Below are 57,205 nucleotides of genomic sequence, written 5' to 3'. Positions count from 1 at the left end.
ACGATCGACGCCGCCGTAAGCGTCGATGTCGGCAGCGAGACCCATCTGGTTCTCGATCTCGGAAACGGTCAGCGCGTAGCGCTTGTTCATCCGTCCGAGACACGACCCGCCAAATCTCTTGGCGCCTTCATCCCGCTCGGCCTGGAAGGCTTCGACCGGCTCCAATCGGTCGCCCGCTTGCTCTCCGCCCTCCATGGCCGCGCCATACCGCCCGACACCCGACTGACACGGCAGCAACGTGCTCGGCTGTGCCGGATGCTGCAGGCCTTCGACGGTCATCGCGCGGGCGCGACCCAGCAAGAAATTGCGCAGGTCATATTTCGGATCGGCGCTCTCGGTCGCGACGACTGGCAGGCATCTTCCGCCCGCCACGCCACCAAAGCCCTGCTTCGAGATGCCCGCGCGATGATGGTGGGTGGGTATCGCACGTTGCTTCGTCATCGGCGGCAACTTTAGCCGATCTCCATCCGACTCTTGGTGGGCGAATTTAGGCCCCCCTGAATTCGCCCTGCATCTCGCCGGCCCTGCTTCGCCAACGTGGCCTTCGTTACCCGCCGCTTCCCGGCGGCCCCAACGAACCCACGGAGGCCCTCCCATGCGACCTGATCTCGCCGTTCTCCCGCCGCGCTACCTGCGCACCAAGGAAGCCGCCGAATTCCTCAGCCTATCGGCCCGCACCCTCGAAAAGCATCGGACTTACGGAACGGGTCCGGCCTATCGCAAGCTCGGCGGTCGCGTCGTTTATGCGGTCGACGATCTTGAGGCCTGGGCCGAGCGCGGCGCCGTCACCTCCACCTCCGATCCGCGCGGCAGCGTGCTTCCGGCCAAGCGCCATACGCCTGCGCCGCCGGCACATGCCGGACGATACGCGCGCTGATCGCCCCCGGATTCCCGAATGGCGGCGCGACACCAGTCCCTCTCGGAGCGCGGGCAGCTCGATCTGTTCCGTGCGCTCCCCGGCGAGTTCGCAGCACGAGACGCACAGGATCTCATGGCCTATCCGTTTTTCTCCCTCTCCAAATCGCACCGCGTCGCGCCGATCGACTTCGCCGCCGGCAATGTGTCGATCCGCGTCGAGGCCGTGCCCGATCACGGCATGGCGACCATTTGGGACGCCGACATCCTGATCTGGGCGGCGAGCCAGATCGTCGAGGCGCGTGACGCCGGCCTGCGCACGTCGCGCCTGATGGTCGCCACGCCCTATGAAATTCTCAAATTCATCGGCCGCGGCACGTCCTTACGCGACTATCAGCGCTTGAAGGCCGCGCTCGATCGTCTGCAATCCACGACGGTCTGCACCTCGATCCGCCAATCCGCCGAGGGCCGGCGTCATCGCTTCTCGTGGATCAACGAGTGGAAGGAGCGCACCAACCGCAACGGCAAGCCGGACGGGATCGAGATGATCGTCCCGGACTGGTTTTATCAGGCCGTTCTCGACGATGCGCTCGTGCTGACGATCGACCGGGCCTATTTCGATCTCACAGGCGGGCTCGATCGCTGGCTCTATCGCCTGGTGCGCAAGCACGGCGGGCGCCAGCGCAATGGCTGGCGATTCGACTTTCGCCACCTCCACCAGAAATCCGGCGCGTTGTCACCGTACAAACGCTTCGCCTTCGAGCTGCGCGACATCATCCGTCGCCAGCCGCTTCCCGGCTACACGCTGTTCCTCGAGATCGAGGCCGGCGGCCGAACGTTGCTCGCTTTCGAGCGGACGCCGCCCTGTGGAAAAGCTGTGAAAGGCTTCGTGCCATCGGGAACCCGAAAGCGCGTGCCATCAGGAACCGGCCCCTCGTGCCAACGGGAACCGAAACACGGCCTAACCCACGACAGCAGAACCGAAAATCGCCTCGCTAACTTAGAATCTAACAGAGAATCTAACTTTGAAGAGCGCGCGCGAGAGGTGGAAAACCTCGTCCGGCAGGCCGCGAACGCGCTAAGCGCCGCTGGCAAGCGGCGCACCAGCAGCGCCGCTCTTACCAACGCTGGCGCGGCGAGAAACGGGACCTCCGGCCCTCCGCAGCTTCCCTTCGGTCCACGCCCGGGAGGCCGCCGATGATCGTGGCCTTCCTCAACCAGAAGGGCGGCGTCGGCAAGACGACGCTGGCGCTGCACCTAGCCGGCGAATGGGCCGGTAGGGGAAAGCGGGTCACGCTCGTCGATGCGGACCCCCAGGGTTCGGCGCTCGACTGGTCGCAGCAACGCGCCCGCGAGCACGCGCCGCGCCTGTTCGGCGTCGTCGGCCTGGCGCGCGACACGCTCCACCGTGAGGCGCCCGAGCTGGCGCGCGATGTCGATCATGTGGTGATCGACGGGCCGCCGCGCGTCGCCGGGCTGATGCGATCCGCGCTGCTCGCCGCCGACCTCGTGCTGATCCCCGTGCAGCCGTCGCCGCTCGATGGTTGGGCCTCGGCCGAGATGCTGGCGCTCCTGTCGGAGGCGCGCATCTATCGGCCGGAGCTTCGCGCTCGCTTCGTCCTCAATCGCTGCGGCGCGCGCACCGTGATCGCCCGCGAGACGGCCGAGACGCTCGCCGACCACGATCCGCCAGTGCTGCGCACGGCGATCGGACAGCGCGTCATCTACGCCGACGCCGCGCAATCGGGCCGGCTCGCTTTCGAGATCGACGACGACGGACCCGCCGCGCGCGAGATCGCGGCGCTCGTCACCGAGCTCGAAAGGATCTCACCATGAGCGAGCGATCCGAACGGCGCGGCTTTGCGGCACGTCCGACCAATCAAGAGGCCTGGATCAAGGCCGCAGATGCCACCGCGCCGCGCGCGCCGGACGATGAAGCCTTCACCGCCCGCATGACGATCGACGTCACGCCCGCCTTACGTGGACGGATCAAGATCGCTGCCTTCCGGCGCGGCGTTACCGTTGCCGACATGCTGCGCGAGATGCTCGCGCGCGAATTCCCACACATCGAAGGAGACCCCTCATGACCGGCGCCGCGGCCCCCCGCGCGCGCGGCGGCCCGACGCCGACCGCACGCCACCAAGACAATCTCACCCATGTCGAACTGACCTGGGTTGAGAAGAAGATCGAGAACTGGATCCGCTTCGGCACGCACGCCCACGAACAGATTCTCGATCGCCGTCGGCGTGTCCTGTCTTTTCGCCCCGGCGCGGTCTTCGCCTTCGTGCGCTGGGCCTCGAATGACTTCGGAACGATCATCTCGCGCATCGACGTCGTGCGCTCGGTTGCGCGCGGCGAGACGTACCAGACGCTGCCTTTCGTTCGTCCTGGCGGCGAAATCCTGCTGAAGGTCGAGAGCTGGCCCAGGGTCGAGCGCGTGCTGCAGGCGATCGACGCCATCGAGCGCATCGGCATCGATCCCGAAGCGGTTTCGCCCGATCATTGGCGTCACGTCCACAACCGGCTCGCTGCTGGACACGAGCCGCGCACCTACACGCTCGACCATCATCGCGCATTCCTGCTGCGCCGAAAGGCCGAGTCGTGAGCCGCGCCGGACTTCTCCTGGCGACGACGCTCGCCGCGCTCAGCGTCGGCTATCCCGGCCTCACGCCGATGCCCATCAAGCTGATCTGGAACGCATCGGCGAGCGCGCCCATCGGGTTCTATTCGATCGACTTCGACGGGCCGCTCGACGTTACCGATCTCGTTGCGGTCGATGCGCCCGAGCCGCTCGCGACATTCCTCGCCGAGCGCGGCTACCTGCCCAAGGGCGTGCCGCTGATGAAGCGCATCCTCGCCGTCTCCGGGCAGACCGTTTGCCGTTCGAACCTCACTATCACCGTCGATGGTGTGGAGGTCGGTGCGGCACTGGAGCGCGATCGCGCAGGCCGCGATCTTCCCGTCTGGCAAGGCTGCCGCCGGGTCCAGACTGGCGAAGTCTTCCTCATGAACTGGCAGGTCCGCGACAGCCTCGACGGCCGCTACTTCGGCCTGATCTCGACCGACCAGATCATCGGCCGTGCCGTCCCACTGTGGACCGATGAAGACGGCACCGGCCGCTTCGAATGGCGTGCGCCGACACGCTGACCGCCTTCCCATTCGGCGGGAGCGGTGCTCGCCGATGGCTGTCCCAATCCCCACCGCGAAGGAGACTGACATGCCCCAGATTGGCGAATTCACGCGCGACGAGACCGGCTTCGTCGGGCATCTGACGACGCTGGTTTTGAACCAGGACGTCATAATCATCGCAGCCGAACCGACCGAGGTTGAGAACGCACCGCAGTATCGCGTGCATGTCTTCGACGGCATGAACAATGAGCCGGGCGCGGAGATCGGCGCCGGATGGAAACGCTCCGGAGAGAAGGCCGGCGAATACGTCGCGCTGCTGATCGACGATCCGACATTCCCGCACCCGATCCGCGCCAACATGTTCCGCGACGACGATGGCGGCTCGGCCTGGTCGCTGCATTGGTCGCGTCCGCGCGATCGCGGCGAGAAGGACTGAGCGATGCTTGGCTCTCGTCAACCGAGGAGCCGTTCGATTGCGTCCGGGCCGCGCTGCGCTGCCCGGCGCATGGCTCTCCTCCTCCTTTCCGGCCTTAGCCTCGCGAGCATCATGCCGGCGATCACGATGGCGCAGGACTTGGGCGCCGATCGACCGTCGCCACGCGATCCCTATGGCGATCATATCGCCGAGGCTTCGCGGCGCTTCGGCGTTCCGATCGCATGGATCAGGGCGGTGATGCGTGCCGAAAGTGCAGGCGATCCACGCGCCCTTTCGCCGAAGGGCGCGATGGGCCTGATGCAGATCATGCCGCCCACTTGGGCAGGCTTGCGCCTTCGCCACCGTCTCGGCGCTGATCCTTATGATCCGCATGACAACATCATCGCCGGCGCCGGCTACATCCGCGAGCTGTTCGATCGCTACGGATCGCCCGGCTGGATCGCGGCCTACAATGCCGGTCCTGGTCGTTACGAGGACTCGCTGAAGGGCCGGGCGCTGCCCGCGGAAACGCGCGCCTATGTCGCCATCGTCGCGCCGTCGGTGACCAGCGGCGATGCGACTTGGCCGATCGTGGCCGCCGCGGCCGATGCACTCGCCTGGACACGCGCGCCGCTGTTCATCGCGCAAGCTGAGCGCATATCGATACCCGTTCCCGTACCGGCCGAGCGCGCTTCCGATGCCGCGATGACGACATCGTCCGTGCGCGATGTTTCCGCCATCGAGCCGCAGTCGGGCGGGCTGTTTGTCCCGCGTTCGGGCCAAAGGAATGCGCCATGAGCAGCCCGGTTCCTGATCGCACGATAGCGTGCTCAAGCGCGTCATGGTGTGCGTTGAGGGTAGAGGCAGGCAACACGACCGGACGATGGCAGGATAAAAGGCCGCGAGGTGCGGCTTGGGTCGGTTGTGGTTTTTCAATAGGTTATGAGGCGATTTCGCGATGTGCGGGATTTCCCCGCACCTCACGACTACGCCGATTTTCCTGCGATTTCCTGTGCTTGGCGCGATGTGCGAGGCATCAGCCATGACCGGCGACAGTGATTTCCGCATCCGGCCGGGCCGCATCCGCTCGACCCGTGCGCAGCAGGCTCGTCCCTTCATCGCGCAGGCTCTCGCCGCGGCGAAGAAGGCCGGGGCCGGCGTCTCACGCTCCGGCCGGATCGTGTCCGGCAACCGCTCGCGCTTCGGGCGGGGCCAGCGTGCGAGCATCCAGGCGAACCGGCTGCTCACCGCGCGAACGCGCGGCGCTGTCATCAAGGCGCGCGTCGTGCGCCAGACATCGCGCTCGGCGCCGCTCGCGACCCACCTCAATTATCTGCGCCGCGAAGGCGTGACCCGCGATGGGGAGAAGGCCCATCTCTTCGGTCCCGGGGGCGACGACGCCGATCCGAAGGCCTTTGCGGAACGGTGCCAGGACGACCGCCACCATTTCCGGTTCATCGTCTCGCCCGACGATGCGCCCGACATGGCCGACCTGCGGTCCTTCACCCGCGATCTCGTCACGCAGATGGAAAAGGATCTCGACACCCGCCTCGATTGGGTGGCGGTCGACCACTGGAACACCGAGCATCCCCATGTCCACCTGATCGTGCGCGGGGTCCGTGACGACGGGCAGGACCTCGTCATCTCACGCGACTACATCAAGGAAGGAATGCGCGACCGCGCGCGTGACCTCATCACGCAGGAATTAGGGCCGCGCACCGACCTCGACATCCAGCGCAGCCTGAAACGCCAGGTCGATGCCGAGCGCTTCACGCAGCTTGACCGCCAGCTTATCCGCGATGGCCATGCCACGGGCGTCATCGAGACGGCGATCGATCCGAACGTCCGGCTCGACGAATTTCATGCGCTGAAGGTCGGACGGCTCCGCAAGCTGGAAACACTCGGCCTCGCCGAGCAGGTCGGCCCCGGTCAATGGGCGATCGACACGAAGGCCGAGGCGACTCTGCGTGAACTCGGCGAGCGCGGCGACATCATCAAACGCATGCACCGGGCTTTGACGGATCGCGGCATCGAACGCGGCTCGGCGGGCTATGTGCTCGCGGCCGAAAGCCTCGATGCGCCCGTGATCGGCCGATTGGTCGATCGCGGTCTTGATGACGAGCTGAAGGGCTCCGCCTACGCCGTGGTCGACGGCGTCGACGGCCGCACCCATCACATCAAGCTGCCCGATCTCGAAGCCGCCGGTGACAGCGCGGCGGGTTCGATCGTCGAGTTGCGTGCGTTCGATGATGCACAGGGACAGCGCCGGGTCGCAATCGCCGTCCGCTCCGATCTCGATATCGATCGTCAGGTCACGGCAACCGGCGCGACTTGGCTCGATCGGCAGAACATCGCGCGCGAACCTGCCGCCCTGTCCGAGGCCGGCTTCGGCGCCGAGGTACGGCAGGCGCTGGATCGACGCGCGGATCATCTGGTCGGACAGGGCTTCGGCGAGCGACACGGCCAGCGTGTCACCTTCAATCGCGGGCTGATCGACACGCTGCGCCGTCGCGAGCTGGAAGCGGCCGGCGAAAAACTCTCCGCCGAAACAGGCCAGCCGTTCAATCGCGCGGGAAGCGGCGAGTATGTTGCCGGCACCTACCGCCAGCGTTTGGCACTCGCCTCCGGCCGCTTTGCCATGCTGGACGACGGCCTCGGCTTCCAACTCGTGCCCTGGTCACCCTCTCTGGAAAAGCACCTCGGCAAGCATGTTTCCGGCGTCGCCCGCGATGATGGCGGCATCGACTGGAGCTTTGGCCGCAAACGAGGGCTCGGCCTCTAACCTCTCTCCGAAAGGACCGTTCCAATGTCCGCCACGAAGATCCTATGGGGCCAGATCCTCACCGTTTTCCTGATCGTCCTCGCCACCACTTGGGGCGCAACGGAATGGGTGGCTTGGCGATTGGCGTTCCAGCCGGAGTTGGGCGCGCCGTGGTTCACGCTGTTCGGCTTTCCTTTCTATCTGCCACCCTCCTTCTTCTGGTGGTGGTACGGCTTCGACGCCTACGCACCCGCGATCTTCGTCGAAGGCGCTTTCATCGCGGCGTCCGGTGGCTTCATCTCGATCGCCGTCGCCATCGGCATGTCGGTCTGGCGTGCACGCGAGGCCAAGAAGGTCGAGACCTATGGCTCGGCGCGTTGGGCCGAGAAGAAGGAGGTGGAGACGGCCGGCCTTCTCGGTCCCGATGGTGTCGTGCTGGGACGCTACGAGCACGCTTATCTGCGCCATGATGGGCCTGAACATGTTCTGTGCTTCGCGCCCACCCGAAGCGGCAAGGGTGTTGGCCTCGTTGTGCCCTCGCTGTTGACCTGGCCGGGCTCGGCGATTGTTCACGACATCAAGGGCGAGAACTGGCAGCTCACCGCCGGCTTCCGCGCCAGGCACGGCCGCGTGCTGCTCTTTGACCCGACCAACACAAAATCCGCTGCCTACAATCCTCTGCTCGAGGTGCGCCGCGGCGAATGGGAGGTTCGCGACGTCCAGAACATCGCCGACATCCTGGTCGACCCAGAAGGGTCGTTGGACAAGCGGAACCATTGGGAAAAGACGAGCCATGCGCTGCTAGTCGGCGCGATCCTCCACGTCCTCTATGCGGAAAAGGACAAGACTCTGGCCGGCGTCGCGGCGTTCCTCTCTGATCCGAAGCGACCAATTGAATCCACCCTCGATGCGATGATGAAGACGGCGCATCTCGGCGACGCCGGACCGCATCCCGTGATCGCCAGCGCCGCACGCGAGCTCCTCAACAAATCCGACAACGAACGCTCAGGCGTGCTCTCTACCGCCATGTCGTTCCTGGGACTCTATCGCGATCCCGTCGTCGCCGAAGTGACGCGGCGCTGTGACTGGCGGATCTCCGATATCGTGGGCGGAAAATACCCGGCAACACTCTATCTCGTCGTGCCACCATCCGACATCAACCGCACCAAACCGCTTATCCGACTGATCCTCAATCAAATCGGCCGACGCCTGACCGAGGATCTGCAAGCAAAGGGCGAACGCCATCGTCTCCTGCTGATGTTGGACGAGTTTCCGGCGCTGGGGAGGCTCGACTTCTTTGAGTCAGCACTGGCCTTCATGGCCGGCTACGGTCTGAAGAGCTTCCTGATCGCGCAATCCCTAAACCAGATCGAAAAGGCCTACGGGGCGAACAATTCGATCCTCGACAATTGCCATGTGCGCGTCAGCTTCGCGACCAACGACGAGCGTACCGCCAAGCGCGTTTCGGACGCCCTCGGCACCGCCACCGAGATGAAGGCCATGAAGAACTATGCCGGCCACCGGCTGTCCCCCTGGCTTGGCCATCTGATGGTTTCGCGCTCGGAAACAGCTCGGCCACTGCTCACACCTGGCGAAATCATGCAGCTCCCTCCCACCGACGAGATCGTCATGGCGGCGGGCACGCCGCCGATTCGTGCGAAGAAGGCGCGCTATTACGAGGATGCTCGGTTCAAGGAACGCCTGCTGCCGCCGCCCGCGCTCACAACGTCGCAGCAAGGACAGCCCGACGATTGGACCACGCACCAGTTGCCAGCCCGACCACAGATTGCCGAGGCCACCTTGCTAGCGCAGCCCGCCGATGAAGATCCAACCGAGTCGGAACGCCGCCAGCAACCGGAACTCAATCGGGTGAACCCCGTCGAGAAGAAAGTGCCAATCGACAACCCGTTCGAGATCGATACCGATCGGGACGAGTCTGACGACGATGCCGTGCGCACCAGCCGTATGAACCGGCTCATGCAGGGCGTCGCGCGCCAGGTCTCGCTCGACCCCGGTGACGGCATGGAGCTGTGAGACGCCCGTGACGAAACCACCCCGCAAGCAACGCCTCTCCGTCTATCTCGACCCCTCTGTCATGAACCGGCTCGCAGATCACGCCGCGCGCCGCGACCATTCGCGATCGTTGGTCGCGGAGGCGGCGATCGAGTCATTCCTCTCACCCGATGCCGCCGAACGCCAGGAGGCCGTCATCACGAAACGCCTCGACCAGCTCGACCGACGCATGTCGCGGATGGAGCGCGATATCGGAATATCGGTCGAGATGCTCGCAGTCTTCGTGCGCTTCTGGGTGACCACCACACCGAGTTTGCCAGAACCTGCTGCGCAGGCCGCGCGCGCCAAAGCTGGCGAACGCTATGATCAGTTTGTCACAGCTCTCGGCCGCCGTCTCGCGAAGGGCCCGAAGCTTCATCAGGAGATTTCTGAGGACGTTGATGGCGAGGCAGAATAGCTCGTCAGATCGCGCACGCTCCTGCGTGAGCCCAAGCTGCTCTCCAAGGCCGCATTGAAGTCAGCAATAATCGACTGCCTCTCAATCCCTTATTCTTTCCAATCTCTCGGACATCCGCCCGAGTTCAAGCAAGGATGCCGCCTCCATCTTCCGCATGATCTGCGCCCGACACACCTTCACCGTGATTTCGCTGAGTGCAAACTTCGCAGCAATTTGCTTTGTGAGTTTTCCATCAAGTATCATGTCCATAACTTGGCGCTCGCGAACAGAAAGCGAATCGTACCGCGCGCGAAGATCAGCTGTCATTGTCTTCTCGTTTCGTCGGATTTGCGAAGTCTGGAGACCGAGATAGATCGCATCAAGTAGGTCTTGGTCCCTAAACGGCTTGGTCAGAAATTCGATCGCGCCAAACTTCATAGCCCGGACCGACATCGGGATATCCCCGTGCGCCGTAATGAACACGACCGGGATCTCCACACGCGTTCTGAAAAGCTCTTGTTGGAAATCCAAGCCGTTCTGACCCGGCATTCTAACGTCCAATACCAAGCAAATCGGCGTATCAGGAATCGACCACGCCAAAAACTCGTGCGTAGACGCAAAGGTGTGAATATCAAGTCCGACAGAACTCAGGAGATTTCTGAGCGCTTCACGCACGGAAAGATCATCGTCGACGACGGCTACCGTGCCGCCCACAACGACGGGCTGTTTCGACTGTCTCATAGTATTTTCTCCCTGTCGCCAGGCAGAGTAAAACAAAAGGTAGCGCCGCGCGGATTGGTCGGCTCAGCCCAAATATTACCGCCGTGAGATTCAATAATTGATCGGCATATTGAAAGTCCAATTCCCATGCCATCGCTCTTGGTGGAGTGAAAGGCATCGAAAAGATGCCTTACGAAGCCAGGATCGATACCGCCTCCCGTGTCTTCTATCGTGATCATCACGCCGGACGCGCTTGATTTAGCGGAGTTTATTCGAATCTCACGAACACTGCTCTGCAGCGTACCCATCGCATCTATCGCGTTCACGAGAAGGTTGAGTGCAACCTGTTGAAGTTGAATACGATCACCGAAGATCATGGGCAGATCACTCGACAGGTTCGTATAAACGGAAACTCGGCTTTCTCGGAAACGGCTTTGCAAAAGCCCCAGCACCTCTCTGATTACGACGTTGATCTCAATCCAGGACCTCTTTGGTTCTGCACGCATAGACAGCGCTTGGACGCGCTTGATGATTTCACTTGCTCGGTTTGCGTCGCTGACGATGCTATCTATCGAAGACGCGGCTTTTTCTAGGTTCGCGGGATCTCCGTGAATCCAGCGTGTACATGCATTGGCGTTGGTCACGATTGCGGCGAGCGGCTGATTGACCTCATGGGCGATTGAGGCAGCGATCTCGCCGAGAGTCGTGATCCGAGCGACGTGCGCAAGGCGGGTCTGCGCCTGTTCGGCCGCCACACGAGCGGTCTCCATCTTGACAGCGAGATAGGTCGTTGCCGCGATCGCCAGCAGGCTGATCGAGGTGTTGACGACTCCGGTTCCGAAGCTTCCACTCGGCGTCAGGATGTAGCTCGCGATCGTCAACGCGATGCATATTCCAGAGACCGTGCCCATGCCCCGCGTGTGGCTGAAGCGAGCCGACAATAGAACGACAATCACATAAAACGTCGCAGCGGATATCTCGTAAGGGGTTATGGTGTCGATGATGAAGATGCCGATAGTGAGGATGCCGATCAGCAAGGGAAGCGTTCCAGACCTAACGAGGCGCCATAGCCCATCGATGAACGTCAGTAGTTCCCTTGAACGGGTGCCGAGCGGGTATCGATGCGTCAAGTTTGCCTCGTGATCTATAGGATCGACGTGGGCAGGCTGATTGACTGGTGTTTTTTGTGGAGCCATCGCAGTTCACTTGATGTAGGTGTGCAAAACGTCGACTAATTCGAGCGCGGCATTACGTTCAGCTTCTGTGGGCGTGCGGTTCGCATCGACCATATGCGCTTGAATGTGCCCATTGACGACTTCGGCCATGATTCCGTTGATCGCACCGCGCGTGGCCGTGACTATCCGCATCACGTCGCCGCAACTCTCATCCGCGATGAGGGCCCGTTCAATCGCATCGACCTGACCTCGAAGGCGTCGGACCCTATTCAGCAGCTTCTGCTTCTCAGCCACCGCATGCGCCATCGCGTCCCTCCGCTATACCCGGGTATAGTTGTAATATACCCCCCAGAGTATATATGAATGTCGCGCGAAGTGAAGACCGGCAGGGTTGTTCGCGTCGTGGTCCAGTTCGTCGTGAATTGGATCCGGATTGGCACAGCAGAGGATCATATGAACCCGCGATCTAGCAACGACCCCTCGGAGGGAGATAGTAGGCGTCAGTCACCTGCTATCGACGCTCCGCTGGGTTGCATCATCGCTCGGGTCGGTTCTGCCGACGTAACTGCGCCAGCACTTCGACGCTGAGCACCGTCCGTCCAGGCCACCCGGGTTCGAGCAACTGCTTGAACAGACGGAGGTGGCCATGGCCGCTCATCTCAACATCGACACACGTCGGGCGCCACCGGTGGTCGCCCATGATGATATTCAATTCGCCGGGGTGTTTCCCGGCTTGAAATTGGGCGCTCGCAACTTGGCGAGACCAAAGCTTCTTGCCCATTGGCATCAGGAATCCGATGGCCGGCTGATTAGGGGCTGGCAATTGGAGACATCCGCCACTCTGAAGAATCCTGACGATTGATCATAGCGACACACGGCAATGCCGTGCGCAGCGTAGCGCTGCTGTTGGCAGCAAAGTTCAAACGAAGGGATTAACTAATGAATGCAGTGGTGGCTTTGCTGCCTGCGCGCCCCGCAGGCACTAATACGACTTGCGCGAATACTATCTTCGCCAACGATTTAGAGCAGCTCTACAACGCGCTGAATGATGTGACATTGACGGAGCATGCTCGCACGGCAGAGCTGATGAATGCCGGATTGCGGAAGATCTCGCAGAAGGTTGTCGAGGAGGCTGCCGAGGTCGCTCTCGAGGCGGTGAGGAAGCGGACCCAAAAGACGGTCAGCGAAAGTGCCGATCTTCTCTATCACTTGGTCGTTCTGTGGCACGCACTCAATATTGAACCCAGCGAAGTCTGGGCCGAGATGCGGCGCCGCGTGGAAAGCATGGGCATTGCCGAAAAGCTTCCTAAGCCGCGTCGGGGAACGACTGATCCCGCCCCGGTCAACGACAGCTCGGAAGGAAATCGCGTACCTGCGCCCTGCATCACCGCCAACTCGCGCGCACCAGCACCGTGTCCCGAAGAGCAGCCCGAAAGGACACGGCCATGCGCCTCCTAGTCTGTGGAGGACGTCACTTCGAGGACGCCGAGATGGTGCATCACGAACTAACTGCACTGCATTGGCGAAAGCCAATCAGCGTTGTGGTCCACGGCAGCATTGCAGGCGTCGGCATCATCGCTGAGGCGTGGGCGCGTCGCCATGGGATCGCTGTGGTGCGTTACCCGCCAAATTGGGAGTTTTACGGCAAGAAGGCCGAAGGGCTGCGCAGCGATTTCATGCTGACAGACAGCCGACCCGACTTTGTCGTGGCTTTCCCAGGGGGGCGCCACACCGCCGATCTCGTCCAACGGGCAATCAACGTCGGGCTCGCCGTGCTCGCCATTCCGCCCAACACGGCTGGAGCTTGCCCAGTCGCAAAGCATCCGCCGCAGCGGGGCCAGCCAACAACCGCTTCGCTCTGATCCAGTGAATTCACCCAAAAACGAGCAAAACTCAACGGAGTTTGAAATGTCCGATACCTCTGCGACATCGCTTGAACAAATCGAATTGGCCTCAAGCGCGCCCGCTGTCCTGGATAGCGCGCATATTGGCGACATCCACGGCGCGTTCGGCACCATCCGGCAGCACGACACCGGTGTACGAAAGACTTGGCGGGCTAGGCTGGCGACCTTGATGGCAATCGTCGGCCCGGGACTGATTGTCATGGTCGGCGACAATGATGCCGGCGCTTTTGGAACCTATACGCAGGCAGGTCAGAACTACGGCACCTCTCTGCTGTGGACGTTGATGCTCTTGATCCCGGTGATTTACGTGAATCAGGAGATGGTGTCACGGCTAGGTGCTGTGACGGGCGTTGGCCATGCACGACTGATATTCGAACGTTTCGGAAAGTTCTGGGGTGCCTTCAGCCTTATAGACCTAGTTCTTCTCAACGGACTAACCATTGTAACCGAGTTCATCGGCATCGTATTCGCACTCCAATATTTTGGTTTGCCAAGAGTTCCGGGACTGATTGTCGCGGCGGTGCTCATAGTGGCCGCCGTCAGCACCGGAAGTTTCAAGCGGTTTGAACGCTTCGCGATGGTTTTGGTCTTTGGCAGTCTGTTGCTAATACCTGTGCTCCTCGCCATCCATCCACCAATCGGTGAGATCGCCCATGGACTGCTCGTGCCGCAATGGCCCGCTCACTCCGACATGGCGGCAGTCATGCTGCTTGTCATTGGCATCGTTGGCACGACCGTCGCACCTTGGCAGCTCTTTTTCCAACAAAGCTATGTTGTCGATAAGCGGATCACGCCCGCCTTCAACGGCTACGAGAAAGTCGATCTTTGCCTCGGGATCCTCCTGGTAGTAATCGGCGCCGTTGCCATGATGGCGTTCTGTGCCGCATTGTTTGCCGGACGGCCGGAATTCGGCAATTTCACGGATACAGGTGCGGTGCTTACGGCGCTGGACAAATATGTGGGTCCATATTCGGCGACGATTTTTGCAATCGCTCTTTTGGATGCTTGCCTCATCGGCGCAGCAGCCGTCTCGCTCTCGACGTCTTATGCGATCGCCGACGTCCTCAGGGTGAGGCACTCATTGCATCGCAAAGTCACGGATGCCATCGGATTCTACGTTGCTTACGGGATTCTCATATTCATTGCCGCAGGCCTTGTTGCCTTCGCAAGTGATGCGCTGCTGGGCCTCTTTGTCAGTGCCGTGCAGGCTCTCGCTGGCGTGCTGCTACCAAGTGCCACGGTCTTCCTGCTCCTCCTTTGCAACGACAAGGCGGTTGTCGGCCCCTGGTCCAACGGTCCTAAGCTCAATGTATTCACCGGAGCAATAATCTGGTCCCTTGTGTTGCTCTCGATCATCCTCACCGTGGCGACCGTCTTCCCAGATGTGGCTGACAGCACAATTCTGAAAATACTGATTGGCGGCTCTTTGCTGGGGCTTTGCGGGTTCGTCTTTTCGTTCGCAGCACGCAAGCGTAGTTATGACGTGCCCGCTGCCGCATATGGCAACGATCAAGATCACCGCTTCGCCAAGATGACGATGCTCGAGCGCCGGAACTGGCGCATGCCGCCGCTTAATCGGCTGCCTGCCCTGCATATGACGTTGATGACGAAGGTCTGGATGGGCGTGCTACGCGGCTATCTTCTGATTGCTGTCGCGCTGATCGGCTTCAAGGTCTTCGTCGCCGCGACCGGCGTCGAGGTCAGCATCCCCCAGATCGGCGGAACGCCAACCAGCAACGACGCTGCTACAAGCAATACCGGCTCGAAGTAGCACGCAAGAAGGCGGGTGACGACGTTGACGCACGGGCGCGAGCACCGACATGTCCGCAATAGCCTCGCGGACGTTGCTATACCCCGCGTCGTCGCCTGCCAACCAAAACGAAAAGGAAACAATCTGAATAGACAAAACTCTTTTGTTCTAACTAGCTGATGGGGGCGCCTCATGTCTGAACAATTCAAGACTCTTCCCGAACGCATCCAGGCGCTTTCCGATGCAACTTCTTGTAGTTCTTTTTCGCTGACCTCAGTCGAGCAGACCAAGGGCTTTCAGATTATCGCTTTTGTCGACAGCTGTTTCGGCGATTCTCAATGCGAGATCGATGCTTGCGGATTGATCGCCGCTATGCTGATCGCTTTTGCCAAAGCGCGCAGCGATCCGTTCACGTTTCATTATTTTGCAACGCGTGCTCTCCATGACGGACTAGAACGTTGCATCGCTATCCTTGTCCAACGCGGCGAAAGGCTGCCCGTTGTCGCCTATGCGCTCATCGCAAATTATATCCGCTGGACGGCTCGACGCCGAGAGATGGCTTTAGCCGCGGCGTTTGAGCGTCTGCGCCTTTATCCGACACTTCCAAACATGTTGATCTGGCCGCCGAAGCGCACGCCAGGATAGCGTGCCAGCGCCTGAGATTCATCGAACAAAAAAAAGCCGTGGCAGATTTTCTCAAAGGAGACGCAAAACAATGAGTAATCAACTATCGCATTGGCCTCCGCCACTTCGGATCCGCCTTCTGCTTTTTGTGGTGTCTCGCATCGAACACTTTCTCCTCTTAAGGTGTCCGAAAGGTCGCATCAGGCGATTGGGATTGGCTTGGGTCGACCAGATTCATGCGCGCGTGCGCAAAAAGCTCAGCCGTGCAGAGCTACCCGAAACGCGTTGATGTTTCTTCCGCGTTCGATCGCGCGTCAAATAGCCTTGAATCAGCGCTGAATGGTGAGGAAGCCTACAAATCTCTTTCCGCGCCGATCGGTCCGTCACCGTGATCTATAATCGACGAGGGCTTCATTGCGCCGCGCCGGTGTTAAACTGTCAAGGAGGGCGTTGGCCTTCTCAATTACCTTGCTGCCGATCTCGCGCTGTTGCCCTTGATTGGCTTTTCGGGCGCCCTCGGCGAACACCGATTCCGCGGGGAGTACCGCCGCAGCAAATGCGGCGGCGGCCAAAACCGATCTAAGAAACATAGGCTACTCTACTCGGCTGGGGTTCATGGCTGCAAAGATGCTATCGTACGTACCGTCCCGTTCAGCCTAACGCCGTGCATGATCCCGATTAAGAAGGATCTCACCCCCCGGATGATCTCCGCGATCGAGGATGTCCATCACCTCCACAACAAATGCATTGAGCGGTCATTGTGCGAGGATCAGACGCTTGCGCAGAGCCGGTCAAGCTCCGCGAGCGTATTGGCGTATCGTGCGTCCGACACCGCCGTTCTCCTGTATTTGCACGCTACACTACTACGTCGATGAATCTTTGTTGAATCGCCCCGAAATCTGGCCCCTTTAATCATCCCCGTCTGGGGAAGGACTGTATCGGCCCCGATAGAAACGGGGCACTATGACAGCATCACACCACAATTCGGAAGGCCTCGCGCGCGGCGCAAGGATGCTGCGCACTGCGCTCGGTCCTGCAATCGCGCGCTATCTTGATGACGCCAGCATCGTCGAGGTGATGCTCAATCCCGATGGGCGCCTCTGGATCGACCGACTCTCCGAAGGACTTTCCGATACCGGTGAGCGGCTGTCACCAGCGGACGGCGAACGTATCGTTCGCTTGGTTGCGCACCATGTCGGAGCCGAGGTTCATGCTGGTGCTCCTCGGGTATCCGCAGAGTTGCCTGAAACCGGCGAGCGGTTCGAAGGCCTGCTGCCACCCGTCGTCGCTGCCCCCGCATTCGCGATCCGTAAGCCCGCTGTCGCGGTGTTCACGCTCGACGACTACGTCGCGGCCGGCATCATGTCAGCGACGCAGGCCGAGATACTCCGCCGGAGTGTCTCCTCACGCGCCAACATCCTCGTCGCCGGCGGGACATCCACCGGCAAGACGACGCTGACAAACGCGTTGCTCGCCGAAGTTGCGAAGACCGCCGATCGCGTCGTCCTCATCGAAGACACCCGCGAACTGCAATGCGCCGCGCCGAACCTCGTGGCGATGCGAACAAAAGATGGCGTTGCCTCACTTTCCGATCTCGTTCGCTCTTCGCTGCGTCTGCGGCCCGATCGCATACCCGTTGGCGAAGTGCGCGGCGCCGAAGCGCTCGAACTGCTCAAGGCCTGGGGCACCGGCCATCCTGGCGGGGTCGGCACCATCCACGCCGGCAGCGCGATCGGCGCACTGCGCCGCATGGAGCAGCTCATTCAGGAGGCAGTCGTCACGGTCCCGCGCGCATTGATCGCGGAAACGATCGACCTCGTTGCCGTCCTCTCCGGTCGCGGGTCCGCGCGGCGACTCTCCGAACTCTCGCGCGTCGAAGGCCTCGGTCTCGACGGCGACTACCGCATCGCGCCGGCCACCACGGATGGCGACGGCAGCTCGAGCTTGTTCGTCCCAGCACCTGAAGGAGAAAGCCTGTGATCCAACGCCTGCGGCGCGCGCGCCATCATCTCGTCTTGACCGTTTCCATCGCCACTCTGTCGGCGGTGATGGCAGCCCCCGCTCACGCTTCCGGTTCGTCGATGCCGTGGGAACAGCCTCTCCAACAGATCCTGCAGTCGATTGAAGGTCCCGTGGCGAAAATCATGGCGGTGATCATCATCATCGTTACCGGCCTGACGCTGGCCTTCGGCGATACCTCCGGCGGCTTCCGCAGGTTGATCCAGATCGTGTTTGGTCTCTCGATTGCCTTCGCCGCGTCGAGCTTCTTCCTGTCGTTCTTCTCGTTCGGCGGCGGGGCGCTGGTCTGATGACGGGCGCTGTCGATCAGGGCGGCGACGTCCCAGGCTATACCGTCCCCGTTCACCGGGCACTGACCGAGCCGATCCTGCTCGGCGGCGCCCCACGGGCTATCGCCATCATGAACGGGACGCTCGCTGGCGCGGTCGGCCTAGGGCTTCGCCTCTGGCTGGTGGGGATCGCGATCTGGGCGATCGGCCACGTCACCGCGGTGTGGGCTGCCAAGCGCGATCCGCTCTTCGTCGACGTTGTGCGCCGCCATCTGCGCGTCCCCGCACACCTTTCGGTCTGAGGGGAGCGCGGCCATGATGAACCTTGCCGAATATCGCAATCGCAACAGCCGCCTGGCCGACTTCCTCCCCTGGGTCGCGCTGGTGGGCTCCGGCATCGTCCTCAACAAGGACGGCAGCTTTCAGCGCACCGCGCGGTTTCGCGGCCCCGATCTCGACAGCGCCGTACAGGCTGAGCTAGTCGCCATCGCCGGCCGCCTCAACAATGCGTTCCGTCGCCTTGGATCAGGCTGGGCAATCTTCGTCGAGGCGCAGCGGCAAGCTTCGAACCTCTATCCCGACAGCCGCTTTCCCGATCCCGCCTCGGCGCTGGTCGACGCCGAGCGCAAAGCGGATTTCGAGGAAGCTGGCGCACATTTCGAGTCGAGCTATTTCCTGACCTTCACCTATCTGCCGCCGGCCGAGGACGCCGCGCGCGCGGAATCCTGGCTCTATGAAGGCCGGGAAAAGTCGGGCCTCGACCCCAACGAGGTGATGACCGGGTTCGCCGATCGCACCGATCGCATCCTGCGCCTGGTCGAAGCCTTCATGCCCGAATGCCGCTGGCTTGATGACGCGGAGACGCTCACCTATCTCCACGGCTGCGTCTCGACCAAACGGCACCGTGTCCGCGTCCCCGAAACGCCGATCTATCTCGACGCGCTGCTCGCCGACCAGCCGCTCACCGGCGGGCTCGAGCCGCGCCTTGGCGCGTCGCATCTGCGCATCCTCACCGTCACAGGCTTTCCAACGGCGACGACACCTGGCCTGCTCGACGAGCTGAACCGTCTCGCATTTCCGTATCGTTGGTCGACGCGGGCGATCCTGCTCGACAAGACCGACGCGACCAAGCTGCTGACCAAGATCCGCCGGCAATGGTTCGCCAAGCGCAAGTCGATCGCCGCGATCCTCAAGGAGGTAATGACCAACGAGGCGTCCGTCCTCGTGGACACCGACGCCGCGAACAAGGCCGCCGATGCCGACATGGCGCTCCAGGAACTCGGCGCCGACTATGCCGGGATGGCCTACGTCACCGCGACGGTGACGGTGTGGGACGAGGATCCGCGCGCTGCCGACGAGAAGCTGCGCCTCGTCGAGAAGGTCATTCAGGGCCGCGACTTCACTGCCATGGCCGAGACGATCAACGCGGTGGACGCCTGGCTCGGATCATTGCCCGGCCACGTCTATGCGAACGTCCGCCAGCCGCCGATCTCCACGCTCAATCTCGCCCACATGATCCCGCTGTCGGCGGTGTGGGCGGGGCCGGAACGGGACGAGCATTTTGCAGCGCCCCCACTGCTCTTCGGCAAGACCGAAGGCTCCACCCCGTTCCGGCTTTCGCTTCACGTCGGCGACGTCGGCCACACGCTGATCGTTGGCCCGACCGGCGCGGGCAAGTCGGTCCTGCTGGCGCTGATGGCGCTGCAGTTCCGACGCTATGCTCGCGCCCAAGTCTTCGCCTTCGACTTCGGCGGCTCGATCCGCGCGGCGGCGCTCGGCATGGGCGGCGATTGGCATGACCTCGGCGGCGATCTCAGTGACGGCGCGACCGATAACGTCAGCCTTCAACCGCTCGCCCGCGTTCACGACGTGCCCGAGCGCGCCTGGGCGGGCGACTGGATCGTATCGATCCTGACCCGCGAGGGCGTGGCGATCACGCCCGAGGTGAAGGAGCATATCTGGACGGCGCTGACCTCGCTGGCATCGGCGCCCGTCGAGGAGCGCACGATCACCGGCCTGGTCGTGCTGCTCCAGTCGAACGATCTCAAACAGGCGCTCAGGCCCTATTGCGTCGGCGGTCCCTACGGCCGGCTGCTCGACGCTGAACGCGAGTATCTTGGCTCGGCGTTCGTTCAAGCGTTCGAGACTGAGGGGCTGATCGGCACCGGCGCGGCGCCGGCGGTTCTCTCCTATCTCTTCCATCGGATCGAAGATCGGCTCGACGGTTCGCCGACTCTTCTCATTATCGACGAAGGCTGGCTGGCGCTGGACGATGACGGTTTCGCCGGCCAGCTCCGCGAATGGCTGAAGACGCTGCGCAAGAAGAACGCCAGCGTCATCTTCGCCACGCAATCGCTCAGCGACATCGACGGCTCGGCCATCGCGCCTGCCATCATCGAAAGCTGCCAGACCCGGCTTCTGCTGCCGAACGAGCGCGCGATCGAGCCGCAGATCACGGCGATCTATCGGCGCTTCGGCCTCAACGACCGCCAGATCGAGATCATCGCGCGGGCAATGCCCAAGCGCGACTATTACTGCCAGTCGCGGCGCGGCAACCGCCTCTTCGAGCTCGGTCTGTCCGATGTCGCGCTCGCTCTGTGCGCCGCGTCATCGAAGACCGACCAGGCGGCCATTGCCCGCATCGTCGCCGAACACGGCCGCGACGGCTTCCTCGCCGCATGGCTCGATCACCGTGAGGTCGGTTGGGCCGCCGATCTCATCCCCACGCTCACCAACAAGGAGACGTCCCAATGAAACTGCGCAATTCCCGCGCAGCGCGTTTTGCTGCCGCGCTGCTGACCGCTCCCGTCGCGCTCGCGCCCATGCTGGCGACGCCCGCTCACGCCATCATCGTATTCGATCCCTCGAACTATGCGCAGAACGTGCTCACGGCGGCGCGATCGCTTCAGCAGATCACCAACCAGATCACCTCGCTTCAGAACGAAGCGCAAATGCTGATCAACCAGGCACGCAACCTTGCGAGCCTGCCGTTCTCGTCGCTGCAACAGCTTCAGCAGTCCGTCCAGCGCACGCAGCAGCTTCTCAACCAGGCGCAGAATATCGCCTACGACGTCCAGCAGATCGACCGGATGTTCCAGCAGAAGTACGGGAACGTCTCGCTGTCCGCTTCGGATCAGCAACTCGTCACCGATGCCCGCTCGCGCTGGCAGAACACGGTCGGCGGCCTGCAGGACGCAATGCGGGTGCAGGCGGGCGTCGTCGGCAACATCGACACCAATCGCACGCAGATGTCGGCGCTGATCGGCCAGAGCCAGGGCGCGACCGGCGCGCTGCAGGCGACGCAGGCCGGCAACCAACTCCTTGCGCTCCAGGCGCAGCAACTCGCGGATCTCACCGCCGTCGTGGCGGCCAACGGCCGGGCGCAGGCCTTGCAGTCGGCCGAGCAGGCCGCCGCCGCCGAACAGGGCCGCGAGCAGCGCCGGCGTTTCCTGACGCCGGGCTCGGGCTACCAGCCCGGCAATGCCCGCATGTTCCCGAACAGCGGCAACTGAGGCTGGCACGATGGACGGCAAGACCCTCGCTCGCGTCGGCGCCATCGTCTTCGTCGCGGTCGCCATCACGGCGACCGCGATCGAGATGAACCGCAAGGACGTTTCGACGGACGTCCTCGCGACGCAGGGCCGTCCGGTCACAACATCGGATCCTCTCGCCGCCGAATTGCTTCGTTGTTCCGAGATCGGCGAGGCCGGCACGCGCGATCCCAATTGCCTGAAGGCATGGGCAGAGAACCGGCGCCGCTTCCTCGGCCAGCCGGCCCCCGTTTCATCACCATCGCCGGTTGCGCCGACCACGCTGTTTCCAAGCGCGCCCGCGTCGGCCGCTCCCATCCACAAAGACAGTGCGCCAGCGGACGTGACCGGGCCTGCGATGCAGGCCGAGCCCGCTCAGCCAGAGGTTCGCTGACATGGGCGGCACCGGTGTCATCGACCATTTCCTCGAGGTCTTCACTCGCTACATCGACGGAGGATTCGGGCTGCTCGGCGGCGAAGTCGGTTTCATCGCCACCACCTTGATCGTCATCGACGTCACGCTCGCCGCGCTTTTCTGGTCATGGGGCGCCGACGACGACATCATGGCGAGGCTGGTCAAGAAGACGCTCTTCGTCGGTGTCTTCGCCTACCTGATCTCCAACTGGAACAATCTCGCCCGCATCGTCTTCGAGAGCTTCGCGGGCCTCGGCCTGAAGGCTTCGGGAACGGGCTTTGCCGTGAGCGATCTCATGCGCCCCGGCAAGGTGGCGCAGACTGGTCTCGATGCCGGCCGGCCGCTGCTCGACTCCATCTCCAGCCTGATGGGCTACTGGTCGTTCTTCGAGAACTTCATCCAGATCGCCTGCATGTTTTTCGCCTGGGCGCTGGTGCTGCTGGCGTTCTTCATCCTGGCGATCCAGCTCTTCGTCACCCTGATCGAGTTCAAGCTGACCACGCTCGCCGGCTTCGTCCTCATTCCCTTCGGCCTGTTCGGCAAATCGGCGTTCATGGCCGAGCGCGTGCTCGGCAACGTCATCTCCTCCGGCATCAAGGTGCTGGTGCTCGCCGTCATCATCGGCATCGGCTCGACGCTGTTCTCCGAGTTCACCTCGGGCTTCAACGGCGCAACGCCATCGATCGACGATGCCATGGCGATCGTGCTTGCCGCGCTGTCGCTGCTTGGTCTCGGCATCTTCGGTCCCGGCATCGCTAACGGCCTCATCTCCGGTGGCCCGCAGCTCGGCGCCGGCGCGGCCATTGGCACTGGTCTTGCCGCCGGCGGCGTTGTCGCAGCAGGCGCGGCCGCTGCCGGCGCCGTCGTGACAGGCGGCGCTGCACTTGCTGGCGGCGCTGCCGCCGCCGCGCGTGGCGGTGCAGCCCTCGCCGGTGGCGCCTCCACCGCCTACAGCCTCGGCGCGGCCGGCCAGGCCGGCGCATCCGGCGTCGCGTCGGGTCTTGGCAGTGTTGCCAGCACCGGCGCGAAGGCGGCCGTCTCACCGCTGAAGCGCGCAGCCGGTCGTGCCGCCGACAGCCTGAAGCAGAGCTATCAGGCCGGTGGCCAGGCCGCGACGGAGATCGCCACCGGCGCATCCGGTGCTGCGACGACCGCCACCGCGGAGGCCGCATCTCCCGGAGCTGCGTCTTCCACCAGCGACGGGCCGCCGGCCTGGGCGAAACGCATGAAGCGCTCGCAGCAGATGTCCCATGGCGTTCAGGCCGCCGCCCACGCCGTGCGTAGCGGCGACAGCCATGGCGGCGGCTCCTCCGTCAACCTCTCCGAAAGCGACTGACCATGTTCAAGCGACCATCCACCCACTACGGCAAAGCCCCTCAGCCCGAGACTCCCTATCAGCGCGCCGCTCAGGTCTGGGACGATCGCATCGGCTCCGCCCGCGTGCAGGCCCGTAACTGGCGCTACATGGCCTTCGGATCATTGGCCCTCGCGGGCGGCCTTTCGGCCGCGCTGGTCTGGCAGTCCGCCAACGGCTCGATCGTGCCTTGGGTAGTGCAGGTCGACCGGCTCGGCCAGGCGCAGGCGATCGCGCCGGCGACCGCCGACTATCAGCCAAACGATCCGCAAATCGCCTTCTACCTCGCGCGCTTCATCGAGCAGGTCCGCTCGATCCCGTCCGACGCCATCATCGTGCGGCAGAACTGGCTGCGCGCCTACGACTTCACGACACAGGGTGGCGCGCTCGCGCTGAACGATTATGCGCGCGCCAACGACCCCTTCACCAAGGTCGGCAAGCAGCAGATCGCGATCGAAGTGTCGTCGGTGATCCGCGCCTCGCCGTCGAGCTTCCGCATCGCCTGGATCGAGCGACGCTATCAGGACGGCTCACTGGCCTCCACCGAACGCTGGTCCGCGATCCTCACCGTCGTCGTGCAGCCCCCACGCGACGCCGACACGCTGCGGAAGAACCCACTCGGAATCTACATCAACGCCATCAACTGGTCGAAGGAGCTTGGACAATGACGCCCGCACTCCGCAAAGCCGCCCCTTGGAGTGCAGGGCTCCCGGCTTTGCTCATCCACGTAGTTCCGGTTTTCCGCAAATCCGCTTTGCCGGGAATCTTGCTCGCCGGTTCGGCGCTGGCAGGGTGCGCCACTCACACCCCGCCGCCGGAGATTTCCTACGACAATGCGGTGCCGGCTGTGCAGACCTCCGATCCGCCAGCGCCCGTCCGGGTGGTGGAGCTTCCCAAACCGCTCCCGCTGCCTGGTCAGTTGAAGCCCATCGGCAAGGACGGCAAGCCCGAGCCGGAACCGTCCGATCCCGCCGCGCGCGTCAACCAGGCCAATGCCGCAGCGCGCGTCCAGCCCGTCCGCAACGGCTTCATCAACTCGATGCAGGTCTATCCCTTCGTCGATGGCGCGCTCTATCAGGTCTACGCCTCGCCGGGGCAGATCACCGACATCGCGCTTCAGCCCGGCGAGCAGCTCGTCGGCTCCGGTCCTGTCGCCGCTGGCGACACAGTGCGCTGGATCATCGGCGATACCGAGAGCGGCGTTGGCGCGGCCAAGCAGGTCCATATCCTCGTGAAGCCAACGCGGGCCGAGCTGATGACCAATCTCGTCATCAACACCGACCGGCGCACCTATCACATGGAGCTGCGCGCGACGCCATCGACCTATATGGCATCGGTGTCTTGGCAATATCCGCAGGACCAGCTCATCGCGCTGCGCCGCCAGAACAGCCAAGCCGAGGCCGCGCAGCCGGTGTCGGGCGGCATCGATCTCGCCCGTGTCAATTTCCGCTACGAGGTGACCGGCGACCGCGCACCGTGGCGGCCGCTGCGCGCCTTCGATGACGGCAAGCAGGTGTTCATCGAATTCCCCCGCGGCATCGGACAGGGCGAGATGCCGCCCTTGTTCGTGGTCGGACCGGAGGGCGACACCTCCGAGCTGGTGAACTATCGCGTGCGCGGCAACTACATGATCGTCGATCGACTGTTCGCCGCCGCCGAACTGCGGTTCGGCGCGGGCAAGAACCAGAAGCGTGTCCGCATCTCCCGCACCGACGGGAGGCCGGCATCGTGAGCGACGAACGCGATCCCGAAAAGGAGGAAGGCCGGACGCCCGGTTCGGCGCCCCAGCCTCAGCCGACCGACGACGACGCTCGGCCGCTGACCGGCGAGCCGGCCGCGACCATGCGGCTGCGCGCCGAGCCGCCGCGTGTGACCCGCCTGTCCCGCAAGGTGCTGGCCGGTCTGGGTCTTGCGGCAAGCCTCGGTGTCGGTGGGGCGCTGATCTATGCGCTCCAGACTCGTCACAGCGGCCAGGGTCAGGAGCTTTACTCTACGGACAACCGCTCGACACCGGACGGTCTGGCTGGATTGCCGAAGGATTATTCCGGCGTCCCGAAGCTCGGCCCGCCGCTGCCCGGCGACCTCGGTCGCCCGATCCTCAACGCGCAGAACGGTGGCACAGTGCCGCCGATCGGCGCACCGGCATCAGGTCCGACGGGACCGAGCCCCGAGGAACAGCGCCGGGCGCAGGAACTGGAGGCGGCTCGGACCGCACGGCTGTTCGCATCCACCGAGACTCGGCCCGCTACGGCTGGAGCTTCGACACAGCCGACTGCGACCGCCACGCCGTCGGCCGATCTCGCCAGCCTCGGCCTTGCGCCGCAGCCAGCGACACCCTCCGCGCAGGATCGTCAGCTCGCATTCCTCAATCAGACGCCCGACAAGCGCACTGTCTCGCCGGATCGCGTTGCCGCGCCAGCGTCGAAGAACGTCCTGCAGGCCGGCGCCGTCATCGCGGCCGCGCTCATCACCGGCATCCGCTCCGACCTGCCGGGTCAGATCACCGCACAGGTGACGGAGAACATCTATGACAGCCCGACCGGCAAGATCCTGCTTGTGCCACAGGGCACGCGCGTTATCGGCCAGTATGACAGTGGCGTCGGCTTCGGTCAGAGGCGCATACTTCTCGTCTGGAACCGGCTGATCTTCCCCAATGGCCGCTCCATCGTTCTGGAGCGTCAGCCTGGTGCGGACGCCGAGGGCTATGCGGGCCTTGAGGATGGCGTCGACTATCACTGGGGCGAACTGTTCAAGGCCGCTGCACTTTCCACGATTCTGAGCATCGGTGCGGAGGCGGGCTCGTCTGGCCAGGACAGCGATATTGTGCGGGCGCTGCGACAGGGTGCCTCCAATAGCGTCAGTCAAACCGGCCAGCAGATCGTCCAGCGCCAGCTCAACATCGCACCGACCCTCACCATCCGGCCAGGCTTGCCCGTCCGCGTCATCGTCACCCGCGATCTCGTTCTCGAACCCTACGGAGGCTGACATGACCAAGCTGAAATTGGGAGCGATCGTCGACGACAAACCGGTGAAGGTCACGGTGGAGTTACCGGCAAGCCTGCATCGCGACCTAACGGCCTACGCAGAAATTCTCGGCCGCGAAGCGAGGCAACCGCCGGCCGATCCCGTTCGCCTCATCGCTCCGATGCTGGAGCGGTTCATAGCCACGGATCGGGGATTTGCGAAAGCGAGGAAGTCAAAAGAACTGCCGAAACCGTCTGAATGATTGTGGCGGCAGCCGAGCGCGACATTGAACGCGCAAGACTGAGGAGGCGGCGCCAGGCCGGGTTATCATTCCGCGGCGACCACACCGCGCAGAACGGCAGAACCTCGCCGGCAAGCTGCCGATAGGCAGTTCCCGGAAACTGAGCCGCCGTCCCGGCCTCGCTCATGACCGTGACGCCTTGGCCGATCGCCACAAGCGACAGGAGATTGTCCCTCCCGACGTATTGGGTATCGATTTCTGGGTGACGCCCAAGATCGGCGAGGCGTTGAACCAAATAGTCGTGAATTTCCGATCCAGGGGCACCGTCACTTACAATGAATCTCTCGTCCACAAGATCACGCCAGCCAAGCTCCGATTTCTCAGAGAGAGGATGATCGCTGGGAAGTACGGCGAATACTCGCTCGGACCAAAGTTGCTCTGTTTCACAGTCCGACCACTGTGTGGTTCCCGTGATAAAAGCCACATCGAGTTGAAGTCGCCGGATCGAGGCAACGTGATCCGCAGGATCGCCGTCAAAAAATTCGACCCGTACACTTGCATGCTCCTTGCCGTAGGCTCCCAGCAGATCGGACAGGAATCCAGACGCGAGCGACGAAAAGATGCCGACCTTGATATGCCCCCGCTCGGAGCGACCTATGGCGGCCACATCCTTCGCGCCGCAGTCGATCTGTTGAAGTGGTTTGCGTGCTCGACGCACAAACTGCTGTCCTGCCAACGTCAGGCAGACGCCGCCGTTGTGCCTCTGAAATAGGGAAGCGCCGAGTTCGTCTTCGAGATCGCGAACGCGACGGCTGATCGCCGATTCCTGTATTCCCAAGGCCAAGGCCGCCTTTCGGAAGCTGCCATATTCGGCCGCCGCAAGAAAATACCGGATCTGGCGGAATTCAAGCATCGGTCAATTGCGACCGAGATCTATTCGAAATGATTCCTGGCCTCGCGACGGTCCATCGTCCGCTCGTTGCGAGCATCGCTCTGTAAGCACCATCTACCACGACCATCGCGCCCCGACCGCAGCTAAGGCAAGACCTCCCGATTCTCACCCTAGAATAGACGGCTACAGACGCTCATTGGCCGATGATCTTATATAGATTCGATATACCAACGTATCTTCGAAATATACCGTGTTCTGAAAGGGGGGGGGTGGCACGCCCGCGCAGATCGCGCACCAGTTCGCGGTGCAGGGGCTCTCCTCTCAGTCGAGATTCAAACGCTCAAACTGTCCGACATTCTAACAAGGTCAATAATCGTCTTGGCCTGCATCTTCTGCATGAGATGGCTACGGCGAACCTTCACCGTGATCTCGCTAACATTCAGGTCGGCGGCGATTTGTTTATTGAGGAGGCCCTTTACAACGAGCTTGAAAACGTCTCGTTCGCCGGGCGTCAATGTCTCCCAACGCGCATTCAAATCCAGCGAACGCGCTTCGCTCTCGCGCCTTCGCCGGTCTTTTTCGATCGCTTGTTGGATAGCATCCAGCAGGTCTTGGTCGCGAAACGGCTTGGTCAAGAACTCGAAGGCGCCATTCTTGATGGCGTTCACGCCCATCGTGATGTCCCCATGTCCCGTGATGAATATCGTCGGCAGATGAATGCCGTATTCAGGCATTTGCCGATGAAAATCGATCCCGCTTTGTCCGGGCATTCTCACATCGAGCAGCAGGCAGCCGGGCGCGTCCGGCATGGAGCTTTCCAGAAATTCGGCAACCGAGCTATACGAGCGCACCTGTAGCCCAACGGATGCGAGCAAATCTTCGAGCGCGGCGCGAACGGACCGATCGTCATCGATGACATAGACGATGGGCTGCGGCCGCGAATCCGCCGTCGGTTCATTTTTCATCAGGCTGCCTCCATGTGGCGCGGCAGGCGCACCTCAAATACGGTCCCGCCTCCAGGGACTGGAGCCGCGGAAATCTGTCCGCCATTCGCTTCAACGATCGTCTGACTGATGGTAAGGCCAAGACCCATGCCTCCCTCTTTCGTCGTCCAGAAGGCGTCAAAGAGGTGCTCACGAGCTCCCGGCGCCAGACCGGTGCCGGAATCGGCCACCGCGAGAACGATCGCATCCCGTCCATCCTGCGAGGCGGCAATTCGCAGACGACGCTCGGGCAATGCGCGGTCCGACATCGCCTCGGTCGCATTGAGGACGAGATTGCTGATGACCTGCTGGATCTGGACCCGATCGGCAAAAACGCGAGGTAGGCCGTCATGCAGGTCCAGTTGCAAGGCGACGCCGCCACGCTCGATCTCGCCGCGCGACAAGGTCGCGATTTCCATGACAGCTTCCCTGAGGTCGAATGGTTGTCGGCGCGGCGCCTCGCCCTTCGAAAGGGCGCGAATGCGCGCGATGACCTGGCTTGCCCGGTTGGCATCGCTGACGATGCGGTCGAGCGCGAGGCGGGCCTTGTCGAGATTTGGCGGCTCCTGGGCAAGCCATCGGGTGCACGCGCCGCCGCTGGCGACGACGGCAGCCAGGGGCTGGTTGACTTCGTGCGCGATCGACGCCGACAGTTGACCGAGCGTCGTGACCCGCGCAATTCGCAAAAGCCGATCGCGCGCCTCCAGCGCCTCGGCCTTCGCAGCCACCATCCTTAAACTGAGATAGGTTGTAACGCCGATCGCAACGATACTAATCCCGGTATTGACGATGCCGACCTCATACGCACCGGAGTGGGTCAAGAAAAAACTGATCAGGGTCAGCGCGACACAAATGCAAGCGAGGGCCACTACAGCCGTGCCAGACAAGATGCGTGTCGCAACGAGAATGACCGCTGTGTAGAATACGGCCGCTGCGATGGCGTAGTCCGTGACCGTATCGGCGATAAAAATGCCGGCCATCGCAACGCCCATCGCGATCAACGTCAGCGCCGATCCGGGACGTATATCATTGGCGATCTTGAGCATTGTTCACCTTCTCGATCAACTTACCTACTTTCAATATTCTTCCCTGGAGAATCTACTCCGCCGTGTACCTAGATAACTATTGCTTCTCGGTCACTCGCCTGGCTCGAACCGCCACCGAGCAGATGTTACCAGCGGCTCCAGACTGAGACGACCGATAATCTGTTCCAAAAGGCGATCCTGCCGAGTGTCGGCTCGCACTGTCGCGCTCACCTGGACTCGGTTTGTGTCCTCGATATTCGTGCTTTCGAGGTCGCGGATGTGCAGCGCACCGGCGAGATCGCGAAGAAGAAGCGCCCGAACATGCGCCTCAGCCTCTCCATGGCAGATGATGCTGATCGCATATGCGCTGTCCAACGGGCTTGCGGCGAATGACTGGCGCTCAACGAGGCGCACGAGCGGGCGCAGAACTGCGTTGACGGCGATGACGAACGTCGTCGCAATCAATGCATGAAAGAAAAATCCGGCCCCACACAGCGCGCCGATCGCGGCGGAGCACCACAGCGTCGCGGCGGTGTTGAGCCCGCGCACATTCAACCCTTCCTTGAAGATGATGCCGGCGCCCATAAAGCCGATGCCGGAAACAATCTGGGCCGCAACGCGCGTCGGGCTCGCCTCGCCGGGGAACAGCCCGGCAAAGAGGACGAAGATGGCCGCGCCGAGCGCGACGAGGGTATTGGTTCGCAGCCCGGCCAGGCGCTGGCGCCATTGCCGTTCGAAGCCGATCAAGCCGCCAAGAAGGAATGCGCCCCCGAGCGTGAGTGCGGTGTGGCCAAGGCTTTGCCAATCCATCTGAATGTGTTCCCATCTCGTTGCGTCGGTCGCGCCCTCCCGAGGCGCAAGCCCGCGCTATTGCTGGAATTGCCACTCCACTCGCTGTCAGAATTCGGCGTGGGCGCGAAGCGACAGAATCGAGGCTGGTCCGCGGTCGGCGTTGTAGGCGGGGTTTGCAACAAACTGATAGTCGAAGGTGACGGTGCTCCAGCCGTTGACCCGCAAGGCGTAATACGCCTCGACGATCGACTCGTGGCCGTAGCGCAGTCTCCCATCACCGATCAGCAACCCCGTGCCTCCGGCGGCGAGGAAGTTACGATGTGCACTCGAGAGGCCGTTGACCGCAGCACCGACTCCGATCGTGTCCGCAGGCCGTCCCCATGCAGAACCCTTTAGGGAGAAACCACCGGAAATGCTGCGGTCGATGTCCGTGAAGGAGAGGATTTCGGTGCGGCCGTCGTTCCAGCTTGCACGGGCGAAAAGCCCGAGGTCAGCTGTCAAAGCCTGTTCGATATTTCCATAAAAGCCATACTTATTCTGATTGCGGCGCAGGGCCGTCATCGCATCGTTGATATCTGTTTGAGGGCTCGCTTGCGCGAGGTTGATAGCGTCGCGATACGCGCCGGTGTAACCACGGTTGATGAAAGCGCCGATCCGAACCTTACCCGGCTGCCCGAACAGGCTGTGCCGTTCCTCGAACTCGACGGCGCCACCGCCGCCCCCATTGAAGACCAAAACATCACTGTTCGGCTCCCTGGGCACTTGGAAGGCCCCGGCTCGCACAGCCCAATCCTTACGATTCAGCTCGATGACCGCACCGCGCGTCATGCCGGGAAGGTCGGCGGGGAAGTCATAGGCCCCCGACGACCAGATTGCCCAATTCATGAAATCCGCGCGCGGATCCTTGGCATAGGCATTCGCGTCGAAGAAATCGCCAACCGCGAAACGACCAACCGTGACAGTGACGCGATCGATATCGCGTCGCCCCGCCAGTTGCAGGGGGCCGTCTGCGACATCCTCCTGCTCGCCACCAAGACCGAATGTCTGCTGAAGATAGTAGCGCTGTGGCCGAAATTTCGGAAATTCAGCGCCGCCTTTTTGCGCTTCTCCATTTGGAAAGCCTGCGAGTCCGAGCGTCCCGTTCAGCCCGAAGCCTTGGGCTAGCTCGGGATTGAAATAGAACGCACCACCGTCCCAAAGCCTCACGCCAAGAAATGCGTCCGCGGTCCACGTCTCACGAACTTGCCCACCACCGGGCAGGCTGGCGCTGGAAGCGTAGGGGGAACGAATCGCGGGATAGCCTTGGGCGATGAATGTGGTCTGGCCATGAATATTCCAGTCCGGCGACATTTCGACAGTTGCCGGTGGTCTTGGGAGTGTCGAGGCCACATCGCCCAGTCGGTAGTTCAGGCCAAGCGTGAACCTCTGGGTTCGGGGGCGGACGGACACATCGCGCAGTCCGGCACCATCGAGTCGATAGGTCGAGGAAGCCAGATCGAGGTAGTCGTACTGGACGCGTGCCGTCCATGGTCCGCCCAAGGCCATTTCGACACCTGCGCCTGCCGTCCACCCAGCGTGCCAGCGCCCCAGTTTTGACAAAACGCTGCCGTCATCGCCATTGATGTCGACGTTCGTTCGTGTCCAAGCGAGGCCTCCCGTTGCATAGGGGAGGAATGGGCCAAAAGCATAGCCGATCCTGCCACGCACCGTCCCCACGACATCCAGGGATGTGTTGAAGGGAGCCGGTATCCGTCGCGTCTCATCGGGCGGGCTCACAAAAGTGACATCGGCTTCCGCGCCGAGCACCCAACGATCGCTGGCCTGAAAGTTGTAGCCTCCCTGAAAGCCGCCGATCATTCCTGTCACCGTAGGCGGCAGGCCAACGGACTGATTCAAGACGGGGTTCGTTCCCGGGCCAAGGCTGCCAGCCCCGAAACCGGTGTGTCCGCCAAAATAGACGCCCGACCAGTCGGGCCCGCCCGATTCCACCTTATTGTCACGCGAGGCCCCCGGTGCCTTCGTTGGCATCGCCAGGATGGGTTGCGGTCCACTAGTGTTGAGCCGTGCCGCATCCGGATGGCCGGGAGTCGTTTGAAGTTCTTGCGCGTGCGCTTTGGTTACCTGAAGAACCGCTACAAGACCGAGCGCCAGCAAGTAGAAAGCGATCACCATCAGTCGGCAAAAAAGAACCCGACGACGCCTGAAAACCTTCAGTCCGGTGGTGATAGTGAAATTGGGAAGTCCGTGGGTCGTAAAATAAGTCATGGGCTACTCCTGGCGTCGGGTTGCGAGAGCGCCCGGCGCCAATAGCCGCGAGCTGCCCTCCTAGTTTTCTCGTGAATTCAAGCGGCGCGAGTTGTTGGTCGCGCCGCGACTAGATGGGTCGTCCATTTGAAGCTCCTTGCTGATCGAAGTCCGGTTCAGGTCCGGGCCTCGTGCTTTGGTTCCATGCAAGCGATCGTTTTGCGCTTGTGTGGCTCACCAGCGGCAACGCCGCATTCGCGATATCGCCGCTCTGTTCAACCGTGCGCCGCAACGCAGCAGGAATCTGAGCTTGAAACCGTCCAGCAGACGGCGACGAGCAAGGTGAACGGCCGCATGCGTCACGAACATCGCCAAAACCGCCAAAGCCCAACACAAACGTCTGTCCAACCGATTCCGAAGCGACGACCTGGCATCGCCCGGCTCGCGATTGTGGGGCGGACGCGGCGCTTGTCGCCTCGGCGGTGGCGGCCCTTGTCGCGGGCAGTCTCCAGCCTGCGGCGGCGCAAATCTCAGGATCAACGGTGATGTGGACATGATCAGGACCTCTCATGCGCTTGGCCGTCAGAACCATTGTCCGAACCGGCGGATGTAGACGGTCTTCATCAGTTGAGCGACGAGGCAGTAGCAGAGCAGCGTTCCGGCCAGCCACGGGAAGTAGGCGATAGGCAGGGGCTGCAATCCGATGGCTGCTCCCAGCGGAGAGAACGGCAAATAGATCCCCAGTACGCAGATGACGCTCGACATCAGCAAGACCGGCAAAGCCGCTGTGCTGTTGACGAAGGGAATCTTCTGGGTACGCAGCATATGGACCACGAGCGTTTGAGAAAGCAGGCCCTCGATGAACCAGCCCGACTGAAAGAGCGATTGATGCTCCGGGCTATTGGCGGCAAAGACGAACCACATCAGAGCGAACGTCGTGATGTCGAAGATCGAGGACGTCGGCCCGATCCAGATCATGAAACGACCGATATTCTTGGCATCCCACTTCCGCGGTTTGCTGAGAAACTCCTTGTCCATGTGATCCCAAGGCAGCGCCAATTGGGAAATGTCGTACATCAGGTTTTGCACGAGCAAATGGATCGACAGCATCGGCAGGAACGGAATGAATGCGCTCGCCACCAGCACTGAAAACACGTTTCCGAAGTTCGAGCTGGCGGTCATGTTGAGGTATTTCATGATGTTGCCGAAGGTTTCGCGCCCCTTCAGCACACCCTCCTCAAGAACCATCAGGCTCTTCTCGAGCAGGATGATATCGGCCGACTCCTTCGCAATATCGGCGCCGCTATCGACGGAAATGCCGACATCGGCATCGCGCAGCGCCGGGGCGTCATTGATGCCGTCACCGAGAAATCCGACGGTATGACCGTTAGCCTGAAGCGCCTGCAATACACGCGACTTCTGGAGCGGAGTGAGCTTCGCGAAGATCGTCCGCTCCTCGACCAAAACGCGAAGCGCGGTGTCGTCCAATTTTTCTATGTCGCGCCCGAGTACGGCTTGGCCCGGTTCAAGTCCTACTTCACGGCAGATCTTGGCACTCACGACCGCATTGTCGCCCGTAAGAACCTTGACCTTGACGCCATGCTCCGCGAGCGCAGCGATTGCTGGTCCAGCCGTCTCCTTTGGCGGGTCGAGAAAAGTAAGGAACCCCTGAATCGTGAGATCGGCTTCGTCCGCGATGGCATAATGCGTCTTGGCCTCGGACGCCACAAACCCTCGGGTGGCGACGACCAGCACACGGAATCCGTCCTCGTTGTACGCCCGAGCCATCGCAGCCAGATTCTTGCGCTCAACGTCACCAAGGCGGATCAGATCTTTGCCTCTTCTGACGTGCGTAGAGATCGACAGCATCTCCTCAACCGCGCCCTTGCAGATGAGCAAGTGATCTCCGTCCTCGCCCTCGACGACCACTGAGAGTCGGCGGCGCACGAAGTCGAACGGAAGTTCATCGACTTTTCGGTAGCTCGCGGCCGTGTTCGTGATGGCTGGCTCCGCCCCGGCGAATCGCACGACGGCCTGATCCATCAGGTTCTTCACGCCGCTCTGGTGGTAGCTGTTCAACCAGCCCAACCGGAGAACGTCAGCGTTGGGTTGCCCGGTAACGTCGACGTGGTGCTCCAGAATGATCTTGTCCTGAGTCAGCGTGCCGGTCTTGTCCGTGCAGAGAACATCCATCGCGCCGAAGTTCTGAATGGCGTTGAGTCGCTTCACGACGACTTTGCGCCGCGCCATCGCTACGGCGCCCTTCGCGAGGTTCGAGGAAACGATCATCGGCAGCATTTCGGGGGTAAGTCCGACGGCGACGGCAAGGCCGAACAACAGCGCTTCCACCCAGTCGCCTTTGGTCAGGCCGTTGATGACAAAGACGACAGGAACCATGACGAGCATGAAGCGGATGAGCAGCCAGCTCACACTGTTGATGCCGCGATCGAACGCCGTTTGAGCGCGCGATCCGACGATCGCCTTGGCTAACGATCCGAAATAGGTGCGAGCACCCGTGGCAACGACAAGCGCGGTCGCCGTGCCGCTCACGACGTTGGTGCCCATGAAGCAGACGTTGGGCATGTCGAGCGCGTTCATTTCGCTGGACGCTACGCTCGCCGCGGACTTCTCGGCGACAGACCCGAGCGTGTCATACTTCTCAACAGGGATGGCCTCACCGGTGAGCACTGCCTGGCTCACAAACAGATCGCGGGATTCGATCAGCCTCACGTCTGCCGGGATCATATCCCCTGCTGAAAGACGCACGATGTCGCCGGCGACGATCTCTCGCATCGGGATTTCGAATGCTTCGGGATTTGACGTTGCCGATCCTCGACGAAGAACCGTCGCCGTCGTGCGGACCATCGCCTTCAGAGCTTCGGCCGCAGCGCTCGATCGGTACTCCTGAACGAAGCGCATCAAGGCGCTGGCAAGCACCATCACGATGATGATGGTGACTTTTGTCGGATCCGCATCCTCGCCATGTTGAAGCCGAAGCCAGATGTCCGTTACAGCGCTGATCCCAGCCAGGATCAGCAGCACTGCAATGAACGGATTCTTGAAAGCGCCAAAAAACTGAACAACCGCTGGCAGGCGTCGCTCTTGCGCAACCTCATTGGGGCCGTCTTTTGCCAGCCGTTCGATCGCATCTCGGGCAATCAGGCCGTTGCGGTCGCCTTTGACGTTTTCGAAGGTGTCATCCAACCCATTCTGGGCTTCACGGACCGCCTTCATCGACAGCTTGCGTTCGTCTTTTCCGCGCGGCTTGAGAGCCGCCTTGAGGATGGGGGCATTCATTGGATGAATCTCCTGCCGCAAGCGCCGAGACCATGCGCCTCTCGGCACGGTCTTCGGCGCTTGGGGTCTTGGTCGGCTGAGGGGATAATGAAACCGATGCATCTTCACGACGCTCGGCATTCGGACCGCGCTTGAGCAGCGCAGCCGCTCTTCACCAGGGAGGGTCCGCACCTTCGCGCGACCGTGCGATTCTGCGCGAGTACGGATTGCCGCCCCGGCGGGGGTGAAGCCCGTCCAGGCCGGCGGACACCAGAACCATCGCCGTGCTGGCCTTATGCAGCGTGAGGGAATGCATCACACGCCTCACGCCGCAAAGCGACCATGCTGGTAAACTGCAAGAAGGAGTCCGGCGCGCTCGATCAATCGGCGCAACCCGCCGCCCGTGTCTGGTTCGGCGTCAAGCATCCAGATGCATTCGAGCCGACCGGTCTCGCCATTGACACGCCACGCCGCGACCAGTCGAGTCCGGTTCGTGCGGGGAGACTTCGTGAAAGGACGGTCACGCTCGCATCGCGGGTCGGCGAATGCGGGATTGCGTTTCGGCGAGGCGATCCGCGAAACGCGGAGCGAAGCCGGCAGAGTAAAAAATTGGAGAGTCATGTCTCACCTCCGTGACGAGCCGCTCGGCCGTCACAGGCGAGACTGATGATTCAGACTCGCGAGAACGACCTGAGCGGCACGCTTGCTCGACTACTGTCGCTTGGCATTGCTCGTTGATCCTCATGCGTCGGCAGCGGGTTGGAGCCGCTAGATGACATTGGCTGGATATCACCGTCATTCCTTGAGTGACAGTGTCTTGCGGGGTTGATCCGATATACAAAACAATATCCGGGATATACCATCGTATATTGTAAGGTCTTCGGCGATAACTACCTGCGCAATATCAAGCCGCTTAGACTCACCGGACACGGGCGCGTCGACTTCACTAGCGATGTGATCGCTCTGATTTATTTCGATCCGAGGTCTAGTGTGGGTATCGATATGGTTCTTGTCGAGCGCATCGTCGCGCGAAGCCCTCGTCTTCGGCGATTGCTTTATTCGTTGTCCTTAACCTTTCTGAAAGCGGCGTTTCGGTTTCGCCGCACGGGCTTGGATGCCTTTGCCCGACCGACATTGCGTTTATCGCAGTGTCTCTTTCGTACTGCCTCTTCGCGGATACGACGTCGTTATGCAGCCGAGCCGAAAATGACGTCGGACTCGCGCTTTGTGCTCCGTCGCCTTTCTCTCAAACTTTTGATCGTGCTGATCTTTGCCGGTGCTCAAAGCCCGCTGCCCTGGGGATTCGGGAAAGCGCTTACGATGATGCTGTTTATGAGCGCGGCTATCAGCTGTGCCTTGGCCCTCATGAACCACCAACGATTCAGATTGGGAGTCTTGAGCTACTGGGACGAATCTTTGGCCTTTGTCCTGCTCGGCCAAACCGCGCGGATGGTGTTTCTACGTTGAAGTATTGCGAGTGCGCTATGCCGGGGGCTCTCGTCTTCAAAATACTCGCCAATAACCTGCCACGCGATACGGGAATCGCGAAGGTGGCCGTCGAGGCGAGACGCGGGGCAGCGACAACCGCCTGCGGCGTCGTTTGGTATTGGTTATGACGGAGCGTCGCACCACTCGCCGTCGCCGCACGCTGTTGACGGGGAAGATCATTCTCAATCAGCGATCGTCCGTGATAAGTTGCGTCGTCCGAAACTTGTCGGACACAGGCGCCTGTCTCGAAGTTCCTGCTGCCCTGAACATTCCGGATGCCTTCGAGCTGAAAATAGAACCTGGCGGCGCTTGCTCACAGTGTCGAATAGTCTGGCGGAGCGCTACGCGCATCGGCGTGGCGTTCGATTGACACAAAGCTAGAACGCGCCTTCACTTTCAAGGGCGAGTGTAAAGGCGCTGGCCCGAGATACTGGCCGCGCGCACGGCGCTGCAGGCGTGACGGCTGATATGGCCGGACGGCAGGCTACAGAAATAACAAGGACAATGTGTGGGGGAAAGAGCCAATCTCACAAGGAGAATGGCGCGCCGTACTGGATAAAAGTGCGAACGCATATGTGATTGAATCTGCGATTAATTTATTTTGGGGCATCGTGATCCTCTCATCTTTCAGCGTTCGCCGGCTGCCGCCAATAGCCCCACCCAAACGGGTGCGCCGAACCGAACGCGGAGCTGATATCGGACCAAGTACAAGGTATCCGGTATTTTGCTTCTCCCGGGTCTATGAGGAAATGACTAGCTCTTTCCAAATCTGGGCCGCGTACGCAGTGGCTCTCTCCTAGTCCTGAAGTCCGCGGCATGTGTGATTGGGTACCGCTGGAATACATCGCAGAAAATCCCATTCTGCAGCGATGCAAATATCGAGTGCAAAATCGATTAAAAAATAGAGAGCTCCGCGAACTAGACGGCTCGACCGATGAGGGCACCAATGGTCGCAGTTGAGGCCATGGCGACTGCTCCCCAAAACACGACCCGAAGAGTGGGTTTCCATATGCTGGCGCCGCCAGCGCGAGCGCCGATCGCTCCGAGAACGCCAAGTCCGATGAGGCAGGCAATGGAGACGGTCCAGGTGGCGGTCCAGGCCGGCGACAGGAGAGCGACGGCCAGCGGCAAAGTCGCGCCAGATGCGAAGGTGACCGCCGAAGTGAAAGCCGCTTGAACTGGCTTCGCCATCACATGACTGGTCAGTCCGAGTTCATCCCGCGCATGGGCCCCGAAGGCGTCCTTTGCCATCATCTGCTCGGCGACCTGTCGCGCCAGTTCGGGCGTTACACCACGCTGCTCGTAGATCGCGGCGAGTTCGGCCAGCTCCGCTTCAGGTTGCGTGGCAAGTTCGCGGCGCTCACGCGCCATGTCGGCTTCTTCCGTATCGGCCTGGGAACTGACCGACACATATTCGCCTGCAGCCATCGACATTGCTCCGGCGACGAGCCCCGCTACGCCAGCAACCAGAATTTCGTGGGAAGCGGCGGTCGCGGCGGCAACACCGACGATCAGACTCGATGTTGAAATCAGCCCGTCATTGGCGCCTAGCACCGCTGCGCGAAGCCAACCTATTCGTTCGATCAGATGGTTCTCTTTATGAAGGGCTCGCATGGAACATGGTCCTGAATTACATTTCTAAGGCTTTGTAACGCGGCGCTGAGCACATAGGAAAAGGCGCCTTGCCTTCGAGATCGATCTGGAAACTTGGCCGGTCAGGCTGATCAATGATGCTATCTTCCGATGAAACGCCTACCGTTCCATCGCCACATACGCTGTAGTCCAAAGCCGCATTCAACTTCAATCGCCGGAGTGTTGTCCAGGCCTCTCAACGTGACTTCATTTGCCCTGACACTCATCACCAGATGATATCGTCCGTGGTGCGACATGTAGACCTGATGGAGGCATTTTCCGCTGCTACAAAACGTAAGGCGGTCGCCACATCTGAGTTCATGAAGATGAAGAGCGATGAGACGAACGTTCCCAACGTCAATGAAGCGGCTGAAGCCACGCGTTGTTGTCAATTCATCGCCACATACCTTCCTGTATTTTTGAAGGCCTGCCCGCACTTCCGCCGGCAGGTTTTGCACGTAGAAAGGACTGGGTTGATTGTCATGGACAGGAGAACTTGCGAGCGAGAGGGCCGGCGAGACAAAGAAAAGTGACGTCATAGCGGCTAAGATTGCCACGTCACGGAGCCGATTCGATCTTTTCATGCTGAAACCTCCACTTCCAACGGCTGTTTCTCTCGTTCGACGACGGCTGCGGAGCGGCGCTCCATCCATCGGTAGATCGCCGGCAACAGCAGCAGCGTCAGAACGGTGGACGACAGGACGCCGCCGATGACGACAGTGGCGAGCGGTCGTTGCACCTCCGCTCCCGCGCCCTGTGAAATCGCCATCGGTACGAAGCCGATTCCCGCGACCATGGCGGTCGACAATACCGGACGGAGCCGATCCGTGGCGGCTTGCCGGACTGCCTCGATAACAGGCAGCTTCCGCCGCAACGCATTGATATGATCGATCAGAACGAGACCATTCAGCATCGCGATGCCGGAGACCGCGATAAAGCCGATCGCGGCGGTGATCGAGAATGGCATGTCACGTAGCCAGAGTGCCAGCACGCCACCGGTGATCGCAAACGGAATACCGGTATAGACGACGGCGGCATGACGGACGCTCCCCAACGCCGAATAAACGAGCAAGAAGATCATCAGCAGCGCCGCCGGCACGACGATCATCAGACGGGCTCGGGCCGCTTCTAGCTGACGGAACTGGCCTCCGAACTCGATGCGATAGGATTCAGGCAGCGCAAGCTTGCCGTCGAGGCGTGCACGCGCTGCGGTCACATAACCTTCGATGTCGCTGGTGTTGAGATTGACCATCAAGGCGGCGCGGCGCTTACCATTGTCGTGCAGGATCGGTTCGACCGTTCTCATCTCGCGCAGACTTGCAACGCGGTCCAGCGGCACAAGGCCGGACGCGCCGACGCGCAATGGAAGGGAGAGGATCGATTTTGTGTCCGCGCGTAAGGACTCGGGCATACGAACGACGATCGCGTGTCGATGCTCTCCGTCCGCGATGAAGCCGACCTCGTCCCCACCGATCGCTGACGCAATGGCACGGTTGACCTCGGCGGTTCCCAGCCCCAACCGCACCATCGCGTCGTGATTGATCTCGACCACCACACTGTGGGTGCGGCTGGCCGCTTCGAATGCGGCATTGGCGGTGCCGGGCACGCCTTGCAATTCCTCTCGCGCCTGCGCGGCGAGCCGCTCAAGCACGTCGTAGTCGTCTCCGAATATCTTGACCGACAGATCCGCCCGCGTGCCCTCCAACATTTCGTTGAAGCGCATCTCGATAGGCTGCGCGAAAAGGAATGACTGCTCCGGCGCCAGCGCAGTGGCAGCCTTTTCGATCGCCGCAACCAGCTCGCTCTTGTTGCGCGGCATGTCCGGACCTTGCGGCCATTGGTCGAGCGGCTTGTAGAAGATGTAGAGGTCGTTCTCATTCGGCGGCATCGGGTCGGTCGCAACCGCGCTGGTGCCGATGCGGGAGAAGGTTCGGGTCACTTGCGGAAAGCGACGCAAAATTTCACGCTCGGTTTGCTGCTCGATCTCAAGGCTACGGTCGAGCGACATCCCCACGGGCTTGTAGACCATCGCCGTGATGGAGCCCTCATCGAGGCGTGGCGTAAACTGCGAGCCAAGGGTCAGGAATATCCTCAATGCCACGGCCAACAGGACTGCCGATGGAACGAGAAGGGCAGCGGGATGACGGAGGGCGAAGTCCAGGACGGGACGGTAGCCCCGGATCACGAGGCCGGCGAAGCCACCGTTATGCGTGATGTGGTTGTCGGCGGTTATCTCCGGGAGAGAATCTTCCTTTTCACTGACGCTCGGCTGACGCACCTTCTCGCCTCGTAGCAGCCGGGCGCACAGCGCCGGCACTAGCGTAAAGGTAACGATCAGCGCCGCTGCCAGCGCCAGCATCACGGCTTGCGCCATCGGCTGAAACAGCTTCCCCTCGACGCCGCCCAGGCTGAGTACCGGCACATAAACCAGCGCGATGATGGCCATGCCGAAGAACACGGGCCGCGCCACGCCCCCCGCAGCGTTGATGACGATGCGACGGCGTTCATCGGCCGTCAGCTCGCGCCCCTTGAGGCGCTGTGCCTCGCCCATCAGACGCAATGTGTTTTCCACGACGACGATCGCGCCATCTACGACCAGGCCGAAGTCGAGCGCGCCGAGGCTCATCAGATTGCCCGATATACCGAGCGCATGCATGCCCGAGATCATCATGAGAAAGGCCAGCGGGATGACCGACGCGACGATAAATGCCGCGCGCCAGTTGCCGACCACGATCAGCAATACGACGGCGACCAGCAACGCTCCCTCGCCAAGGTTGCGCTCGACCGTCGCGATGGTGCGATCCACCAATTCTGAACGATCGTACTGAACCTGAAGGATCATGCCTTTGGGCAGCGCGGCGCGCAGGTTCGGCAATTGCGCATCGACGCGCCGGGCAACGTCCCGGCTGTTCTGCCCGACCAGCATCATCACTGTGCCGAGCACGGTTTCCTTGCCGTTGGTGGTCGCGGCGCCATCGCGTGGAGCATGGCCGATGGTCACGGTCGCCAGATCCGCTACAGTCAGCGGCCGCACGCCACCTGCGAATTTCACGGGTAATGCGCGGATCATCTCCGCCGTCGTGACACGCGCTTCGGTTCGGACGGTGAAGCGTTGGCCGTTCTTGGTGATGGTCCCGCCGCCGGCATTGGCGACGTTGGCGCCAACAGCCTGGGCAAGCTCGCTCGGCGTGATGCCCGCTGTCGTGAGCTTCTTCAGATCAGGCTCGATGACAAACTGACGTTCGAGGCCGCCGTTGGAATTGACGTCGGCGACCCCCTCGATCGCGCGCAGCATCGGGCGCACGATATATTCCTGAGCCTCGAACAACTCCATCAGTTGTTGCCGCTCGTCCAAATCGGACGGCGGTTGCGCCCATTCGAGTGTGTAGTACCAGATTTCGCCAAGCCCGGTGGTGATCGGAGCGAGGCGCGGCGATGATCCGGCTGGCAGCATGTCGCGCACTGCGGAAAGCCGCTCGTTGACGAATTGGCGTGCGCGAAGCTGGTCCGTGCCGTCCTGATAGATGAGCGTGACCTGTGACAGTCCGGTCTTGGTGAGCGATCGCATTTCCCGCAGGCCCGGCTGACCACCCATGCTGCGCTCGATGGGCAGCGTCACAAGACGCTCGATTTCCTCTGGCGCCAGGGCAGGAACAGTCGTGTTGATCTGCACCTGCACGCCTGTGATGTCGGGAATGACATCGATTTGCAGATTCACGAAAGACCAGATTCCAAGACCAGCGATCAGCAAAGCGATGATCATCACCGTGGCTGGTCGACCGGTTGTCCATTCCAGAATCCGCCGCGTCATCGGGACACGCCGTCGAAGCTGCGGCCGCCATTGAGCGCCCGAAGTTGAAGCATCGCTTCCATAGCCTCACGTCGCGTGTCGAGCAGAGCCGACAGCGCGTCCAGATACTGGCGCTGCATCTCGACGTAAGTTGCGATCGGGATCGCTCCCTGGCGATAACTATCGGCGGCGGCGGTAGCTGCGGCCGCAAATTTCTCGGTGGCCCCGGCTGGCCAGCCCGCAAGGGCTCGACGCTTCGCCTCGTAGTAGGCTGCCTGTTCGTAAACCTGCCTCGCGATCCGTCGGTTGGCGGCGAGCAGGGCCGCATCGCCCTGGGATTGACGGCTCAACTCCTGTGCGAGGCCAGCAGCCTGGCTATTCCAAAGCGGCAACGTCGTCGTCAGCCGTATGCCGAAATTGGTCTCGCGGCTGTCTGACTTCGCGCGATTGAAGTAGGGACCGACTGAGACGTTCGGCACACGCGCTGCTTGTGCGAGGTCAACGCGCAACCCTTGCTGCTGCAATTGCGCGCGCAGCGACTGAATCTCGAAATTGTTGATGCCAGCTTGTTGCGCCATGCGCTCGACCGACGGAAGGCCGGGCAGCGTGATATCGGGCGGAGCAATGCGGAGCCGCGCTTTGAGCGGCGCGCCGCGAAGTTGATTCAGTTCGTAGACGATCGTGCTGGTCTCGGAATCAGCCATCGCGGCATTTCGCTCCGCCGTGATGGCACCCGCATCCAGAATGGCCGTGTCCAGCGTGGTGGCGATGCCCGCCGGATCCCGCTGCTCCACAACGCGTGCAAGCTCGCGCATCCGCGCGGCAACGTCGCGTGCCGCGGCGGCTTTCCGCTCGGCCGCGAACAAGGCATATCCCAAAGAGCGTGCCCGGCTTGCGAGCGTTGCGTCGAATTGCGCAAGACCGAGCCGCGCCAGCGCGATCTGATGCTCGGCGATGGCGCGACGGAGCGCCCCGCGTCCGGCAAAGTCGAGCGGCTGCATAATCGACAAGCCATATGTCGGCCCGGCGCCTTTCGGTGCACCTGTCAGGCCGTCGGCCATCCGGCGTTCGCCTAACTCGAATGCAGCTTCAGGGTCCGGCAGGCGATCAGCCGCGTCGCGCTCAACACCTGCAAGCCCGATCTGCTGGAAATAAAAGCGTCGTTCGGGGTTACTTGCCACGACGGAATTGGCAAGTGCATCAATCGACAGCACGGCGGCCTGCTGAGCGAAGGCTGGGGTCACCAAGATAATTGTTGATATGCGAACGATTATCAGGAGCAATTTTAACATTGGCACGAGTCTCAACACTGACTTCTAGACGCCTGATTGCCACGCTAGTCTGAACACAAGCTGTCAGCGTAAATGCAGGTTGATCCAGTATCGGACTGCAGCAATCAGGAGACATGACCATTCGCATTCTTCTTGTCGAAGACGATCAGGACATTGGCGCCCGCCTGAAGGAAGGGTTGGCCAGCTTTGGCTTTGTCGTTGAGCATGTGGAAGATGGTGAGCACGCCCTTTCCTTCGCGCTGCAAGAAGAATTCGACGCGATCGTTCTCGATCTCGGTTTACCCGGCCTGTCAGGCATCGAGGTCTTACGGAGGTTGCGACGTACCGGGGCCGCCACACCGGTCCTGATCCTGACGGCGCGCAGCAGCTGGACTGAGAAGGTGGAAGGTCTCAATGCAGGGGCTGATGACTATGTGGCGAAGCCGTTTCACGTCGACGAAGTCGCAGCTCGCCTGCGCGCGCTGATGCGGCGCGTCGCGGGCCAAGCCACCTCCGAATTGCGCCACGGAGATATCGTGCTTGACCCCGTTGCCGGCACCGCCAATGTTGCGGGCCAGCCGATCGAATTGACGGCACAGGAATTTCGCCTGCTCCACCTCTTCCTGCATCGCGTCGGCCGCGTCGTGACGCAAGCCGAGTTGCTCGACCATCTCTACGGCCTGAATGAGGAACGCAGCTCGAATACGATCGAGGTCTATGTCGGTCGGCTGCGACGCAAAATCGGCCGCGATACCATCAGGACCCTGCGCGGTCTGGGCTACAGGTTCGGCTGATGGTCAGAAGTCTGCGCGCCCGGCTGCTGGTTGGCGTTATTCTCACGACCGTGACAGGTATCGCTGTCGCTGGCGTTTCGATTTCCGCGCTGTTCCGGGCGCACGTCACGGAGCTTGTCAATGCCGAGCTGATCGGTCATCTCGACGAGCTCGAAGGTCTGTTGGCCCGCACGGCCGACGGACATGTCGCTCTGGCACAAAGGCTCAGTGATCCGCGCTTCGCGCAGCCCGGGACTGGCTATTACTGGCAGGTGAGCGATCGCAACGGCATCGTCCTACAATCAGCCTCCCTCGAACCGCAACGGCGTTTTCCGCCACCCGCGCGGGGGGCGGATCGGCAGCTTACTCGCTCAGTCGAAGCTGGCCCGGCTGGTGAGCCGATGATCGCATATGAGCGACCGTGGCAGACCGCTGAAAACGGTTACGTGCTTCAAATTGGCGCCGACCAGCGGATCGTCGATGATGTACTGAGACATTTTAATCAGGCGCTGGCCCTGTCACTCGGCACACTGGCAATAGCCCTAATTGGGGCCGGCACGTTGCAGGCCTGGTTTGGTCTGCGTCCCATGCGCCGTCTGCGCGACGCGCTGGGCGACATTCGCGCGGGCAAAGCAGAAACCCTGCCTGGTGACTTCCCGTCCGAAGTTCGGCCGCTGGTCGATGATCTCAACGCTCTGATCGACGCCAATACCCAGATGGTTCGCCGCGCCCGCACGCAGGCGGGCAATCTCGCGCATGGCCTGAAGACACCATTGGCCGTGCTGACGGACGAAGCGCGCCGGCTGCTCGCGAGAGGTGATACCGAGGGCGCCGCGGTCCTGACTCAGCAAACAGGGCGGATGCAGCGCCAGATTGATTTCCAGCTTGCCCGAGCCCGTGCCGCAGCCAACGCCGGCCTGCCTGGCGTCATCACGCAGGTCGAACCTGCCTTCGCATCAATAGCCGCGGCGATGCGGCGGCTCTATGCTCATCGTGAGCTGACGATCGTCCATACAGCCGAGACGGAATTGCTTGCCGCCGTCGATCCCAACGACCTTGACGAGATGGTCGCCAACCTGGTCGATAATGCCTGCAAGTGGGCTCGTGGTGTTGTCTCGATCAAGGCTACGCGCGATACCCCGACGGGGCAGCTCCTTATTACGATCGTTGATGACGGGCCAGGCATCCCGGCTGATGCACTAAACCGCGCGTTCGCCCCAGGCGAGCGGCTCGACGAGGCCAAACCGGGAAGCGGGCTCGGACTCGCAATCGTCCGCGATCTCGCCACACTGCACGGCGGCTCTGTCGAACTATCCAATGGCAGAAATGGAGGCCTTCACGCGGAGTTGCGGCTCCCATCAGCCTGACAAGTTCAACGGCGTCTAGGTTGGGCGAGTTTCATCGTGGCCGCGTCGTCCGCGCACCATTCGACCTGAGCGATTCGGCGCGCTCGAAATCAGCATCCGCGCCGCTCTGATCTCCAGCGTTCGCTTTCATCGTTCCGCGTTCGAACAAGAAGGTCGGATTCTTCGGATCAGCCTTGATGACCAGATCATAATCCGCGATGGCACGATCAAAGAGTCCTTTACGCCCGAGTGCCTTCCCGCGATTATAATAGGCACCGAGGTAGTCAGTCCTCAGTTGTACGGCGCGATCGAAATCAGAAATCGCGCGATCAAGCTCTCCCTTGCTCATTAAAGCAACGCCTCGGTTGTTGAGCGCGACATAGTAGTCGGGGGACAAACGAAGTGCTCGATCGTAATCCTCCATGGCACGGTCGATATCTCCACTCGACCGCAGCGCGACACCGCGATTGTTATAAGCCGCCGCCAACTGGGTGATCATCCGCTCGCCTGCCTGGATAACCGCTGTGCATCCCCGGATCGAGCGATCGGGTACGATTTCGGCCGCATGCACGCACGAGTCCCAATCCTCGTCGCTCAAAGCTGATGTGGGCGACGAGTTAATTGCAAAGTACGCAATAAATATCGTTGTGCTCAATAACGTAAGAGCACAACGCTTCCAGCGGGTGGTTCGCGCTAGGATCGATGCAGTTCGTGTTCTCGTATACAGCGGCGTAATGCAAATGAGCAAAGAGTAGCCTCAAGTACGTGCATTATATTATTCCCAGTTTGTTCTCTAACAATCCTGTCTGAATTTTCCCTGACAATCGACGTTTGAGACATCCGATCTGGTCGCTTCCCGAACGAGAGTACACCCGTCGAGTGCTATAGAGATTACCAAGCGAGCGCCGTGCGTGCCATCCGACAGGGACAGATCCAAGACTCCCGGACTAAGCCTCAGTCTGGTAGCATGAAGACATCAGCGGTGTTTGATGTACTAGCAGCGGCAATCGACGGGACGGGATGGATCCGGACTCGGTCACGGGAGGGCAACGAGGAGCCGCTATCCGGAAGAAATCGTCCTGCAAGAATTGAACATCGCGCTCTGCGGCGCTGCCAACTTGAATGACCTCTGAAATATCTGGAGGTCAATACGGCGAATTGCTCTGCAACGGCGCTCCGCAAATATGCAAGATATCAACCTAATATTAAGTTGGCGCGCCATTCAGAATAAAACTACGAACTCTTATGTTATTGAAATTCTGATATAATTTCCTACACCTGCTTAGCAATAAGGCTGGTCCACGAACGAACCTCTGACGTAAAACGATGATGCGTTTTCGCGTGTGCCCATACCAGCACTTTGGCGCCAACGGACTTACCGATCTTTGAACGACGTTGTCGCCGCAATAATTCAAACCACGATGGGCGTCGTGTTATCGCGGTTGACTGGCTTGCGTCATCCTAAAGCGGTAGGTCTGCAAAGTCTCCCTTTCAATTCAATTTTGCAGCGATGGCGGGACCTTGTTCGGTTTGATCAATCATGCGCAATCCCAAATCTATCGCGTCGCGAAGATTGGCTGCGGCCGCCTTGGTGCACCTCAACCGTCCGGTGGTCAGGAATTTTACTTCAACCTTTCCTCCCGGTGCCGGGGTCAAAACGCGGGCGGCAACTTCGATCTGCAAGCAGCCGCCCATCGTGCCGTGGACGGGCACAATGTCAAAATATATAAACGGCGCGGTGTCCAAATCCTCGTAGCTGAAAGGGTCAGCAGACGGCTTGGTATGTTTAGGGCCAGCCATCGAATGTCTCCTGCCATTGTTACTATTGCACCCGGCTTACATCACGTTCGTGCAATGGCCAAATTCCCTGTTCAGGACACTCGCGCTGGGTGCGTCAGTTCTGATCTTGGCGCAACCCCTAATTCCGATTAACGTTGCATTGATTCGGCAACGCAGAGGTTCAGTTGGTCGGAGAAACCACTCTCATCAGTCTCTCGCGATTGATGGCGCTGCAGCGCCGGCTCGATGTTGCCGCGAACAACGTGGCGAACAGCCAAACGACGGGTTATCGTGCCAAGCAGCTTGCCTTTCAAGAGTATCTCAAGCCCGACAAGCCCCCCGAAATAGGTGAAAAGCCCGAACGCCCGTTGTCGCTGGTCGATGCGGCGCTGCCTTTTACATCCTCTGCGTCCGGCGCCTTCCGGTCTACCGGCAATCCGCTAGACTTGGCAATCAACGGAAATGCGTATTTTGCAATCCAGACGAGCCAGGGGGAGCGATACACCCGCGACGGCTCCTTTAGTTTGGATGCCAAGGGCCGTCTGGTGACATTGGAAGGTCTGCCCGTTCTTGGCGATAAGGGCGTTATAACCGTTCCTCCCCGAGCGGGTGAGATCACAATCGACCCCTCCGGCCGTGTTTCAATGCAACAAGTAGAACTCGGAAAACTGAAGCTTGTCAGCTTTGACCCCGGCGCAAGGCTAGAGGCAGCAGGAGGCAATTTGCTTCGGTCCGCTCAACCGCCAAAAGCGAATGCGGGCTCGGCGACGGTACTGCAAGCCATGCTGGAACAATCAAATGTTCAGCCGACGATCGAGATGAGCCGCTTGGCCGAGCTCAACCGGTCCTATGAAGTCGCGAGCAAGCTGCTGAAAGACTCGCAGGATATCAATGAAATAAGCAAACTCGCTAACGTGCCCGAATAGCTCCACTGCTTGTCGAGATCTGCAAGCTTTTGCCGTTCCACTTCAACTGGCGCTTGCAAATGCTGTCTCCTTGGCTGCAATCGATTTCGACAAGCAGACTGCCAGCAAAGAACGCCGTATCGATTTCGCGAACTTTTCCCCGCCAGATTTCGCGCTGAATCTTGCCGTCAGCGCCCGAGAAGAGCACGCGGTGAAGGCATCCTTCAGGCGCGCAAAGCTGACCGTTGCCGCATTCAACATGTTCGAAGTGGATCGTTATGACCTGTCGCCCATCAGAGATCGGCAAATATGTTGCAAAGCCGTTTTTGACCCTGATCGCATCTGCCCCGCACCCCGCTTGTACTTGATGAAGCGCCAGACGGACAACCCCGGGAAGACGATGCATTTGCGCAGCCGAAAGTTTCGACCAGCCGCCTTGAGCGGCGCCGGAGGCTCTGCCCTGAGCGTCCGCGGCGGCAAGACAAAACGCCAGCGCGAGGGCTAGTTTCAGCATCGGAAGCTCTCCTCCCAATTCATCAATCTTACCGATCAGCCTCCTCGAAAAACGACTCCCAGCCGCTTTTCCTTCATCCATGCGATTTCGCATTCGCGCCGAAACTGATCGACCGCAATATCCAGTACGAAGTGCCGGGGAATTCCAAGCGGGCTCTCCACTTCAAGTAGAGCCCCGTACACTGTTTGATTTCGGACGGTGCAATCGATAACGGCACCGCCGAACGTGATCTTTCCGGCCTTGAATACCCTCTTCCGCGGGATCGACCTCTTATCGACCATGGCAGCCACCTCAAGAGTGGATCAATCGACTTTCTTCTCGGCAGCTTCGCCTTGCTTAACGATGTCTCCTTTCGTGAATAAAATCCCTTGGAGCTCGGTTCGCCAATCCTTGTTGCGACGAAGAAGAAATTCGAGATTCATGCCAAAATGCTTGAATTCTTCCTTTTGCGCGTTCGCCATGATGGCCTTGGCTTCCTTGTCCTTTTCGAGCGACATCCGTTGTTCATACCAGCCGATTGCCTCCGCCTCCTCGATCAGCGACGTGATCATTCGCGCAAAGGTACGCGTTTCCTGCGAAAGCTCTTCTGGCGGTTCGTGATATTGATCGAAGCCCATTTTGATCTCCTCGCATTAAGATGACACTGAGTTCGAGACGCCAGTTGTATTTCAGGGGGGACAGTCAATGTTACAAGCCAGTCGTGCGGATGATCGATTCAATTATACACGTATTGCCTTCGCAGGCTAACCTTTGGGCTCCTCGACAAATTAGGAAGAAACGAAGAGTTTCCGCCGCCGCCGACCATAATCGCCCCTCCGCCCGCGATAGGTGCGTTAGACGCGATGGCAGGACCCGCACCCAGCCTATGCACAACTAGAAGAACCATCAGAATTCGCGTCCATGTTTTTCCTGATCAATTTTCGTCGGTCTCCAGCGTCGCGCGTCGAGACGGCCGAACACGGGCAAAAACTCAAACTCTAGAATAAGGATCACCATCGCAGTCACCAGCCCGGCTATGAGAAGTTCGCCAACCCCTGCGAGCATCCCGACAGCCGCCGTCGCCCAGATGGCGGCCGCAGTGGTCAAGCCACGGACGTTGCCGCCATCTTTGAGGATCATGCCTCCGCCCAGAAATCCTACGCCGGTCACAACGCCCGCCATCACCTTTTCGGCGGTCGCCGGGAAGTTCTCGACGCCGACCGCGGTGAACGCAGCCGCTCCCAGGCTGACGAGCATGAAGGTACGGTCGCCTGCTTCCGAACCGCGAAATTCACGCTCCCATCCAATGGGGAAAGCCAGCGCGACGGCAACGCCGATTCGGACGAGAAGCGCCAGATCGAACCTTGTCGTTCCGCCCGCTTCGCCTGGAGCTGCGAATGCAGCATCCATTATTAACCCAAAAATGACGGCGGCGAATAAGAGTGCGAAGACCGAAATAAGAAGTCTCTTGGGCAGCGAAAACACGCATGATCGATGAAGCATCGGATGGTTTCTCTGAGTGCGAGTCTTTGTTGAGTTATAGTTTCCTGGCTACTTTAGGTTCAAGAGATCCGGTTGCCGGAAGGCGAAGTAGACGGAGCGCGTTCATTGTCACCAAAACCGTCGCGCCCGTGTCTGCAAGGATAGCGGGCCATAAGCCGGTGAGCCCGACGACCGTGGTGATGAGAAAGACCGCCTTCAGTCCGAGTGCGACGAAAATGTTCTGCCGGATGTTGACCATCGTCCGCTTCGACAGGTCGACCATGGCTGCGACATCCGCGACTCGCCCGTGCAGCACGGCGGCGTCGGCGGTTTCCAGCGCGACATCCGTACCGCCGCCCATCGCGATGCCGACATCGGCGGCCGCCAGCGCTGGCGCATCATTTATACCGTCGCCGATCTTGGCGACCGACCACCCCGCTTTTTGAAAGTTGCCGACCATGCGCTGCTTGTCCTCCGGCAACAACTCCGCTTCAACTTCTATTCCCAGCTGCTTGCCGATCGCATCCGCCGTGCGGCGATTGTCACCCGTCAGCATGACGGTCCGGATGCCGGCATCCGTCAAAAGCTTGAGCCCGCTTTTCGCGTCAGGGCGGGGTTCGTCACGCATCGCGATTGCACCCGCGATCTGCCCGTCGACCGCAACCAGCGAAACCGTTTTGCCTTCGTCGTTCAGCGCTGCGATCTTGTTGTCTTGCTCGTTTGTCAGTGTACAGATCTCCGCGACAGCTTTTGGCGATCCCAAGAATACTTCCGCGCCTTCGACACTGGCCCGAATTCCCTTCCCGCCGATCGCATTCGAGCCGGAGGTCGCCGGCAACCAGACATTCTGCTCTGCCGCCTTGGCCAAGATCGCAGTAGCGAGCGGATGACTTGAACCGGACTCGAGCGCTGCGGCGAAACGCAGGACATCGGCCTCACTGCGTGCGAAGCCGATAATGTCCGTCACCTGGGGCTTGCCGGCGGTGAGCGTGCCGGTCTTGTCGAAACATGCCACGGTGACCTTGCCGATTTGTTCAAGGACCGCGCCGCCCTTCAGCAGAAGTCCCCGACGCGCGCCGGCAGACAGGCTGGCAGCGATCGCCGCAGGCACAGAGATAACCAAGGCGCAAGGACAGCCAATCAGAAGAATAGCCAGAGCCTTGTAGATCCAGCCGTTCCAGGCTCCGCCGAATAGCAGCGGCGGGACGATGGCCACCAGAGCCGCGACCGCTACCACGCCGGGCGTGTAGTAGCGCGAGAAGCGGTCGATGAAACGCTCGGTCGGCGCCTTAGACTCCTGCGCCTCCTCGACCAGGCGCACCACGCGCGCGATCGTATTGTCCGCTGCAGCGGCGGTGACGCGTACGCGTAACAATCCGTCGCCGTTGACGGTACCGGCAAACAACATTGCATCCGTCCCCTTGCGGATGGGTGTGCTTTCGCCTGTGACCGGCGCTTCGTCGATGGCGCTCTCTCCGGATACGATGACGCCGTCGGCCGGGATGCGGTCGCCGGGACGCACCTGGATCATGGCGCCGACCGATAGCGTGTCGGCTTCCACCTCGCGGACCTGACCGTCATCATCCTCGAGCCGGGCGGTCTTTGGAACAAGCTTTGTCAAGTCCTGGATGCTGGCTCGCGCCCGGCTGGCAGCGACGCCCTCGAGCATTTCGCCGATCAGGAACAGGAAAACGACCGTTGCCGCCTCCTCTGTCGCGCCGATGAAGACCGCGCCGACCGCGGCAATCGTCATCAGCATCTCGATCGAGAACGGCGTTCCTGCAATCGCTGCGGAAATTGCGCGTTTGCCGATCGGGACCAGGCCGACCATCATCGCCAGAAGGAATGCCCATTGTTCGGTGGCCGGAATGGCTTTTCCCAATGCGAAGGCGACTGCGAGCGCGGTTCCGGACGCGATCGTCAAATCCGCCTTGCTGGTCTGCCACCAGCTCTTGTTCGTGGGGCTGTGATCGTGGACGTGGAAACGGCCGGTGTCTTCCTCGGGAGCGGACACTTCATGACCAGCGTGTTTGGCTCCGACCTCTTCCGACCCGGTAACGGCATATCCAACAGCCGCGATCTGGCTGCTCATCGTCCTGGTATCCGCCAGATCATGCCTGACAGTGACCGCGCCCCCAGCGACGGATACGTTCACCTCAGTAACACCGGGTATCCGCCGTAGGGCGTTTTCGATCTTGATCGCGCACCCGGCGCAATCCATCCCCTCAACCCGCAACCGGGTGGTAACTGAAGTCGCGGACGCCATCGGGTTGGCTCCATGAGAGTCAGACATCATACAGCCCTCAATCTGTCGGCCGTCGATGCCGGTCGCAGGTTGTTGATCCACGATCGGTAGTAGGCGACGGCTGTCATCAAGGCGATGCCAGATAGGCTGACGAACAACTGAAAGGCGATTGAGGTGGAAACCAATTCGATGAGGAAGCACCCAACGAACGACAGGAATATTCCGACGCAAAATACTTCGAGGGAGCGCTCGCCACAGATTATCGCGGGACGCAGGACGGCAAACTTCAACGCCGTCGCGCTGCGCGGCACCAATCTCGCGACGATCAGCGCGAGTGCGAGGAAATGCAGGATCCGATACGGTGCCAGGTTCGTCTTGTCGTTCGGGAGAAACAGATCCACGACCAGTGCCGGCATCGCGGATGAGAAGCCGAGGCGCGCAGCGAGCGTGACGGCAAGACCGAGCAGCAGGAAGAGCACGGCCGACCACAGGACCAGGCGGGATGCGGTCAACCGCCTCACCAGGCCCGTTCCGTCGAGCGAAATCCAGGCGCCAATCACGAACAGAAACTGCCAGGCAAAGGGATTGAAATACCACTCGCCATCGGGATAGCTCGCGAGATTCCAGTCAAAGGTCCGGGCCGCAGCATAGATTGCGAAGGAGACTGCGAGCGCCAGACCGGGCGTCCGCACCAATAGCCAGAGGAACGGCGGGAACGTGACCATCAGCGCGATGTAGAGAGGCAGGACGTCCAGATTGAGCGGCTTGAACTCCAGCAGCAGCCCGTGCTTCAGGAATTCGATCGGATCGGCGATCAAGCGCCGAATGTTAAATTCGTCGAGCAGATAGGCGTGACCGTAATTCTGGGCCACGTAGCCGATCGCGGCGACATAAACGACGAACAGCAGGATAAGCGCGAGGTATAGCTGCCAGGCCCGAGCCAGAATGCCGACCGCGGCCACGACAAAGCCGCCCGCGGCCATCGTCCGCGAATAGACGAGCGCGACCGTGTAGCCGGAGATGAAAACGAACAGGTCGGCCGCGTCGCTGAACCCGTAGTTCTTCATCGTGATCCAGGCGACCACGTTATTGGGAATGTGATCGAGAAAGATCGCCCAATTTGCCAGCCCGCGGAAAAGGTCCAACCTCAAGTCACGACCCAAGCCGCTTTTGGCTACCGCTGTGTTCATGTCATCCGTACCCGAGCGTTGCGACCGCAATGCTCCCATCCGAAGGTTCAATGCGGAAGCGCATCCGAACAGCTTGTGAGTTGTCGCTCATGATCGACTCCTTGACCGCACCGGCGAAGCTTGACGCATTGATTTAATTTCACGTCTTACCCTCCTGACGGAGCCGCTTATACAGCGCTGCTACGGCGTCCGAGAAATCCAGCGAGACGTTCCGCGCGCAGTAATCTTCCAAATAATGCAGTTGTTTGATCAGATCGAAGGACACCGGAGCGAGGTCGAGACCCTCATCAACACCCGGCGGCCGGCTCGATATGATTCCGCTCATGAACCCTTGCGCCCACGCCAGATAGTCTCGTCGAACCGCAGGATTGGCTTTGACGTCATCGGAGAACCGCTGGCACGTCGTGGCGCCCAGACCGACGATTTTTGCCGTTTGTGCCTGCGCCCGGAGGGGTCGAGATGCGCCGGCCGCGAAAACGTCAGCCAAAAACAGCGAAACGATCAGGAGCACGCGCGCGGCGCTACTAACACGCGCCGGCACGGTCACATGGCGGTTCACCTTGCGACATTCTTTTAAGCTTCGCTCGTCTTGCTCCAACGATCGTCCTACTTTTTGAACTTGGCCTGACCGGATTGTCCGTCTGCCGTCTTGATGGTGAGGGTGATCGTGGCGCCTGCTGTCACGGGGCTCTTCGCGTCGCCCTGAAGGGAGTTGTCGCCTTGGGGGGCGAGAGTGACCGTTTCACGCGTACTGCCGCTCGCAATCATGACCGCTGCGGTAAAGTTTTTGGTTGCAACGGGTTTTGTCGTCTTGGGATCGAAGACGTTGATTGTGATTTTGTTGCCGGATGTCATGAGTTCGGCATCAATGCCAGCAACATCCTCCATTGGGCCGCCGTTGGGGCCTTTTTCGCCGCCATGCGCGTGCTGAGCATAGGAGGGTGCGGACCACATAAAGACAACACAAACGATAGCGATCAGGTATTTCATGACACTGCTCCTTCTGTAGCCGGTGATTTGGGTTCTGTAGCCTGTGATTTGGATTCGCCATTTTCCAGATCTTCCCGCCTGAACAAGACGTAGAGAGCCGGTAGTACCAACAAGGTCAGTATGGTCGACGAGATGATTCCGCCGATGACGACCGTCGCCAACGGCCGCTGCACCTCTGCCCCGGCGCCGGTCGCAATTGCCATGGGCACGAAACCGAGAGATGCGACGAGCGCAGTCATCAGCACCGGCCGCAGCCGCGTCAACGATCCTTCCCGGACCGCATCGATCACGTTCTTGCCCTCGCTCCGGAGCCGCTCGATAAAAGTAATAATGACGAGGCCGTTGAGCACCGCCACGCCGGACAGGGCGATAAAACCGATCCCGGCGCTGATCGACAGCGGAATGCCTCGAAGCAGCAGGGCGATAATTCCGCCAGTCAAAGCCAGCGGTACGCCACTGAACACCAGTAGCGCGTCCGGCATTGAACCAAGGCTCATGAACAAAAGCAGGAAAATCAACAGAAGCGCGACCGGCACGACGATCGTCAGCCTCTGCGTCGCGGACACCAGTTGCTCGAACTGGCCGCCCCAGCCGATCCAATAACCGGCCGGAAGTTTGACCTTGGCTTCGACCTGCTCTTGGGCGTCCGCGACGAAAGAGCCGAGGTCTCGTCCACGGACATTCGCGGTCACGACAATTCGCCGTTTGCCGTTTTCGCGGCTGATCTGATTGGGTCCGGGCGCGACGTCGATTTGGGCCAGTTCCGAAAGCGGCACATAGCGAATCTGAGAAAGAGGCGAGTTGCTCCAGAGCGCTGTCACCGGCTTGGCCTGGCTCTCCAGCGGCGGAAGCGGCACCGGAAGCGCCTTGAGCGCCGAGATGTCGGAACGCAAATGTTCCGGAAGCCGGACGACGATGTTAAAACGGCGATCTCCTTCGAACACCATGCCGGAATTCTTACCGCCGACGGCGATCTCGACCAGGTTCTGCACGTCGCCGACGCTGATGCCGTAGCGAGACAGCGCCTGACGGTTGAGCTTGACCGTAAGCACAGGCAACCCCGACGCCTGTTCGGTTTTGACGTCGGCGGCGCCCTGTACACCCTGCAGGACTGCCTGCACCTTGGCCGCGGACTGGACGAGCACGTCGAGGTCGTCGCCAAAGATCTTGACGCCGACGTCGCTGCGGACGCCGGAAATCAGCTCGTTGAAGCGTTGCTGGATCGGCTGCGAGATCTCATAGACGTTGCCCGGGATCTCTTCGGCGGCCTCCTGGATCTCGGAAACAACCGAAGCTTTTGGCTTCTCCGGATCGGGCCATTCCTTCCTCGGTTTCAACATCACGTATCCGTCGGACGTCGAGGGCGGCATCAGGTCGGTTGCAACTTCCGCGGTTCCGGTGCGGGCAAACACTTCCCGGACCTCCGGTATCTTCAATAATCGCCTTTCGAGCATGGCCTGCATCTCCAGCGACTGCGTCAGGCTGGTGCCGGGAATACGGATCGCCTGCAGTGCAACATCACCTTCGTCGAGGCTCGGAATGAACTCCCCGCCCATGCGGGAAGCCGCGATGCCGCACACGGCCATCAGCAGGACCGCGATTCCCGCAACGCCCCATCTGTTGCGGATCGAAGCGGCGAGCAGTGGCGTGTAAACATAGCGCGCACCGCGCATGAACCAGTTCTCATGCTCGGAGACTTTGCCGGTCACCAGCAAGGCCACGGCAGCCGGCACGAACGTCAGCGACAGGATGCTCGCGCCGGTTAGCGCCATCAGCACTGTCAACGCCATCGGCGTGAACATCTTTCCTTCGACGCCGGTGAGCGTCAGGATCGGCAGATACACGACGCCGATGATCAACGTCCCGAACAGGCTCGGACCAATCACTTCTTTTGACGCCGTCAAGATGGTTTCGAACCGTTCCTGCCGATCGAGGACACGGCCCTGCCTGGTTTGCTCCTCGGCCAATAAGCGCAGGCAATTCTCAACGATGATCACCGCGCCGTCGATGATGATGCCGAAGTCGATGGCGCCAA

At 61.2% G+C, this 57,205-nt stretch carries 56 protein-coding genes (2 of these 56 cut by a window edge); 33 read left to right on the top strand and 23 right to left on the bottom strand.

All coding sequences use genetic code 11. The features are described 5' to 3' along the window. The 12 genes from HMPREF9695_RS19415 to HMPREF9695_RS19360 all read left to right on the top strand — a co-directional run. Positions 1–456 carry the 3' portion of a DUF2285 domain-containing protein gene (locus HMPREF9695_RS19415; protein ID WP_024584489.1) on the top strand. The gene continues 111 nt to the left of window position 1, outside the view, so 456 of the gene's 567 nt are visible here — the last part of the coding sequence; the start codon falls outside the window, past its left edge; it ends in the stop codon at positions 454–456. 139 nt (positions 457–595) lie between these two features. Beyond that, the gene (locus HMPREF9695_RS19410) at positions 596–877 is read left to right on the top strand and encodes a helix-turn-helix transcriptional regulator (RefSeq protein WP_006022608.1); all 282 of its coding nucleotides are present in this window, start codon (positions 596–598) and stop codon (positions 875–877) included. A gap of 18 nt (positions 878–895) precedes the next feature. Beyond that, on the top strand, positions 896–2,056 hold the full coding sequence (locus tag HMPREF9695_RS19405) for a replication initiator protein A (RefSeq protein ID WP_006022607.1): 1,161 nt from the start codon (positions 896–898) through the stop codon (positions 2,054–2,056). Continuing rightward, positions 2,053–2,691 carry a ParA family partition ATPase gene (gene parA / locus HMPREF9695_RS19400; RefSeq protein WP_006022606.1) on the top strand — a complete coding sequence of 213 codons (639 nt, stop codon included), beginning with the start codon at positions 2,053–2,055 and terminating at the stop codon, positions 2,689–2,691. Before HMPREF9695_RS19405 ends, parA begins: the two co-directional genes overlap by 4 nt. Then, positions 2,688–2,942, top strand: coding sequence for a hypothetical protein (locus HMPREF9695_RS19395; protein ID WP_006022605.1), 255 nt, complete (start codon positions 2,688–2,690; stop codon positions 2,940–2,942). Before parA ends, HMPREF9695_RS19395 begins: the two co-directional genes overlap by 4 nt. Further along, positions 2,939–3,460 (top strand): DUF2840 domain-containing protein, encoded by a 522-nt coding sequence (locus tag HMPREF9695_RS19390; protein ID WP_006022604.1) that lies wholly within the window; start codon positions 2,939–2,941, stop codon positions 3,458–3,460. The genes HMPREF9695_RS19395 and HMPREF9695_RS19390 overlap by 4 nt, the downstream gene beginning before the upstream one ends. After that, positions 3,457–4,002: a S26 family signal peptidase gene (locus tag HMPREF9695_RS19385; RefSeq protein ID WP_006022603.1), complete on the top strand. Its 546-nt coding sequence runs from the start codon at positions 3,457–3,459 to the stop codon at positions 4,000–4,002. Before HMPREF9695_RS19390 ends, HMPREF9695_RS19385 begins: the two co-directional genes overlap by 4 nt. A gap of 70 nt (positions 4,003–4,072) precedes the next feature. Beyond that, on the top strand, positions 4,073–4,420 hold the full coding sequence (locus HMPREF9695_RS19380) for a DUF736 domain-containing protein (RefSeq protein WP_006022602.1): 348 nt from the start codon (positions 4,073–4,075) through the stop codon (positions 4,418–4,420). Between the two features lie 3 nt (positions 4,421–4,423). Beyond that, complete coding sequence (locus tag HMPREF9695_RS19375; protein ID WP_006022601.1) at positions 4,424–5,197, top strand: lytic transglycosylase domain-containing protein; 774 nt, start codon at positions 4,424–4,426, stop codon at positions 5,195–5,197. 244 nt (positions 5,198–5,441) lie between these two features. Continuing rightward, on the top strand, positions 5,442–7,181 hold the full coding sequence (locus HMPREF9695_RS19370; protein ID WP_033965849.1) for a relaxase/mobilization nuclease domain-containing protein: 1,740 nt from the start codon (positions 5,442–5,444) through the stop codon (positions 7,179–7,181). Between the two features lie 24 nt (positions 7,182–7,205). Beyond that, positions 7,206–9,194, top strand: coding sequence for a conjugal transfer protein TraG (locus tag HMPREF9695_RS19365; protein ID WP_006022599.1), 1,989 nt, complete (start codon positions 7,206–7,208; stop codon positions 9,192–9,194). Positions 9,195–9,201: 7 nt separating this feature from the next. Beyond that, positions 9,202–9,630, top strand: coding sequence for a hypothetical protein (locus tag HMPREF9695_RS19360; protein WP_006022598.1), 429 nt, complete (start codon positions 9,202–9,204; stop codon positions 9,628–9,630). A gap of 81 nt (positions 9,631–9,711) precedes the next feature. Here HMPREF9695_RS19360 and HMPREF9695_RS19355 read toward each other — a convergent pair whose 3' ends face one another. From HMPREF9695_RS19355 to HMPREF9695_RS19345, 3 genes are all read right to left on the bottom strand, one after another. Further along, positions 9,712–10,350, bottom strand: coding sequence for a response regulator transcription factor (locus HMPREF9695_RS19355; protein ID WP_006022597.1), 639 nt, complete (start codon positions 10,348–10,350; stop codon positions 9,712–9,714). Continuing rightward, complete coding sequence (locus HMPREF9695_RS19350; protein WP_197057830.1) at positions 10,347–11,366, bottom strand: sensor histidine kinase; 1,020 nt, start codon at positions 11,364–11,366, stop codon at positions 10,347–10,349. Before HMPREF9695_RS19350 ends, HMPREF9695_RS19355 begins: the two co-directional genes overlap by 4 nt. A 165-nt stretch (positions 11,367–11,531) precedes the next feature. Beyond that, positions 11,532–11,810 (bottom strand): metal/formaldehyde-sensitive transcriptional repressor, encoded by a 279-nt coding sequence (locus tag HMPREF9695_RS19345; RefSeq protein WP_006022595.1) that lies wholly within the window; start codon positions 11,808–11,810, stop codon positions 11,532–11,534. A 340-nt stretch (positions 11,811–12,150) separates the two neighbouring features. Between HMPREF9695_RS19345 and HMPREF9695_RS26460 the strand changes: the two genes are divergently transcribed. The 5 genes from HMPREF9695_RS26460 (at position 12,151) to HMPREF9695_RS19320 (ending at position 15,803) form a co-directional block, all read left to right on the top strand. Beyond that, positions 12,151–12,366, top strand: a complete 216-nt coding sequence (locus HMPREF9695_RS26460) for a hypothetical protein (RefSeq protein ID WP_006022594.1) — start codon at positions 12,151–12,153, stop codon at positions 12,364–12,366. Positions 12,367–12,443: 77 nt separating this feature from the next. After that, the gene (gene hisE, locus HMPREF9695_RS25935) at positions 12,444–12,962 is read left to right on the top strand and encodes a phosphoribosyl-ATP diphosphatase (protein WP_006022593.1); all 519 of its coding nucleotides are present in this window, start codon (positions 12,444–12,446) and stop codon (positions 12,960–12,962) included. 32 nt (positions 12,963–12,994) lie between these two features. Next, entirely contained in the window at positions 12,995–13,366 is a 372-nt protein-coding gene (locus HMPREF9695_RS19330; RefSeq protein WP_242443339.1) for an SLOG family protein, read from the top strand. 46 nt (positions 13,367–13,412) lie between these two features. Beyond that, positions 13,413–15,179, top strand: coding sequence for an NRAMP family divalent metal transporter (locus HMPREF9695_RS19325; protein WP_006022591.1), 1,767 nt, complete (start codon positions 13,413–13,415; stop codon positions 15,177–15,179). A 171-nt stretch (positions 15,180–15,350) separates the two neighbouring features. Then, entirely contained in the window at positions 15,351–15,803 is a 453-nt protein-coding gene (locus HMPREF9695_RS19320; RefSeq protein WP_006022590.1) for a hypothetical protein, read from the top strand. Positions 15,804–16,165: 362 nt separating this feature from the next. Here HMPREF9695_RS19320 and HMPREF9695_RS19315 read toward each other — a convergent pair whose 3' ends face one another. Next, on the bottom strand, positions 16,166–16,354 hold the full coding sequence (locus HMPREF9695_RS19315) for a hypothetical protein (protein WP_124810154.1): 189 nt from the start codon (positions 16,352–16,354) through the stop codon (positions 16,166–16,168). A 391-nt stretch (positions 16,355–16,745) separates the two neighbouring features. On the opposite strand from HMPREF9695_RS19315, the gene trbB reads away from it, so the two are divergent. The 11 genes from trbB to HMPREF9695_RS25930 are packed head-to-tail and all read left to right on the top strand — an operon-like array spanning position 16,746 to position 26,595. Then, positions 16,746–17,762: a P-type conjugative transfer ATPase TrbB gene (gene trbB / locus HMPREF9695_RS19305; protein WP_024343194.1), complete on the top strand. Its 1,017-nt coding sequence runs from the start codon at positions 16,746–16,748 to the stop codon at positions 17,760–17,762. Further along, positions 17,759–18,091 carry a TrbC/VirB2 family type IV secretion system protein gene (locus HMPREF9695_RS19300; protein ID WP_006022586.1) on the top strand — a complete coding sequence of 111 codons (333 nt, stop codon included), beginning with the start codon at positions 17,759–17,761 and terminating at the stop codon, positions 18,089–18,091. Before trbB ends, HMPREF9695_RS19300 begins: the two co-directional genes overlap by 4 nt. Then, the gene (locus HMPREF9695_RS19295) at positions 18,091–18,372 is read left to right on the top strand and encodes a VirB3 family type IV secretion system protein (RefSeq protein ID WP_006022585.1); all 282 of its coding nucleotides are present in this window, start codon (positions 18,091–18,093) and stop codon (positions 18,370–18,372) included. The genes HMPREF9695_RS19300 and HMPREF9695_RS19295 overlap by 1 nt, the downstream gene beginning before the upstream one ends. A 13-nt stretch (positions 18,373–18,385) precedes the next feature. Continuing rightward, complete coding sequence (gene trbE / locus HMPREF9695_RS19290; RefSeq protein WP_006022584.1) at positions 18,386–20,824, top strand: conjugal transfer protein TrbE; 2,439 nt, start codon at positions 18,386–18,388, stop codon at positions 20,822–20,824. Continuing rightward, positions 20,821–21,582, top strand: a complete 762-nt coding sequence (gene trbJ / locus HMPREF9695_RS19285; protein WP_006022583.1) for a P-type conjugative transfer protein TrbJ — start codon at positions 20,821–20,823, stop codon at positions 21,580–21,582. The genes trbE and trbJ overlap by 4 nt, the downstream gene beginning before the upstream one ends. 10 nt (positions 21,583–21,592) lie before the next feature. Next, the gene (gene trbK-alt, locus HMPREF9695_RS19280; protein WP_006022582.1) at positions 21,593–21,994 is read left to right on the top strand and encodes a putative entry exclusion protein TrbK-alt; all 402 of its coding nucleotides are present in this window, start codon (positions 21,593–21,595) and stop codon (positions 21,992–21,994) included. Position 21,995: 1 nt separating this feature from the next. Next, a complete protein-coding gene (gene trbL, locus HMPREF9695_RS19275; RefSeq protein WP_006022581.1) occupies positions 21,996–23,351 on the top strand; it encodes a P-type conjugative transfer protein TrbL in 1,356 nt (451 codons plus the stop codon). A 2-nt stretch (positions 23,352–23,353) separates the two neighbouring features. Beyond that, entirely contained in the window at positions 23,354–24,037 is a 684-nt protein-coding gene (gene trbF, locus HMPREF9695_RS19270) for a conjugal transfer protein TrbF (RefSeq protein WP_006022580.1), read from the top strand. Further along, on the top strand, positions 24,034–25,101 hold the full coding sequence (gene trbG / locus HMPREF9695_RS19265) for a P-type conjugative transfer protein TrbG (protein WP_006022579.1): 1,068 nt from the start codon (positions 24,034–24,036) through the stop codon (positions 25,099–25,101). Before trbF ends, trbG begins: the two co-directional genes overlap by 4 nt. Further along, entirely contained in the window at positions 25,098–26,354 is a 1,257-nt protein-coding gene (locus tag HMPREF9695_RS19260; RefSeq protein WP_006022578.1) for a TraB/TrbI/VirB10 family type IV secretion system protein, read from the top strand. The genes trbG and HMPREF9695_RS19260 overlap by 4 nt, the downstream gene beginning before the upstream one ends. A gap of 1 nt (position 26,355) precedes the next feature. Continuing rightward, positions 26,356–26,595 (top strand): DUF2274 domain-containing protein, encoded by a 240-nt coding sequence (locus HMPREF9695_RS25930; protein ID WP_006022577.1) that lies wholly within the window; start codon positions 26,356–26,358, stop codon positions 26,593–26,595. On the opposite strand, the gene HMPREF9695_RS19255 is transcribed toward HMPREF9695_RS25930, so the two are convergent. The 6 genes from HMPREF9695_RS19255 to mgtA form a co-directional block, all read right to left on the bottom strand. Then, a complete protein-coding gene (locus tag HMPREF9695_RS19255; RefSeq protein ID WP_006022576.1) occupies positions 26,528–27,487 on the bottom strand; it encodes a LysR family transcriptional regulator in 960 nt (319 codons plus the stop codon). The two genes, HMPREF9695_RS25930 and HMPREF9695_RS19255, sit on opposite strands and share 68 nt — an antisense overlap. A gap of 311 nt (positions 27,488–27,798) precedes the next feature. Continuing rightward, on the bottom strand, positions 27,799–28,431 hold the full coding sequence (locus HMPREF9695_RS19250; protein WP_006022575.1) for a response regulator transcription factor: 633 nt from the start codon (positions 28,429–28,431) through the stop codon (positions 27,799–27,801). Continuing rightward, positions 28,431–29,495 carry a sensor histidine kinase gene (locus tag HMPREF9695_RS19245; RefSeq protein ID WP_006022574.1) on the bottom strand — a complete coding sequence of 355 codons (1,065 nt, stop codon included), beginning with the start codon at positions 29,493–29,495 and terminating at the stop codon, positions 28,431–28,433. The genes HMPREF9695_RS19250 and HMPREF9695_RS19245 overlap by 1 nt, the downstream gene beginning before the upstream one ends. A 90-nt stretch (positions 29,496–29,585) precedes the next feature. Then, positions 29,586–30,284: an MgtC/SapB family protein gene (locus HMPREF9695_RS19240; RefSeq protein ID WP_006022573.1), complete on the bottom strand. Its 699-nt coding sequence runs from the start codon at positions 30,282–30,284 to the stop codon at positions 29,586–29,588. 87 nt (positions 30,285–30,371) lie between these two features. Then, entirely contained in the window at positions 30,372–32,531 is a 2,160-nt protein-coding gene (locus tag HMPREF9695_RS19235; RefSeq protein WP_006022572.1) for a carbohydrate porin, read from the bottom strand. Between the two features lie 561 nt (positions 32,532–33,092). Further along, complete coding sequence (gene mgtA / locus HMPREF9695_RS19230) at positions 33,093–35,807, bottom strand: magnesium-translocating P-type ATPase (RefSeq protein WP_006022571.1); 2,715 nt, start codon at positions 35,805–35,807, stop codon at positions 33,093–33,095. Between the two features lie 969 nt (positions 35,808–36,776). Here mgtA and HMPREF9695_RS19220 point away from each other — a divergent pair. Together HMPREF9695_RS19220 and HMPREF9695_RS27200 are read left to right on the top strand one after the other, a co-directional pair. Beyond that, entirely contained in the window at positions 36,777–37,253 is a 477-nt protein-coding gene (locus HMPREF9695_RS19220) for a hypothetical protein (RefSeq protein ID WP_124810153.1), read from the top strand. A gap of 145 nt (positions 37,254–37,398) precedes the next feature. Beyond that, entirely contained in the window at positions 37,399–37,644 is a 246-nt protein-coding gene (locus HMPREF9695_RS27200) for a PilZ domain-containing protein (RefSeq protein WP_080655009.1), read from the top strand. A gap of 548 nt (positions 37,645–38,192) precedes the next feature. Here the strand turns inward: HMPREF9695_RS27200 and HMPREF9695_RS19215 are convergent. From HMPREF9695_RS19215 to HMPREF9695_RS19200, 3 genes are all read right to left on the bottom strand, one after another. Then, complete coding sequence (locus tag HMPREF9695_RS19215) at positions 38,193–38,888, bottom strand: VIT1/CCC1 transporter family protein (RefSeq protein WP_006022566.1); 696 nt, start codon at positions 38,886–38,888, stop codon at positions 38,193–38,195. A 598-nt stretch (positions 38,889–39,486) separates the two neighbouring features. Next, positions 39,487–42,717 (bottom strand): efflux RND transporter permease subunit, encoded by a 3,231-nt coding sequence (locus HMPREF9695_RS19205; RefSeq protein ID WP_006022564.1) that lies wholly within the window; start codon positions 42,715–42,717, stop codon positions 39,487–39,489. Next, positions 42,714–43,940 carry a TolC family protein gene (locus tag HMPREF9695_RS19200; RefSeq protein WP_223806706.1) on the bottom strand — a complete coding sequence of 409 codons (1,227 nt, stop codon included), beginning with the start codon at positions 43,938–43,940 and terminating at the stop codon, positions 42,714–42,716. The genes HMPREF9695_RS19205 and HMPREF9695_RS19200 overlap by 4 nt, the downstream gene beginning before the upstream one ends. A 167-nt stretch (positions 43,941–44,107) precedes the next feature. Here HMPREF9695_RS19200 and HMPREF9695_RS19195 point away from each other — a divergent pair, with 167 nt between their 5' ends. Together HMPREF9695_RS19195 and HMPREF9695_RS19190 are read left to right on the top strand one after the other, a co-directional pair. Continuing rightward, entirely contained in the window at positions 44,108–44,761 is a 654-nt protein-coding gene (locus HMPREF9695_RS19195; protein WP_024343199.1) for a response regulator transcription factor, read from the top strand. 50 nt (positions 44,762–44,811) lie between these two features. Continuing rightward, positions 44,812–46,107, top strand: a complete 1,296-nt coding sequence (locus HMPREF9695_RS19190) for a sensor histidine kinase (RefSeq protein WP_157223979.1) — start codon at positions 44,812–44,814, stop codon at positions 46,105–46,107. Between the two features lie 31 nt (positions 46,108–46,138). Here the strand turns inward: HMPREF9695_RS19190 and HMPREF9695_RS19185 are convergent, their stop codons facing one another. Both HMPREF9695_RS19185 and HMPREF9695_RS19180 read right to left on the bottom strand, forming a co-directional pair. Then, complete coding sequence (locus tag HMPREF9695_RS19185; RefSeq protein WP_209612057.1) at positions 46,139–46,585, bottom strand: tetratricopeptide repeat protein; 447 nt, start codon at positions 46,583–46,585, stop codon at positions 46,139–46,141. A 992-nt stretch (positions 46,586–47,577) separates the two neighbouring features. Next, on the bottom strand, positions 47,578–47,886 hold the full coding sequence (locus HMPREF9695_RS19180) for a hypothetical protein (protein WP_006022559.1): 309 nt from the start codon (positions 47,884–47,886) through the stop codon (positions 47,578–47,580). Positions 47,887–48,050: 164 nt separating this feature from the next. On the opposite strand from HMPREF9695_RS19180, the gene flgF reads away from it, so the two are divergent. After that, the gene (gene flgF, locus HMPREF9695_RS19175; protein WP_006022558.1) at positions 48,051–48,791 is read left to right on the top strand and encodes a flagellar basal-body rod protein FlgF; all 741 of its coding nucleotides are present in this window, start codon (positions 48,051–48,053) and stop codon (positions 48,789–48,791) included. On the opposite strand, the gene HMPREF9695_RS26455 is transcribed toward flgF, so the two are convergent. The 8 genes from HMPREF9695_RS26455 to HMPREF9695_RS19130 form a co-directional block, all read right to left on the bottom strand. Continuing rightward, entirely contained in the window at positions 48,775–49,365 is a 591-nt protein-coding gene (locus HMPREF9695_RS26455) for a hypothetical protein (protein WP_160166475.1), read from the bottom strand. The genes flgF and HMPREF9695_RS26455 overlap by 17 nt on opposite strands. A 221-nt stretch (positions 49,366–49,586) precedes the next feature. Continuing rightward, positions 49,587–49,901, bottom strand: coding sequence for a ferritin family protein (locus HMPREF9695_RS19160; protein WP_006022555.1), 315 nt, complete (start codon positions 49,899–49,901; stop codon positions 49,587–49,589). A 268-nt stretch (positions 49,902–50,169) separates the two neighbouring features. Then, complete coding sequence (locus tag HMPREF9695_RS19155; RefSeq protein WP_244424236.1) at positions 50,170–50,748, bottom strand: MgtC/SapB family protein; 579 nt, start codon at positions 50,746–50,748, stop codon at positions 50,170–50,172. A gap of 52 nt (positions 50,749–50,800) precedes the next feature. Beyond that, positions 50,801–53,011 carry a heavy metal translocating P-type ATPase gene (locus HMPREF9695_RS19150; RefSeq protein WP_006022553.1) on the bottom strand — a complete coding sequence of 737 codons (2,211 nt, stop codon included), beginning with the start codon at positions 53,009–53,011 and terminating at the stop codon, positions 50,801–50,803. Between the two features lie 26 nt (positions 53,012–53,037). Then, positions 53,038–54,135 carry an OpgC family protein gene (locus tag HMPREF9695_RS19145; RefSeq protein ID WP_012047062.1) on the bottom strand — a complete coding sequence of 366 codons (1,098 nt, stop codon included), beginning with the start codon at positions 54,133–54,135 and terminating at the stop codon, positions 53,038–53,040. A gap of 184 nt (positions 54,136–54,319) precedes the next feature. Beyond that, positions 54,320–54,673: a hypothetical protein gene (locus HMPREF9695_RS19140; RefSeq protein ID WP_244424500.1), complete on the bottom strand. Its 354-nt coding sequence runs from the start codon at positions 54,671–54,673 to the stop codon at positions 54,320–54,322. Between the two features lie 113 nt (positions 54,674–54,786). Next, a complete protein-coding gene (locus tag HMPREF9695_RS19135; RefSeq protein WP_006022550.1) occupies positions 54,787–55,170 on the bottom strand; it encodes a hypothetical protein in 384 nt (127 codons plus the stop codon). Next, a protein-coding gene (locus HMPREF9695_RS19130) for an efflux RND transporter permease subunit (RefSeq protein WP_006022549.1) crosses the window boundary here: on the bottom strand, positions 55,167–57,205 show its 3' portion. It continues 1,192 nt past the right edge of the window; the window shows 2,039 of its 3,231 coding nt (coding positions 1,193–3,231); its start codon lies beyond the right edge, outside the window; the stop codon is at positions 55,167–55,169. Before HMPREF9695_RS19130 ends, HMPREF9695_RS19135 begins: the two co-directional genes overlap by 4 nt.

The organism is Afipia broomeae ATCC 49717 (assembly GCF_000314675.2).
GTDB classification, from domain to species: domain Bacteria; phylum Pseudomonadota; class Alphaproteobacteria; order Rhizobiales; family Xanthobacteraceae; genus Afipia; species Afipia broomeae.
The sequence above is the reverse complement of the archived record's forward strand: the minus strand, read 5'-3'. Positions and strand labels throughout refer to the sequence as shown.

Bases quoted from the DNA above. Each gene is read 5' to 3' on its own strand.
- HMPREF9695_RS19410 (WP_006022608.1), top strand. From the start codon at position 596: ATGCGACCTGATCTCGCCGTTCTCCCGCCGCGCTACCTGCGCACCAAG.
- HMPREF9695_RS19405 (WP_006022607.1), top strand. From the start codon at position 896: ATGGCGGCGCGACACCAGTCCCTCTCGGAGCGCGGGCAGCTCGATCTG.
- parA (WP_006022606.1), top strand. From the start codon at position 2,053: ATGATCGTGGCCTTCCTCAACCAGAAGGGCGGCGTCGGCAAGACGACG.
- HMPREF9695_RS19395 (WP_006022605.1), top strand. From the start codon at position 2,688: ATGAGCGAGCGATCCGAACGGCGCGGCTTTGCGGCACGTCCGACCAAT.
- HMPREF9695_RS19390 (WP_006022604.1), top strand. From the start codon at position 2,939: ATGACCGGCGCCGCGGCCCCCCGCGCGCGCGGCGGCCCGACGCCGACC.
- HMPREF9695_RS19380 (WP_006022602.1), top strand. From the start codon at position 4,073: ATGCCCCAGATTGGCGAATTCACGCGCGACGAGACCGGCTTCGTCGGG.
- HMPREF9695_RS19375 (WP_006022601.1), top strand. From the start codon at position 4,424: ATGCTTGGCTCTCGTCAACCGAGGAGCCGTTCGATTGCGTCCGGGCCG.
- HMPREF9695_RS19370 (WP_033965849.1), top strand. From the start codon at position 5,442: ATGACCGGCGACAGTGATTTCCGCATCCGGCCGGGCCGCATCCGCTCG.
- HMPREF9695_RS19365 (WP_006022599.1), top strand. From the start codon at position 7,206: ATGTCCGCCACGAAGATCCTATGGGGCCAGATCCTCACCGTTTTCCTG.
- HMPREF9695_RS19355 (WP_006022597.1), bottom strand. From the start codon at position 10,350: ATGAGACAGTCGAAACAGCCCGTCGTTGTGGGCGGCACGGTAGCCGTC.
- HMPREF9695_RS19345 (WP_006022595.1), bottom strand. From the start codon at position 11,810: ATGGCGCATGCGGTGGCTGAGAAGCAGAAGCTGCTGAATAGGGTCCGA.
- HMPREF9695_RS26460 (WP_006022594.1), top strand. From the start codon at position 12,151: ATGGCCGCTCATCTCAACATCGACACACGTCGGGCGCCACCGGTGGTC.
- hisE (WP_006022593.1), top strand. From the start codon at position 12,444: ATGAATGCAGTGGTGGCTTTGCTGCCTGCGCGCCCCGCAGGCACTAAT.
- HMPREF9695_RS19330 (WP_242443339.1), top strand. From the start codon at position 12,995: ATGGTGCATCACGAACTAACTGCACTGCATTGGCGAAAGCCAATCAGC.
- HMPREF9695_RS19325 (WP_006022591.1), top strand. From the start codon at position 13,413: ATGTCCGATACCTCTGCGACATCGCTTGAACAAATCGAATTGGCCTCA.
- HMPREF9695_RS19320 (WP_006022590.1), top strand. From the start codon at position 15,351: ATGTCTGAACAATTCAAGACTCTTCCCGAACGCATCCAGGCGCTTTCC.
- trbB (WP_024343194.1), top strand. From the start codon at position 16,746: ATGACAGCATCACACCACAATTCGGAAGGCCTCGCGCGCGGCGCAAGG.
- HMPREF9695_RS19295 (WP_006022585.1), top strand. From the start codon at position 18,091: ATGACGGGCGCTGTCGATCAGGGCGGCGACGTCCCAGGCTATACCGTC.
- trbE (WP_006022584.1), top strand. From the start codon at position 18,386: ATGATGAACCTTGCCGAATATCGCAATCGCAACAGCCGCCTGGCCGAC.
- trbJ (WP_006022583.1), top strand. From the start codon at position 20,821: ATGAAACTGCGCAATTCCCGCGCAGCGCGTTTTGCTGCCGCGCTGCTG.
- trbK-alt (WP_006022582.1), top strand. From the start codon at position 21,593: ATGGACGGCAAGACCCTCGCTCGCGTCGGCGCCATCGTCTTCGTCGCG.
- trbL (WP_006022581.1), top strand. From the start codon at position 21,996: ATGGGCGGCACCGGTGTCATCGACCATTTCCTCGAGGTCTTCACTCGC.
- trbF (WP_006022580.1), top strand. From the start codon at position 23,354: ATGTTCAAGCGACCATCCACCCACTACGGCAAAGCCCCTCAGCCCGAG.
- trbG (WP_006022579.1), top strand. From the start codon at position 24,034: ATGACGCCCGCACTCCGCAAAGCCGCCCCTTGGAGTGCAGGGCTCCCG.
- HMPREF9695_RS25930 (WP_006022577.1), top strand. From the start codon at position 26,356: ATGACCAAGCTGAAATTGGGAGCGATCGTCGACGACAAACCGGTGAAG.
- HMPREF9695_RS19255 (WP_006022576.1), bottom strand. From the start codon at position 27,487: ATGCTTGAATTCCGCCAGATCCGGTATTTTCTTGCGGCGGCCGAATAT.
- HMPREF9695_RS19250 (WP_006022575.1), bottom strand. From the start codon at position 28,431: ATGAAAAATGAACCGACGGCGGATTCGCGGCCGCAGCCCATCGTCTAT.
- HMPREF9695_RS19245 (WP_006022574.1), bottom strand. From the start codon at position 29,495: ATGCTCAAGATCGCCAATGATATACGTCCCGGATCGGCGCTGACGTTG.
- HMPREF9695_RS19240 (WP_006022573.1), bottom strand. From the start codon at position 30,284: ATGGATTGGCAAAGCCTTGGCCACACCGCACTCACGCTCGGGGGCGCA.
- HMPREF9695_RS19235 (WP_006022572.1), bottom strand. From the start codon at position 32,531: ATGACTTATTTTACGACCCACGGACTTCCCAATTTCACTATCACCACC.
- mgtA (WP_006022571.1), bottom strand. From the start codon at position 35,807: ATGAATGCCCCCATCCTCAAGGCGGCTCTCAAGCCGCGCGGAAAAGAC.
- HMPREF9695_RS27200 (WP_080655009.1), top strand. From the start codon at position 37,399: ATGACGGAGCGTCGCACCACTCGCCGTCGCCGCACGCTGTTGACGGGG.
- HMPREF9695_RS19215 (WP_006022566.1), bottom strand. From the start codon at position 38,888: ATGCGAGCCCTTCATAAAGAGAACCATCTGATCGAACGAATAGGTTGG.
- HMPREF9695_RS19205 (WP_006022564.1), bottom strand. From the start codon at position 42,717: ATGACGCGGCGGATTCTGGAATGGACAACCGGTCGACCAGCCACGGTG.
- HMPREF9695_RS19185 (WP_209612057.1), bottom strand. From the start codon at position 46,585: ATGATCACCCAGTTGGCGGCGGCTTATAACAATCGCGGTGTCGCGCTG.
- HMPREF9695_RS19180 (WP_006022559.1), bottom strand. From the start codon at position 47,886: ATGGCTGGCCCTAAACATACCAAGCCGTCTGCTGACCCTTTCAGCTAC.
- HMPREF9695_RS26455 (WP_160166475.1), bottom strand. From the start codon at position 49,365: ATGGATGAAGGAAAAGCGGCTGGGAGTCGTTTTTCGAGGAGGCTGATC.
- HMPREF9695_RS19160 (WP_006022555.1), bottom strand. From the start codon at position 49,901: ATGGGCTTCGATCAATATCACGAACCGCCAGAAGAGCTTTCGCAGGAA.
- HMPREF9695_RS19150 (WP_006022553.1), bottom strand. From the start codon at position 53,011: ATGGCGTCCGCGACTTCAGTTACCACCCGGTTGCGGGTTGAGGGGATG.
- HMPREF9695_RS19135 (WP_006022550.1), bottom strand. From the start codon at position 55,170: ATGAAATACCTGATCGCTATCGTTTGTGTTGTCTTTATGTGGTCCGCA.